This window comes from Halomonas sp. AOP27-A1-41 (assembly GCF_052378605.1).
Taxonomy (GTDB): domain Bacteria; phylum Pseudomonadota; class Gammaproteobacteria; order Pseudomonadales; family Halomonadaceae; genus Vreelandella; species Vreelandella citrativorans.
The window spans coordinates 56,320-113,124 of sequence record NZ_JBQSXT010000010.1; the positions used below are offsets into that span (position 1 = coordinate 56,320).

At 56.0% G+C, this 56,805-nt stretch carries 51 protein-coding genes (1 of these 51 only partly in view); 32 read left to right on the forward strand and 19 right to left on the reverse strand.

All coding sequences use genetic code 11. The features are described 5' to 3' along the window. The 3 genes from dnaE to tilS form a co-directional block, all read left to right on the forward strand. Positions 1-1,473, forward strand: the 3' end of a protein-coding gene (gene dnaE, locus ACT3TC_RS08590) for a DNA polymerase III subunit alpha (protein ID WP_172118487.1). It extends 2,034 nt beyond the left edge of the window; the window shows 1,473 of its 3,507 coding nt (coding positions 2,035-3,507); the start codon falls outside the window, past its left edge; it ends in the stop codon at positions 1,471-1,473. Positions 1,474-1,608: 135 nt separating this feature from the next. Continuing rightward, positions 1,609-2,562, forward strand: coding sequence for an acetyl-CoA carboxylase carboxyl transferase subunit alpha (gene accA / locus ACT3TC_RS08595; protein WP_444639746.1), 954 nt, complete (start codon positions 1,609-1,611; stop codon positions 2,560-2,562). Beyond that, positions 2,543-3,829: a tRNA lysidine(34) synthetase TilS gene (gene tilS, locus ACT3TC_RS08600; RefSeq protein WP_444639748.1), complete on the forward strand. Its 1,287-nt coding sequence runs from the start codon at positions 2,543-2,545 to the stop codon at positions 3,827-3,829. The genes accA and tilS overlap by 20 nt, the downstream gene beginning before the upstream one ends. 22 nt (positions 3,830-3,851) lie before the next feature. Here the strand turns inward: tilS and ppx are convergent, their stop codons facing one another. Then, a complete protein-coding gene (gene ppx / locus ACT3TC_RS08605; RefSeq protein WP_444639749.1) occupies positions 3,852-5,396 on the reverse strand; it encodes an exopolyphosphatase in 1,545 nt (514 codons plus the stop codon). Positions 5,397-6,097: 701 nt separating this feature from the next. On the opposite strand from ppx, the gene rho reads away from it, so the two are divergent. Genes rho through ACT3TC_RS08620 form a run of 3 tightly spaced genes read left to right on the forward strand, consistent with a single transcriptional unit; the run spans position 6,098 to position 9,695 of the window. After that, positions 6,098-7,357, forward strand: coding sequence for a transcription termination factor Rho (rho, locus tag ACT3TC_RS08610; protein WP_172118483.1), 1,260 nt, complete (start codon positions 6,098-6,100; stop codon positions 7,355-7,357). 48 nt (positions 7,358-7,405) lie between these two features. Beyond that, complete coding sequence (gene ubiD / locus ACT3TC_RS08615; protein ID WP_444639751.1) at positions 7,406-8,902, forward strand: 4-hydroxy-3-polyprenylbenzoate decarboxylase; 1,497 nt, start codon at positions 7,406-7,408, stop codon at positions 8,900-8,902. A gap of 55 nt (positions 8,903-8,957) precedes the next feature. Further along, positions 8,958-9,695 (forward strand): NAD(P)H-flavin reductase, encoded by a 738-nt coding sequence (locus ACT3TC_RS08620; RefSeq protein WP_444639753.1) that lies wholly within the window; start codon positions 8,958-8,960, stop codon positions 9,693-9,695. Between the two features lie 13 nt (positions 9,696-9,708). Here the strand turns inward: ACT3TC_RS08620 and ACT3TC_RS08625 are convergent, their stop codons facing one another. Then, complete coding sequence (locus tag ACT3TC_RS08625; protein WP_444639754.1) at positions 9,709-10,071, reverse strand: hypothetical protein; 363 nt, start codon at positions 10,069-10,071, stop codon at positions 9,709-9,711. A gap of 25 nt (positions 10,072-10,096) precedes the next feature. Between ACT3TC_RS08625 and ACT3TC_RS08630 the strand changes: the two genes are divergently transcribed. The 4 genes from ACT3TC_RS08630 to ACT3TC_RS08645 all read left to right on the forward strand — a co-directional run bounded on the left by ACT3TC_RS08630 (position 10,097) and on the right by ACT3TC_RS08645 (position 12,689). Beyond that, a complete protein-coding gene (locus tag ACT3TC_RS08630; protein WP_172118479.1) occupies positions 10,097-10,252 on the forward strand; it encodes a hypothetical protein in 156 nt (51 codons plus the stop codon). Between the two features lie 2 nt (positions 10,253-10,254). Further along, positions 10,255-11,340, forward strand: a complete 1,086-nt coding sequence (locus ACT3TC_RS08635; RefSeq protein WP_226912044.1) for a 3-deoxy-7-phosphoheptulonate synthase — start codon at positions 10,255-10,257, stop codon at positions 11,338-11,340. A gap of 69 nt (positions 11,341-11,409) precedes the next feature. After that, a complete protein-coding gene (locus ACT3TC_RS08640) occupies positions 11,410-11,922 on the forward strand; it encodes a DUF3087 family protein (RefSeq protein WP_193056451.1) in 513 nt (170 codons plus the stop codon). Between the two features lie 41 nt (positions 11,923-11,963). Beyond that, on the forward strand, positions 11,964-12,689 hold the full coding sequence (locus ACT3TC_RS08645; RefSeq protein ID WP_193055221.1) for an MliC family protein: 726 nt from the start codon (positions 11,964-11,966) through the stop codon (positions 12,687-12,689). Between the two features lie 53 nt (positions 12,690-12,742). On the opposite strand, the gene ACT3TC_RS08650 is transcribed toward ACT3TC_RS08645, so the two are convergent. Next, complete coding sequence (locus tag ACT3TC_RS08650; protein ID WP_444639755.1) at positions 12,743-13,813, reverse strand: metal-dependent hydrolase; 1,071 nt, start codon at positions 13,811-13,813, stop codon at positions 12,743-12,745. A gap of 276 nt (positions 13,814-14,089) precedes the next feature. Here ACT3TC_RS08650 and gloA point away from each other — a divergent pair, with 276 nt between their 5' ends. Then, positions 14,090-14,530: a lactoylglutathione lyase gene (gloA, locus tag ACT3TC_RS08655; protein WP_087109952.1), complete on the forward strand. Its 441-nt coding sequence runs from the start codon at positions 14,090-14,092 to the stop codon at positions 14,528-14,530. Positions 14,531-14,549: 19 nt separating this feature from the next. Beyond that, positions 14,550-15,020 (forward strand): META domain-containing protein, encoded by a 471-nt coding sequence (locus ACT3TC_RS08660; RefSeq protein WP_444639757.1) that lies wholly within the window; start codon positions 14,550-14,552, stop codon positions 15,018-15,020. A gap of 256 nt (positions 15,021-15,276) precedes the next feature. Here the strand turns inward: ACT3TC_RS08660 and ACT3TC_RS08665 are convergent, their stop codons facing one another. Further along, complete coding sequence (locus ACT3TC_RS08665) at positions 15,277-15,843, reverse strand: TetR/AcrR family transcriptional regulator (protein WP_444639759.1); 567 nt, start codon at positions 15,841-15,843, stop codon at positions 15,277-15,279. A 267-nt stretch (positions 15,844-16,110) separates the two neighbouring features. Between ACT3TC_RS08665 and ACT3TC_RS08670 the strand changes: the two genes are divergently transcribed. Continuing rightward, positions 16,111-16,206 carry a twin-arginine translocation signal domain-containing protein gene (locus ACT3TC_RS08670; RefSeq protein ID WP_444639761.1) on the forward strand — a complete coding sequence of 32 codons (96 nt, stop codon included), beginning with the start codon at positions 16,111-16,113 and terminating at the stop codon, positions 16,204-16,206. Positions 16,207-16,249: 43 nt separating this feature from the next. Further along, positions 16,250-17,554, forward strand: coding sequence for an NAD(P)/FAD-dependent oxidoreductase (locus ACT3TC_RS08675; RefSeq protein ID WP_444639763.1), 1,305 nt, complete (start codon positions 16,250-16,252; stop codon positions 17,552-17,554). A gap of 76 nt (positions 17,555-17,630) precedes the next feature. Here the strand turns inward: ACT3TC_RS08675 and ACT3TC_RS08680 are convergent, their stop codons facing one another. From ACT3TC_RS08680 to ACT3TC_RS08705, 6 genes are all read right to left on the reverse strand, one after another. After that, complete coding sequence (locus tag ACT3TC_RS08680; RefSeq protein WP_444639765.1) at positions 17,631-20,489, reverse strand: valine--tRNA ligase; 2,859 nt, start codon at positions 20,487-20,489, stop codon at positions 17,631-17,633. 63 nt (positions 20,490-20,552) lie between these two features. Then, a complete protein-coding gene (locus ACT3TC_RS08685; protein ID WP_444621810.1) occupies positions 20,553-21,743 on the reverse strand; it encodes an MFS transporter in 1,191 nt (396 codons plus the stop codon). A 53-nt stretch (positions 21,744-21,796) separates the two neighbouring features. Continuing rightward, positions 21,797-22,834: a PDDEXK nuclease domain-containing protein gene (locus ACT3TC_RS08690; protein WP_172118565.1), complete on the reverse strand. Its 1,038-nt coding sequence runs from the start codon at positions 22,832-22,834 to the stop codon at positions 21,797-21,799. Between the two features lie 79 nt (positions 22,835-22,913). Continuing rightward, complete coding sequence (locus tag ACT3TC_RS08695) at positions 22,914-23,345, reverse strand: DNA polymerase III subunit chi (protein WP_441677904.1); 432 nt, start codon at positions 23,343-23,345, stop codon at positions 22,914-22,916. A gap of 69 nt (positions 23,346-23,414) precedes the next feature. After that, positions 23,415-24,524, reverse strand: coding sequence for a branched-chain amino acid aminotransferase (locus ACT3TC_RS08700; protein WP_193056458.1), 1,110 nt, complete (start codon positions 24,522-24,524; stop codon positions 23,415-23,417). A 153-nt stretch (positions 24,525-24,677) separates the two neighbouring features. After that, positions 24,678-26,195: a leucyl aminopeptidase gene (locus tag ACT3TC_RS08705; RefSeq protein ID WP_444621811.1), complete on the reverse strand. Its 1,518-nt coding sequence runs from the start codon at positions 26,193-26,195 to the stop codon at positions 24,678-24,680. A gap of 122 nt (positions 26,196-26,317) precedes the next feature. Here ACT3TC_RS08705 and lptF point away from each other — a divergent pair, with 122 nt between their 5' ends. The 5 genes from lptF (at position 26,318) to bfr (ending at position 29,986) form a co-directional block, all read left to right on the forward strand. Then, positions 26,318-27,391 carry an LPS export ABC transporter permease LptF gene (gene lptF, locus ACT3TC_RS08710; protein ID WP_444621812.1) on the forward strand — a complete coding sequence of 358 codons (1,074 nt, stop codon included), beginning with the start codon at positions 26,318-26,320 and terminating at the stop codon, positions 27,389-27,391. Further along, entirely contained in the window at positions 27,391-28,455 is a 1,065-nt protein-coding gene (gene lptG / locus ACT3TC_RS08715; RefSeq protein ID WP_444621813.1) for an LPS export ABC transporter permease LptG, read from the forward strand. The genes lptF and lptG overlap by 1 nt, the downstream gene beginning before the upstream one ends. Next, entirely contained in the window at positions 28,448-28,912 is a 465-nt protein-coding gene (locus tag ACT3TC_RS08720; protein ID WP_444621814.1) for an RDD family protein, read from the forward strand. Before lptG ends, ACT3TC_RS08720 begins: the two co-directional genes overlap by 8 nt. Before the next feature lie 201 nt (positions 28,913-29,113). Further along, positions 29,114-29,320, forward strand: a complete 207-nt coding sequence (locus ACT3TC_RS08725) for a bacterioferritin-associated ferredoxin (RefSeq protein ID WP_087109929.1) — start codon at positions 29,114-29,116, stop codon at positions 29,318-29,320. 180 nt (positions 29,321-29,500) lie between these two features. Next, positions 29,501-29,986: a bacterioferritin gene (gene bfr / locus ACT3TC_RS08730; protein WP_172118571.1), complete on the forward strand. Its 486-nt coding sequence runs from the start codon at positions 29,501-29,503 to the stop codon at positions 29,984-29,986. Between the two features lie 89 nt (positions 29,987-30,075). Here the strand turns inward: bfr and ACT3TC_RS08735 are convergent, their stop codons facing one another. The 6 genes from ACT3TC_RS08735 to sodC all read right to left on the reverse strand — a co-directional run bounded on the left by ACT3TC_RS08735 (position 30,076) and on the right by sodC (position 37,684). After that, positions 30,076-31,839 carry an ABC transporter permease subunit gene (locus ACT3TC_RS08735; RefSeq protein WP_193056462.1) on the reverse strand — a complete coding sequence of 588 codons (1,764 nt, stop codon included), beginning with the start codon at positions 31,837-31,839 and terminating at the stop codon, positions 30,076-30,078. A 13-nt stretch (positions 31,840-31,852) separates the two neighbouring features. Then, positions 31,853-33,373: an ABC transporter substrate-binding protein gene (locus ACT3TC_RS08740; RefSeq protein WP_444621815.1), complete on the reverse strand. Its 1,521-nt coding sequence runs from the start codon at positions 33,371-33,373 to the stop codon at positions 31,853-31,855. Between the two features lie 127 nt (positions 33,374-33,500). Beyond that, positions 33,501-34,376 carry an ABC transporter ATP-binding protein gene (locus ACT3TC_RS08745; protein ID WP_444621816.1) on the reverse strand — a complete coding sequence of 292 codons (876 nt, stop codon included), beginning with the start codon at positions 34,374-34,376 and terminating at the stop codon, positions 33,501-33,503. Continuing rightward, positions 34,376-35,215 (reverse strand): ATP-binding cassette domain-containing protein, encoded by an 840-nt coding sequence (locus ACT3TC_RS08750; protein WP_226913700.1) that lies wholly within the window; start codon positions 35,213-35,215, stop codon positions 34,376-34,378. Before ACT3TC_RS08750 ends, ACT3TC_RS08745 begins: the two co-directional genes overlap by 1 nt. Positions 35,216-35,470: 255 nt before the next feature. Beyond that, positions 35,471-36,934 (reverse strand): carbon starvation CstA family protein, encoded by a 1,464-nt coding sequence (locus ACT3TC_RS08755; protein ID WP_444621817.1) that lies wholly within the window; start codon positions 36,932-36,934, stop codon positions 35,471-35,473. A 201-nt stretch (positions 36,935-37,135) separates the two neighbouring features. Then, positions 37,136-37,684: a superoxide dismutase [Cu-Zn] SodC gene (gene sodC, locus ACT3TC_RS08760; protein WP_444621818.1), complete on the reverse strand. Its 549-nt coding sequence runs from the start codon at positions 37,682-37,684 to the stop codon at positions 37,136-37,138. A gap of 171 nt (positions 37,685-37,855) precedes the next feature. Between sodC and ACT3TC_RS08765 the strand changes: the two genes are divergently transcribed. From ACT3TC_RS08765 to ACT3TC_RS08780, 4 genes are all read left to right on the forward strand, one after another. Further along, a complete protein-coding gene (locus tag ACT3TC_RS08765) occupies positions 37,856-38,629 on the forward strand; it encodes a pseudouridine synthase (protein ID WP_444621819.1) in 774 nt (257 codons plus the stop codon). A 12-nt stretch (positions 38,630-38,641) separates the two neighbouring features. Next, on the forward strand, positions 38,642-39,565 hold the full coding sequence (gene tcdA / locus ACT3TC_RS08770) for a tRNA cyclic N6-threonylcarbamoyladenosine(37) synthase TcdA (RefSeq protein ID WP_444621820.1): 924 nt from the start codon (positions 38,642-38,644) through the stop codon (positions 39,563-39,565). Further along, entirely contained in the window at positions 39,562-39,780 is a 219-nt protein-coding gene (locus ACT3TC_RS08775) for a DUF1653 domain-containing protein (protein WP_444639767.1), read from the forward strand. Before tcdA ends, ACT3TC_RS08775 begins: the two co-directional genes overlap by 4 nt. Before the next feature lie 81 nt (positions 39,781-39,861). Further along, positions 39,862-41,856: a RecQ family ATP-dependent DNA helicase gene (locus ACT3TC_RS08780; RefSeq protein WP_444639769.1), complete on the forward strand. Its 1,995-nt coding sequence runs from the start codon at positions 39,862-39,864 to the stop codon at positions 41,854-41,856. Here ACT3TC_RS08780 and ACT3TC_RS08785 read toward each other — a convergent pair. Together ACT3TC_RS08785 and ACT3TC_RS08790 are read right to left on the reverse strand one after the other, a co-directional pair. Then, the gene (locus ACT3TC_RS08785) at positions 41,847-42,962 is read right to left on the reverse strand and encodes a metallophosphoesterase (protein WP_444639771.1); all 1,116 of its coding nucleotides are present in this window, start codon (positions 42,960-42,962) and stop codon (positions 41,847-41,849) included. The genes ACT3TC_RS08780 and ACT3TC_RS08785 overlap by 10 nt on opposite strands. Positions 42,963-43,110: 148 nt before the next feature. Further along, a complete protein-coding gene (locus ACT3TC_RS08790; RefSeq protein ID WP_444639772.1) occupies positions 43,111-44,061 on the reverse strand; it encodes a LysR substrate-binding domain-containing protein in 951 nt (316 codons plus the stop codon). A 173-nt stretch (positions 44,062-44,234) separates the two neighbouring features. On the opposite strand from ACT3TC_RS08790, the gene ACT3TC_RS08795 reads away from it, so the two are divergent. The 4 genes from ACT3TC_RS08795 to ACT3TC_RS08810 all read left to right on the forward strand — a co-directional run bounded on the left by ACT3TC_RS08795 (position 44,235) and on the right by ACT3TC_RS08810 (position 48,174). Beyond that, positions 44,235-45,293: an SDR family oxidoreductase gene (locus ACT3TC_RS08795; RefSeq protein WP_444639773.1), complete on the forward strand. Its 1,059-nt coding sequence runs from the start codon at positions 44,235-44,237 to the stop codon at positions 45,291-45,293. A 603-nt stretch (positions 45,294-45,896) separates the two neighbouring features. Further along, positions 45,897-46,673 carry an amino acid ABC transporter substrate-binding protein gene (locus tag ACT3TC_RS08800; protein ID WP_444639775.1) on the forward strand — a complete coding sequence of 259 codons (777 nt, stop codon included), beginning with the start codon at positions 45,897-45,899 and terminating at the stop codon, positions 46,671-46,673. Between the two features lie 80 nt (positions 46,674-46,753). Beyond that, positions 46,754-47,422 (forward strand): amino acid ABC transporter permease, encoded by a 669-nt coding sequence (locus ACT3TC_RS08805; protein WP_172118967.1) that lies wholly within the window; start codon positions 46,754-46,756, stop codon positions 47,420-47,422. Further along, positions 47,419-48,174: an amino acid ABC transporter ATP-binding protein gene (locus tag ACT3TC_RS08810; RefSeq protein WP_427389997.1), complete on the forward strand. Its 756-nt coding sequence runs from the start codon at positions 47,419-47,421 to the stop codon at positions 48,172-48,174. Before ACT3TC_RS08805 ends, ACT3TC_RS08810 begins: the two co-directional genes overlap by 4 nt. Before the next feature lie 38 nt (positions 48,175-48,212). Here ACT3TC_RS08810 and cls read toward each other — a convergent pair whose 3' ends face one another. Further along, positions 48,213-49,667, reverse strand: a complete 1,455-nt coding sequence (gene cls, locus ACT3TC_RS08815; protein ID WP_444639777.1) for a cardiolipin synthase — start codon at positions 49,665-49,667, stop codon at positions 48,213-48,215. A 517-nt stretch (positions 49,668-50,184) separates the two neighbouring features. On the opposite strand from cls, the gene rpsT reads away from it, so the two are divergent. The 5 genes from rpsT to lspA all read left to right on the forward strand — a co-directional run bounded on the left by rpsT (position 50,185) and on the right by lspA (position 56,755). Beyond that, entirely contained in the window at positions 50,185-50,451 is a 267-nt protein-coding gene (gene rpsT / locus ACT3TC_RS08820; RefSeq protein ID WP_009097974.1) for a 30S ribosomal protein S20, read from the forward strand. Between the two features lie 109 nt (positions 50,452-50,560). Next, complete coding sequence (gene murJ / locus ACT3TC_RS08825) at positions 50,561-52,150, forward strand: murein biosynthesis integral membrane protein MurJ (RefSeq protein WP_444639779.1); 1,590 nt, start codon at positions 50,561-50,563, stop codon at positions 52,148-52,150. A gap of 160 nt (positions 52,151-52,310) precedes the next feature. Then, positions 52,311-53,393: a bifunctional riboflavin kinase/FAD synthetase gene (gene ribF, locus ACT3TC_RS08830; protein WP_444639781.1), complete on the forward strand. Its 1,083-nt coding sequence runs from the start codon at positions 52,311-52,313 to the stop codon at positions 53,391-53,393. A 7-nt stretch (positions 53,394-53,400) separates the two neighbouring features. Continuing rightward, positions 53,401-56,232 carry an isoleucine--tRNA ligase gene (gene ileS / locus ACT3TC_RS08835; RefSeq protein ID WP_172118961.1) on the forward strand — a complete coding sequence of 944 codons (2,832 nt, stop codon included), beginning with the start codon at positions 53,401-53,403 and terminating at the stop codon, positions 56,230-56,232. Further along, positions 56,225-56,755, forward strand: coding sequence for a signal peptidase II (gene lspA, locus ACT3TC_RS08840; protein WP_172118960.1), 531 nt, complete (start codon positions 56,225-56,227; stop codon positions 56,753-56,755). The genes ileS and lspA overlap by 8 nt, the downstream gene beginning before the upstream one ends. Positions 56,756-56,805 lie beyond the last annotated feature (50 nt).

Genomic DNA, 56,805 nt, shown 5'->3' on the forward strand with positions numbered 1-56,805 from the left:
TTAAAACCGGTGTTGTCGCCTACCTACGGTATTATCCTTTACCAAGAGCAGGTCATGCAGATCGCTCAGGTAATGGCCGGTTATTCGCTGGGCCAGGCCGATATGCTGCGCCGGGCGATGGGTAAGAAAAAGCCCGAAGAGATGGCCAAGCAGCGTTCAGGCTTTATGGAAGGCTGCGCGGCCAATGGGATCGATAAGGATCTTGCCGGTAATATCTTCGACCTGGTGGAAAAGTTCGCCGGTTACGGGTTTAACAAGTCGCACTCTGCCGCCTACGCGCTGGTGTCTTACCAGACTGCATGGCTGAAGGCCCATTATCCAGGACCATTTATGGCCGCGGTTATGTCCACCGAGATGGACAACCTGGATAAGGTAGTGCCGTTAATCGAGGAGTGCCGTAACCTCAAGCTGACCGTTACTCCGCCGGACGTTAACGTAGGCGGCTACAAATTTACCGTGGATACCGAAGGGCGCGTGGTTTACGGCCTGGGGGCGATTCGTGGGGTGGGCGAGGGGCCCATCGGGGCAATTGTCGAGGCGCGCCAGACGGGTGGGCCGTTCACCGACCTGTTCGATTTCTGCCGTCGGCTTGACCCTAAGCGTATGAACAAGCGCACCCTGGAAGCGCTGATTCGCTCAGGGGCGCTGGATAACCTTGGCCCTAACCGGGCCGTGCTGGCGGCTTCTATGGAAGATGCCCTGAAGGCCGCCGCCCAGAACCACACCAACCAGAGCCTGGGCATGCTGGACATGTTCGGCGAGGCTTTTGCTGATGCCGAAGACGAAGCGCTCGACGTCTACACTGAGTACCTCGGTGCGCGAGAATGGACCGACCGCGAGCGCCTTTCAGGTGAAAAAGATACCCTCGGGCTTTATCTTACCGGGCATCCGATTGATGAATATGAGCGTGAATTAAAACGCTTTGTATCAACACGTATTAGCGATTTAAAACCCTCCCGCGAACCTCAGCGGGTGGCCGGGCTGGTGGTTGCGATGCGTACCATGAAGTCCAAACGTGGCGATACCATGGCGTTTATCACCCTGGATGATCGCACCGGGCGTATTGAAGCATCGTTGTTTGGTGAGCTATTCGACCAGTTACGTGGTCAGATAGAGGCTGATCAGGTATTGATTGTTGAAGGCGAAGTTTCCAGTGACGATTTCTCGGGTGGGCTGAGACTGCGTGGAAAAGATGTAACGCCTATGGTCACTGCCCGTATTCGCTATGGCGATGCCGTTGAGCTTGCACTGGACGCCGAGCGTATCAATGGCCGCTTGGTCGAGAGTCTGCGCGATAGCTTAGCGCCCTACCGGGATAATGGCGGTTTGCCGGTGCGGTTGCAGTATCGCCATGCCCAAGCCGTCGGCTGGCTGGAGCTTGCCGGTGAATGGAAAGTCGCGCCCAGTGATGACTTGCTGCTTGCGTTGCGCGATGTGGAAGGGCAGGCGGGGGTTCAGCTACGTTACCGCTAAAACCTGACCGTAAGACGGTTGGGTAGTGTCGTTGAGCAGACCCTGCCTTGCGTGGCAGGGTCAGGATGCGATAATACGTCTATTAGATACTCGTTTCGACAAGGCCTTTTTATAGGCAGCTTACAGGCAGAGCCGATGAATCCCAATTATCTCGATTTTGAACAGCCCATTGCCGAGCTTCAGGCAAAAATTGAGGAGCTACGTTTGGTTAGCTCCGACAGCGTTAATCTCTCCGATGAGATATCCCGGCTGGAGGAGAAAAGTCGTAAGCTGACCGAATCGATCTTCAAGGACTTGACGCCCTGGCAGGTCTCTCAGCTATCGCGTCATCCTCAGCGCCCTTATACGCTCGACTATCTTGAGCATATGTTTAGCGACTTTGACGAGCTACATGGCGACCGTAACTTCGCTGATGACGCTGCCCTGGTAGGCGGCGTTGCGCGCTTGAATGATAAGCCGGTAATGGTGATCGGCCACCAGAAAGGGCGCGATGTTAAAGAGAAGGTGCGCCGTAACTTCGGTATGCCTCGCCCGGAAGGTTATCGTAAAGCGTGTCGTCTGATGGAAATGGCCGAACGCTTCAAAATGCCGATTTTAACCTTTATCGATACCCCCGGTGCTTACCCAGGCATTGACGCGGAAGAGCGTGGCCAGAGTGAAGCGATTGCCTACAACCTGGCGGTCATGTCGCGCCTGAAAACACCGATTATATCAACGGTTGTTGGCGAAGGCGGCTCCGGTGGGGCATTGGCGATCGGCGTATGTGATGAGCTGTACATGCTTCAATACTCCACCTACTCGGTTATTTCGCCAGAAGGCTGTGCGTCTATTCTCTGGAAAAGTGCCGAAAGAGCCTCTGATGCGGCCCAGGCAATGGGGATCACCGCAGAGCGCTTAAAAGAGCTTGGCTTTGTAGATGGGCTGATTAAAGAGCCGCTAGGCGGTGCGCATCGTCATCCGATGACGACGGCGGAGCGTGTGAAAGAGACCATCACCGAGGGCCTTGAGCGCCTTCAGGCACTGGATACCGATGCCCTGCTGGAGCGCCGTTATAAGCGCTTAATGAGCTATGGCGCCCCAACTGCCTAATCAGCTTGAACGCCTGTTAAACGACGCCCTGGTGGAAACCCCACCGGGGCGCTCTATTTGGGTCGCGCTCTCCGGAGGGCTTGATTCCGCATTGCTGCTGACGCTGGCAGCTTCTGTTTGCCGCCAGGCCAATCACCCGCTGCGCGCCATCCATATTCATCACGGCTTGCAGGCCGCCGCCGATGACTTTGAACAGCACTGCCAAGCGCTTTGCAAGCAGCTTGGCGTGCCGCTTAGTGTGGTGCGCGTTACGGTCGACGCCGCCGCTGGCGGTATTGAGGCGGCAGCGCGTCAGGCGCGCTATGCTGCGTTTCATGAGCATGTTCCCACGGGAGACACCGTTTGGCTGGCCCAGCATCAGGATGATCAAGCGGAAACCTTTCTGCTGGCGGCACTGCGGGGAAGCGGTATTCGTGGGTTAGCGGGAATGCCACACTGCCGTCATGCACACGGCCTTACCTTCGTTCGGCCCTGGCTCTCGATTGCCCGGCGCTGCCTGGAGGGGCGAGCCTACCAAATCGGCCTTGAATGGCGCGAAGACCCCACTAATAGCGATGTCACGCTTGATCGTAACCGCCTGCGTCATGACGTGTTGCCTCTTCTCAAAGCGCGCTGGCCCGACATGGCTGGCGCGTTTTCCCATAGCGCTAAGCATGCCGGGGAAGCGGATGCGCTGCTTAGTGAGTATGCCCAAGCGGAGTTGGAGGCGCTTCGCACAGATGCTAACAGCGCCGACCTGGAGTGTATTGATGCCCTCGCGTTGGCCACGCGCTCACGGCCTCGCCAGCGATTGCTGATACGCTCCTGGTGCCAGCAGCGATTATTGCCGACCCCGCCTCAGCGTCGTTTGGAGACGCTGCTTGATCAATTAACGGCCGCACCGGACGCGAGTGTGCACGTCACGTGGCCAGGAGCGGAGGCTCGGGTGTGGCAACAGCGGCTTTATCTAATGGCGCCGCTGGAGCCGCTACCGGCCTGGCAGTGTGCCTGGGATGGCAGGGCAGGGCAGGCAACACCGTTAGGTGCGCTGGAACTCTCGTTGGAGTCCGATACGCCGCTAACGTTGCGCTGGCGCCAGGGAGGAGAAGTGATTGCGCTTGCCGAGCGAGGGCGCCGAGACGTTAAAAGGCTGCTTCAGGAGGCCCAAATTCCCCCATGGGAGCGCGAGCGGCTGGTGATGGTCATGGCGGAAGACACTTGCCTTGGCGTGGTTCAGCCGCCAGCCAGAGTGCTCTGGAAAGCGGCTAACGTAAGGTTTGTCTCGTAGGCGGTGCGCCCGTCTGTCTCTTTTAGCTTTCCTGTATGACGTTCAGCGTGAAGCCTGCGGCATCCATATACGCCTGCTCCTGCTCAATATCGGTGCTGAGTAGCGTTGGTTCATCGCTGGCGGGCAGTGCCAGCGTTAAGCTGTCGGAATCAACACTAATGTTCGGCAAGGGCGGGGCGTTTTCGGGGCGTGAGTGGTTAATCAGTACCGCCAGGCGCAACAATAGGGCAAGCCGTATGCTGTGCGCGTGCTGCGCCTTGGGGAGCGCCTGCCACTCCTTGAGCGGGAATTTACGCCGATGGGCACGCACTAGAAAGGCCAACTGATGCTGCTCCGGGCGTGAAAAGCCCGCCAGGTCAGAGTTTTCCAGCAGGTAAGCGCCATGGCGATGAAACTGGCTATGGGAAATAGCCAAGCCAATTTCGTGTACATGGCTGGCCCACTGCAGATAGTAACGGTGCTCATGGGTAAGCGACCAGGCGTCTTGCACCTGCTTAAACAGACATAGTGCGGTCTCGGCCACGTTATCGGCCTGTCGGGTATCCACGTCGTAAATGCGCTGGAGTACTTCAAGGCTTTTGGAGCGCGTGTCTTCTGCGCTATTGCGTCCGGCCATATCATAGAGCACACCCTCGCGCAGGGCGCCGTCGGCAAAACGCATTTGGTGCAGGTCAAATGCCTCGAAGATAGCGCTTAAAATGGCCACCCCAGCAGGGAAAACTCGTGCGCGGTCAGGCTTTAACCCGTCGAGTTCGACTTTGCACAACTGTTTGCACTTGAGCAGGCGCTCACGCAGTTTTTTGAGCCCGCTGCGCGTAATCACACCTTCAGTGGGTGTGTCACCATAGGCGAGAAGAACGCTAGCCACTGCTTTAATAGTGCCACTGGAGCCTACTGGGTCTTCCCAGCCAAGGCGCAGGTAGGGGCGCTGGATATGGGCAAGTTCTGATAACGCGGCCAGTTCGGCGCGGCGCATGCGCTTTTCACTCATCTCGCCGTCAGGAAAGTAGCGGCTGGTAAAGGTCACACAGCCCATGCGCAGGCTTTCCAGCGCCTTGGGTTCAAACTTTTCACCAATGATAAATTCTGTTGAGCCGCCACCAATATCGACAATCAAGCGGCGCCCGTTTTCGGCCAAGGCATGAGCCGCCCCTAGATAGATAAGCCGGGCCTCTTCACGGCCCGCAATAATTTCGATGGGGTGACCAAGCTGTGTTTCAGCCCGTTCAATAAACGCCTGGCTATTATGGGCGTCACGCAGGGCGTTAGTGCCCACGATGCGCAGGTTTGCGCTCTCAATATCACTTAAAAACGGCGCGAAGCGGCCCAGGCAGTCCAGGGCGCGCTGAATGGCTGCTTCGTTAAGCTTGCCCTCTTCATCCAGGCCAGCCGCCAGTTGGACTTTTTCACCCAATCGTGCAACGACTTGAAGACGCTCATTTTGATAGTTGGCTACCAGAAGATGAAAACTGTTGGAGCCGAGGTCAATGGCGGCTAGCCGCTGTGGTGCTGCGTTTTCCAGTTCGCTAACAGGAGCGCTAACGGGGGGTGAAATGTCCTTGGGCATGAGCTATCCTTCGTATTGGCTTTGCCAAGGTTGCGGTGCGCTTGAGCTATTGTCAATTGGCAAAGACTTGCGTTTATCGCGGGCCTTGACTACCATCGAACGACAGGTCTGACTCGACCTTGCCTGCTACAAGGCTGATTGCTAGAAATTACCCAAAAAATTACTAGTAATAGCTCTGCTGACAAGAGATCGTTGATAGCGTGTCGATTCAGTTGTCTTGGTTGCCAAGCTTTTCTGGTGCTAGGCTTTCCTAGTTAAGCTTTCTTGGTGCTAGGCTTTCTTGGTATTATCGGGACTTATCGAACGTCGTATTTATTTAATGCTGTACTTACCTTGGCTAAGCACGCGATGATTGTGCTATGTATATTGACTAACTAACGCTTATCCAGCATGTTAACAAGATACTGCTTATCCAGATAGCATCAGCCATATTTCCAAGTCGTCAGATGACCCGCTGATTGGTTCTTTCCTTACGCCAATCAGAACAAACAACTGCATGTACCCTCGAACTGAGCAATAACTCATTGCCTCATTGCACCACTGCCATGAGTTTTCACATGCCCAGCGGCTTACCATCGAGTACGTGCTTTATCGGGACCTGAACGCATCACACGGCGCCTAGCCATATCAGTACGTGCTACGCCTCCTGTCTTATTCTGGCGCCTTGCGCCTAGCTTCCAGAGCAACTTTCTAACACGCCGATGAATCTCACTGAACTCAAGCAAAAAACCGTTCCCGAGCTGCTCGATATCGCCCGCGAAATGGGTATCGATAACCTGGCCCGTTCGCGCAAGCAGGACATCATTTTCGCCATCCTCAAACGACACGCTAAAAGCGGTGAGGACATTTACGGCGACGGTGTACTGGAAATTCTTCAGGATGGCTTTGGCTTCCTGCGTAGCGCCGACAGCTCCTATCTTGCCGGACCGGACGATATCTACGTATCGCCCTCGCAGATTCGCCGTTTTAACCTGCGTAAAGGCGACTCCATTTCCGGCAAAATTCGCCCGCCCAAAGAAGGCGAGCGCTACTTTGCTCTGCTCAAGGTTAGCCAGATCAACTTTGACCGTCCGGAAAATGCCAAGCACAAGATTCTCTTCGAGAACTTAACGCCGCTATTCCCGAATGACCGTTTGCGGATGGAAATCGGTAATGGTTCCACCGAAGATCTAACGGCCCGTATCATCGACCTGACTGCGCCGATTGGTAAAGGTCAGCGTGGCCTACTGGTGTCTCCGCCTAAAGCGGGTAAGACACTGATGCTGCAGAACATCGCCACCTCAATTACGCGCAACAACCCTGAGTGCCATCTGATCGTACTGCTGATCGATGAGCGCCCGGAGGAAGTGACCGAAATGTCGCGTACCGTACGCGGTGAAGTGGTGGCTTCCACCTTTGATGAACCGCCGGCGCGCCACGTTCAGGTCGCTGAAATGGTCATCGAAAAAGCCAAGCGTTTGGTTGAGCACAAAAAAGACGTGGTTATCCTGCTGGATTCGATTACCCGCTTAGCGCGTGCCTACAACACCGTCGTGCCGAGCTCCGGTAAAGTGCTTACCGGTGGTGTCGATGCGCATGCGCTTGAGAAGCCTAAGCGTTTCTTCGGTGCGGCGCGTAATATCGAAGAGGGCGGCAGCTTGACCATTATCGCCACGGCTCTGGTGGATACCGGTTCGAAGATGGATGAAGTCATCTTCGAAGAGTTCAAGGGTACCGGTAATATGGAAGCGCACCTTGATCGCAAGCTGGCGGAAAGGCGCGTTTTCCCGGCAATCAACATTCGTCGCAGCGGCACGCGGCGTGAAGATCTGCTGGCATCTGAGGAAGAGATGCAGCGCATGTGGATTTTGCGCAAGCTGCTCAACCCGATGGAAGACACGGCTGCCACGGAATTCCTGATTGATCGTCTGAAGGATACCAAGACGAATCTTGAGTTCTTTGAAGCGATGAAACGCCGCTAGGATTGATGAGAATTACTATAGCGGCGCAAGCCTAGCGGGGAGTGTGTCTTGAAGTATAACGACTTGCGCGACTTCATCGCGGCGCTGGAAGCGCGCGGTGAACTCAAGCGTATCCAAGCCGAAGTCGATCCTTACCTGGAAATCACCGAGATTTGCGACCGCACGCTGCGTGCCGGTGGCCCGGCACTCTTGTTTGAGAATGTGAAGGGCCATGATATGCCGCTGCTGGGCAATCTTTTCGGTACACCAAAGCGCGTGGCACTAGGAATGGGGCAGGAGTCGGTCGAAGCGCTGCGCGAAGTGGGTAAGCTGTTGGCCTTTTTAAAAGAGCCTGATCCGCCCAAGGGGTTGAAAGACGCCTGGGATAAGCTGCCTATCTTCAAACAAGTGCTTAGTATGGGGCCTAAAACCGTTAAGCGGGCGCCAGTGCAGGAAGTCGTTTTTGAAGATGACGAGGTTGATCTTGATCGCCTGCCTATCCAGCACTGCTGGCCGGGCGATGCGGCGCCTTTGGTCACTTGGCCGCTGGTCATTACCCGCGGCCCGCATAAAAAACGCCAGAATCTGGGGATTTACCGGCAGCAAAAGATTGGCAAGAACCGCTTGATCATGCGCTGGCTCTCCCACCGTGGCGGGGCGCTGGATTTCCAGGAGTTTCAGCAAGCGCATCCTGGCGAGCCTTTCCCGGTTGCCGTAGCGTTGGGTGCTGACCCGGCCACGATCCTGGCGGCCGTGACCCCCGTCCCTGACTCACTCTCCGAATATGCGTTTGCCGGGCTTCTGCGCGGCTCGCGTACCGAGCTTGTTAAGTGCGGCCATTATGACCTTGAGGTGCCTGCCTCCAGTGAGATTATTCTGGAAGGGGTTATCTATCCTGATGATATGGCGCCTGAAGGCCCATACGGTGATCACACTGGCTATTACAACGAGGTGGATCACTTCCCGGTCTTTACGGTAACGCGCATGACCATGCGCCGTGATGCCATTTATCACTCCACCTATACCGGGCGGCCGCCGGATGAGCCTGCCGTTCTCGGGTTGGCGCTTAACGAAGTGTTTGTGCCGATACTCTGCAAGCAGTTTCCTGAAATTGTCGACTTTTACCTGCCGCCTGAAGGCTGTTCGTATCGCATGGCGGTTGTCACCATGAAAAAGCAGTACCCAGGTCACGCCAAGCGCGTGATGATGGGGGTATGGAGCTTTTTACGTCAGTTCATGTACACCAAATTCGTGATTGTGCTGGATGACGACGTTGATGCGCGCAACTGGGAAGACGTGATCTGGGCGATCACCACGCGTATGGACCCGGCGCGAGATACCGTGATGGTTGAGAATACGCCTATCGATTATCTGGATTTCGCCTCGCCTGTCTCTGGCTTGGGTTCCAAAATGGGGCTCGATGCGACCAACAAATGGCCAGGCGAAACAGACCGCGAGTGGGGCACGCCCATCGTGATGGACGAGACGGTCAAAAATCGCGTTGACGAGCGGTGGGAAGAGCTGGGAATCGGTATTCCTCTGCCAGCACAGCGGCATGGCGGTTAAGAAGGCAGTTAAGTTTAGCGGCGCACGTTGATCGATTTTTCATATAGAGGTTTTCATGAGCGCAAGGACGTTAACCTGCCAGGTAACGGCTGTTGAGGATTTAAATCCTGACGTATTTGGCGTGACGCTAAAAGGGCGTGCAGAATCAATGCAGCATGCGCCTGGGCAGTATCTAGAACTTAAATTGGATGACAGCACCTGGGTGCCCTTTTCAATTGCCAGTGCCGAGCAGGGCGATGGCGTCATTGAACTGCATATTCAGCACTGGCCTGAGCGCGATAATTCAGTACGACTTCGAAATCTGCTCCAGGTGGCCAATCAGCTAACGCTGCGCTTGCCCGGCGGTGAATGTGTGGTTGACGCGCAAAGCGAGCGTCCGCTGCTGCTGATTGCTGCTGGTACAGGGTTTTCACAAATGAAAGCGATTGTTGAGGCCACCCTGCGTGACCAGCCTGAGCGGCCAATCTCACTCTGGTGGGCTGCCCGTGAGCATCGCGACCTTTACGCTGAAAGCCTGGCGACTGAGTGGGCGCAGCGCTATCCCAATGTAACGTTTAAAGCGGTCACCGAATTTCCGCTAACTGAGCCTTTGGCAAGCGGCGAGCGTATTCATCACCATCAGGGCCGGGTTGATCTTGTACTGGAGAAAGCGGCGCTGACGTTCAGCGATTATGACGTGTATCTCTCCGGCTCGCCCGGCATGGTATACGCCTGCCTGGATGTGTTGGAAACCAAAGGCGTGGTGAGTGAGCGGGTTTTTTCCGACGTATTTGCTTATGCGCCGCGTGGGTGATTGATCCACGGCGTTAGTCTGTCACTTTTTGGCTATGGCGCTGATTGTTAATCAACAGTTGCCATTTGCCAAGCTTAAGGGCAGGATAAAGATATACCTTTTTTAAAACGATTTTTTGCGGCCCCTTGGCTTGCCAGTCATCAGGAAAAATATGCACACACAAGCGCCTTTCCATACTGCTAACCGCCTGCCTTTTATGGCGGTTAGTGTGTGCATGAGCGTTGTGGCCTATTTTGGATATTGGTTTAGCCACGGTGTGCCCACGGCCGACGGTTAACGTCGCGCTACTAGGCACACCTTCCAGGTTGCCTGCCGAATCTTCAAGCCCCGGTTGGTGACCCCGCCGGGGCTTTTTGCGTTTAACGGCTTTTGCCATAGGAATTTCATTAAGGAGCTGCACCATGATGTATCGCGCTTATAACGTCACTATCGCTACCGGCTATGTGGGCTATGGCTGGCGATTTAGCGACGCGCGGTCGGTGCAAGCTGCCACCTCCGACCGTGCCCGTTTGGGTGGTAACGCCAATCAACGATGTCATGTGATACCGGAGAGTTAATGATGAATGCCCAGGCAAGCCTAGCCCCGATCAAGAATGCTAACGCCAACCCCCTTGGCGACAGTACGCCCAGCCCTGTTAATCACTTACCGACACCCGCCGAGTTACGCCAAAGCGTTGCCGTTGATGCTCGGTTAGGCCAGCAAATTTCTCAACAGCGAGAAGCGGTTCAGAAAATATTAAGTGGCCAGGATAAAAGATTATTGGTGGTGGTAGGCCCCTGTTCTATCCATGACCCGGACGCAGCGCTTGAGTACGCTGACCGTTTGGCGGTGCTAAGTGAGCAGGTGGATGAGCAGATTTTACCGGTAATGCGGGTTTACGTTGAAAAGCCGCGTACGACGGTTGGCTGGAAAGGGCTGGCCTATGACCCTGATTTAGACGGTCGTGGCGATATGCCCAAGGGCATTACCCTCTCTCGTGAATTGATGCATGCCGTTGCCGCCCGAGGCCTACCGGTGGCCACCGAGCTGCTTCAGCCCATGCTCGCGCCTTACCTGGATGACCTTTTAAGTTGGGTCGCGATTGGCGCGCGCACTACAGAGTCGCAGCTGCACCGTGAGCTGGCCAGTGACCTGGCTGCGGCGGTTGGGTTCAAAAATGCCACCAGCGGTGATGTGCAGGTCGCGATTGACGCCATACAAGCTGCCGCTCATGGGCACCAGCGCTTTGCTCAAGACAGTCATGGGCGCCCCATCATGCAGCAAACAGCCGGTAACCCGCATACGCATGTTGTGCTTCGCGGCGGGCATGGCGAGCCGAATTATCAGGCAGCGCATGTTCAGGCGGCGATCAAGGCGCTGCATGAGGCAGGTCAGAACCCACGTTTAATGGTCGACTGTAGCCACGCCAATGCACGTAAAGATCATCGTCGTCAGAATGAAGTAATGCTGGATGTACTGGCCCAGCGGCAGGCGGGCAACGCCAATCTGGTCGCCTTGATGCTTGAAAGCCACCTGTTTGAGGGCAAACAGCCGTTAAACCCTAGTGCACTGCGTTACGGTGTCTCGGTAACCGATGCCTGTGTTGGCTGGGAGGCAACCGAGCGGTTGTTAAAAATGGCCGCAGAGCGATTAAGCGCACATTAAGCGACTCAGGCTTGTTTGCGTTGGTCAGCCCCGTATCATAGAACACTCATTTGGATTGCGAGGTTGGCCATGGTTTTTACCCTTGAGCCGCATGATGTACAACGCTACCGTCGTAAGGCGCGCATGATTAGCTTTGCGATGGCGGGCCAACTGGTCATTTTTGGAATGCTGTTTTCCATGCTGCTGACCTCTGCCTTGGGCAACAGCCTATGGCTCTACGCGCTAGGTATCTTCCTGGGACTTCTAGCCACCAGCGCACTCTTTGCGGTGCTGCGCGAACGGCCCTGGATGACCGAGATGCGCTATGTATGGCAGTTAAAGCAACACCTGTCGCAAATCAGGGGGTATTTACCTACGCTTAGGCGTGCACTTGAAGATGATAATCAAGCCGCGCTTAATATCGTGACCTTTTACCATCAAGGGATAACGCAGCTAGCTGAGCTAAATGGTCGTGAGCCCTCTCAAGACCCCACGTGGCTGGCCGAGAAGCATCACTTGGCGGAAAAACGGGCAGCATTGGGATTGCCGCCCAAGTTTGATACCTTTGATCCACAGGATCTACACGCCTTTAAGCGAAGCTAGTGCATTACACAATAAATCACGCGCGCAGGGAGCCTTGATAGATGACGTTTTTTACCCCTCTTCGATTAGCCGCTGTGGGTGCTTGTTTGATGGCACTCACCGGCTGTGCCTCTACGTCTTCACCAGTAGACGAGTCTGGGACAATGACCGTTAACAGCAGTGCCCCGTTGCTGCCCTCGGTACTTTTTGCTGGAAACGCCGACCAGTACCAGGGCTGGCACTGTCAGCCCGCTGACCAGAATTTAGTGACAGCGACGAATACTAATGACCTACGGCTTTGGTCGCTGCACGGTGCCTGGCAGCTGCCTCAAGCGGTTGTCGCTAACGGGGCTCGCTACCAGGATGGCAGTATCAGTTTTTGGAACCGAGGTAACCAGGCCATGGTGGAAACACCGCGTGGCCAACTGCAGTGCACCCTTGGCGAAGAGCGCAAAGTCCTTACTCGTGCAGAGCGGCCTGGCGTTATGTTTTTTGGGCATGGCAATGAGCCAGGCTGGGTGGTCGCGCTCGCACACGATTCCCCCACGTTAACTCTGGAGCTTAACTACGGCGAGGAGCGTATTGAGCTGCCCTATATGGTGAGCGTGATGGACAACGAAGCGGGCCGAGTGGTGCTTGAAAACGCCCGCGTTGAGCCTTTCTTTCGGGTGCGTATTGAAGCGGGCGCTTGCTTTGACAATATGAGCGGTTTTCCCTTTCCTGCGCGGGTAACGCTCAGCTACGGCGGTGAGCAGTTCAGTGGTTGTGGGCAGGGAATCGCCCCCTAAGCTTTTATTTCAGCGCCTATCAGCCATCACTGCTAGCGGTGCGGTGGCCACCGCTAGCAGTGATATTGAAGCGGGTCAGCGCGCCAATCAGGCGAGATAAAGTCGCTTGCACAAAGCGCCATGGTATCTCCAGCGGCCCTTGCTGCGAGACGCGACAGCATATTTAGCTGCAGCCCACGTGCGCTCTCGATCTGCTCGCTTACATCCACGGGTATCCATGTATCATCCTGCAGCGCTGCGAGGGTGAAGCTGAACGGGTGAAAGCCGGGATAGCCCAGCCGAAGATCGGTAGCAATTAATGTTTCATGTCCCTCAATATTGATGGTGTCATAGCGCAAAAAAGGGCCAGTAAACCACATTAGCCGCTGGCCAAGCGGGCCCGACAACGCACTCTCTTCAAGCGCTATATTGCGGTGAAGCGGTTCCAAACGTGGCTGACGCTTGCCATCAAATACGCTAATCAGACCTTCATAATAGCGATCTTCATTGACCACGGTAGCTCGCCATAGCACCGTGTTAAAAGGGGTTGGTTGAACCAGTAAAGGCGCCTCCTCTAGCCCCATCTCGGCAAGAACCGTTGCCAGCCGGTGCTCAATGTTCAGCTTCGCTCCGGCTGCTAGCAATAAGTAAACACTTGAGACAGCCAGCGCGGCCGTAGCGTACTTTTGTACCTGTTTTGACGCGATGCCTACGATTAAACCAATTAGAAGAGGCAGGGTGTAGAGCGGGTCAATGATAAATACAATCGGCCAGGCGACCGGTGATGTTTCTAGCGGCCAGAAGAGCTGCGTGCCATAGGTGGTCAGAGCATCAAGCAGTGGGTGCGTGATTAGCGTGAGTGTAAAAAACCACCACCAATGGATAAAGGAAATATCTCGTGCAGGGGCAAAACGGTTGCTAAGCAGGGCTAGTAACGTTGCGAGTCCGGTCAGTACAAATAACGAGTGGCTAAACCCACGGTGCTCGGTCACATTAGCGATCGCATCGCCATAGTCCAGCGCTACGTCGAGGTCGGGCAGCGTGCCCAGTAGTGCCCCTATGAGAATGGCTTTACGGCCCAAGCGCCGACCCAGCACCGCACCACCAATCGCAGCGCCCAACGCCGCCTGTGTGATTGAGTCCACTAACGTCTCCTTTGAGATAGCCCTCAAATAGCACTATACAGATTTTTCTTTGAATTCGACCTTGTATAATAAATCTGTCTAATGGTTAGTTAAAGCAGGCCGTCATTTAAACCGGTAGTGGTGTAGGTCGGGCTGAATAATGAGCTTTGACGAGCATTTGGGCATACGCTATCTGATATGCACAAGATTTGCTGGTTAAGACCTATTCTGTTTCCATCCATATAATGGGTATCCGCGTTAACATTCATTCACCGGCCTTAATGAAAAGGAAATAACATGCAGTTTTTACACACGATGGTACGTATCAGCGATCTGGATGCATCGCTTCACTTTTACTGTGACCTGCTGGGCCTTAAAGAAGTACGCCGTAAAGAGAATGAAAAAGGCCGCTTTACGCTGATTTTCCTTGCCGCCCCCGAAGACGAAGAGCGCTCAGCGCAGCTCTCCGCTCCCGAACTTGAATTGACGTATAACTGGGACCCTGAAACCTACACTGGCGGGCGTAATTTTGGTCACCTGGCCTATCGGGTAGACGATATTTACGCGCTTTGTCAAAAGCTCCAGGACGCCGGTGTTACTATTAACCGTCCTCCACGGGATGGACACATGGCATTTGTTAAATCGCCTGACGGTATCTCCATCGAGCTACTGCAAAAGGGCGACACGCTAGCACCTCAAGAGCCATGGGCTTCCATGGAAAACAGCGGCAACTGGTAAAACCTATAAGGTGACAATTATGTCCATGAAGACGTTAACGCTGCGTCATTGCTTGCTGCCCTTGTGTGTATCGGCGGCTTTTCTTTTGAGCGCGTGCAGTAGTTCGCCCGCGCCTCAAGAGAGTCATGAAGCGCCGAGCAGTGCGGAGCTTTCAGGAGCGATAGTGGATCAGCGCTGGGATCTTCTGTTGATCGGAACAGATGAGAAGTTAGCGTTTAATGAAACGCCGTTTTTTGAAATCTCTAGCGATGGAACGATCTCTGGTTATGACGGCTGCAACCGCTTTTCGGGGCAGGTAAGTCTGGGGGAAGGGCACCGTTTCGATGTTAAGCAGCTTGCCAGCACGCGCATGGCTTGTCCCAATATGGAGGATGCCCAGCAGGTAACGAATATGCTGGAAGGTGCTTATCGCTACCTCATTGACCATGACCGGTTGGTCTTTTTTGGCCCAGATAGCCGAGTACTTGGCGGCTGGCGCGAAGGTAACTAAACACGTAGCCATTTACAGTGCCTGCTGATACGCGATGGTCATACCGGTGTGTCGCAGGCCCTTTTATTTTAGGCACACATAAACACAGGGAGTTGAGTTATCGATTCAATCAAAAAGTGAACCGCTCTTCAGCCAGTGTTGAATAATCTATTCACATTGGGGGCATGAATGAAAAAGTTATGCTTGCGAAGCGTTTAAAAATAGCGGTGGAATCAGCAATGTTATGATATCCGTCCCTCGACGCTCTAAAGGGAGTTTAATCTGTGCTGCTGGTGATTATAGCGTTGGCGACGGTAGCATGTGCGTGTGCAAGCACTGAGCGCCACTCTGACGGAGACGGGTCCGCTAAGCCTAGCCCGCGCAGTAGAAACAGCCCCTCCATGGCTAGAACGGCTTGGCGAACCTCTTTACTTGCCATGCTGTCACCATCGAATAGATCCAAAATTGAGCGATAATACTCCCTTGCCGGGCGCGATTTTTCCGGTGATTGAAGCAGGGCTGTCATAAGGTAGGCAGAGCGACGAATAAGGCGGTCATCCTCGGTCAGGGCTTCATCCAGGTAAGCAAGCAATCGCTTATGTTTATGTTCCCAATCGTTTCCCGCCCGTATTTGAACGGCGTGTTGAACGCGGTCGATTTCGCGCTGCAGGACAGCAGCTACCAGGTCATCTTTTGTCGCAAAGCTATAGACCAGCCCCCCTTTACTGATACCTGCTCGTTCGGCCACGGCGTCGAGAGTGAACTGACGTCCGCCGCTCTCCATGATGATGGCATCGGCTGCATCCAGAATGCGATCAAGTGAAATTTCTTTTTTGCGTGCCATAGGGCTCTCTATTGTGTGGAAAGCCGCTCCCTGTGAATGAGTGGAGAGGCAGGTGAATCTCACTTCATTTTACCTCATGCACGCCAAGTTGCGGCGCAAGCCGTTCATGTAGGCGGTTACGTCTATTTCTTTCGTTTCATTTCATTGATCGATTGCAACAAGAAAGCCCACTTTTTATTTTCCGACTGGTCAGTCATAATTTATTTCTTACTCACTCCGTGGCTCCCCAGACGCCGCTTTCGTGCAGGACATTGAAGGATTCAAGCAATGAAAATATCCAGACGTAATTTTCTACTAGGTGCAGGTACCGGTATTGCCGGTGGCGTAATGGGCGGTTTTTTTGGGAGCCACCTATGGTGCTAGGCCTGGATGGCGTCTTGAATCGCAGATTCCCCGTGCGGAGGGGGTGGCAACGTCGGACACCTTACCCGCCGAGGCCGATGTCGTGGTGATCGGCGGTGGCATCGCTGGGCTTTCTACGGCGCTGTTTCTCAACGAGAAGGGGTTAAGTACGGTGGTACTCGAAAAGGGTGTGGTGGCGGGCGAGCAGTCCAGCCGTGCCTTTGGCTGGGTTTACTCCAACAGCTGGGATCTGGGCAAGCTGGAGCTTGCCAACCGTTCGAAGTCGATCTGGCAGGGTTTTGCAGGTCGCTTTGGTGAGGATATAGGCTTTCGCCAGACTGGCAATTTCTCGCTGTTGGCCACCGACGATGAGGTGAGCGCAAGCCGGGAGTGGCTTGCCGAGGCGCGCCATATTCAGCCGCAGACCGATGCGCGACTGGTCACCGGCGCCGAGCTTGGGCGGCTGCTGCCCAATGGCGCGGAGCAATACAAGGCGGTACTTCATCAACCCAGCGACGGCACCGCCGAGCCACGCTACTCGGTTTCGCGAATCGCGCGGGGGGCGATGAATGAAGGGGTGCAGATCGTCTCGCCCTGTGCGGCCCGTACTATCGACCGCCAAGGCGGCAGGATCGTCGGCGTGCATACGGAGAAGGGCTATATCAAGGCTTCCCGGGTAGTGCTGGCAGGTGGCGCCTGGTCGTCGCTGTTTGCCGGCAACCTGGGCGTTCATCTGCCCCAACTGACCATCGCTTCTTCTATGCAGCGCCTGAGCCCAATCGACAATGCCTTGCCCGGCGCCGGTTACGGGCCGGACTTCGCCTGGCGCCAGATGGACACTGGGGAGACCGCAGTAGGCGTGTCGACCAACGTCGCGCCCATCACTACCGACAGCTTTCGCATGCTGCTGGATTTCATGCCGGCGCTGAAGCACTCCGGCGATCTGCTCAAGGTGCGCCTGTCGAGCGACTTCTTTGCCTCGCTCAATATGGCCTCGCGCTGGTCCGCCAACGAGATCACGCCCTTCGAGCAAGTGCGCATGCTCTCGGGCAGTGTGGATAAAAACGAGGTGAACACAGCGCTTGCCAACCTGCGCCGCGCCTATCCGCAGTATGAAAACGCCCAAGTGCGCGAGCGCTGGGCCGGCATGATCGACGCCACGCCAGACTCCACCCAAGTGATTTCAGAAGTACCGGACAACGATGGGCTCTTCGTGATCACCGGATTCTCCGGCAACGGTTTGACCACGGCCCCGGCGTCGGGGGAAATGCTCGCCGAAATGATTGCAGGTGAAGAAACGACCTGCGACCCCTCCATCTATCGTTTCAGCCGCTTCACCGATGGCTCGGAGTACGTCTTCCGCCACTAATGTGTCTAGCAGCTGTTTGAAACACCAACGCCACCCTAAGGTGGCGTTGGTGGTGGGTCGTCGTATCCCGGCGGACCTACAGCGCTTCAATCTTGGTTTTCTGTTCTTGCAGCAGTTTTTTAGCCGACTGGAACTCGGCAAGCTTGCCGCGCTCTTTTTCGACGACGGCATCGGGGGCTTTAGACATAAATCCGGGGTTGCCCAGTTTTTTCTCAATGCCAACCATTAGCTTGTCATGCTTTTCGATCTCTTTATTCAATCGAGCAAGCTCGGTGTCTTTGTCGATTAGATCGGCCATCGGCACCAGAACTTCCATATCGCCTACTAATTGCGTTGCTGAAAGCGGGGCATCGTTGGGGTTTTCAAGCCAGCTCGCGCTTTCCAGTTTGGCCAGCTTGGCCAGGAAATGGCGGTTACTTTCCAGGCGCTTGGCATCTTCCGGCTTGCCTTTGGTTAACAGCACGTCCAGCGGCTTGCCGGGGGCTATATTCATCTCGGCGCGAATGTTACGCACAGCGATAATGACACCTTTCAGCCACTCGATATCGCGGGTGGCCTGCTCGTCGATCTTGCTCTCGTCAGCTTCCGGCCATGCCTGAAGCATCAGCGAGGCGCCTTCGCCCATCAAGGTGCCCGCCAAGGGTGACACGCGCTGCCAGATCTCTTCGGTAATATACGGCATCATCGGATGCGCCAGGCGTAGAATGGTTTCTAGCACGCGCACCAGCGTACGCCGTGTGCCGCGCTTGGCTTCAGCGGAGGCATTTTCGTCCCACAGCACTGGTTTGGAAAGCTCGAGATACCAGTCGCAATACTCATTCCAGACAAACTCGTAGAGCGCTTGCGAGGCGTGGTCAAAGCGGTATTCGTCCATCGCCTTGGTCACCTGGGCTTCGGTCTTCTGCAGCTCGGAAATGATCCAGCGGTCGGCCAGCGACAGTTCCACCTTGCTGCCCTGACCTTGAGAAGCGATGCCGCAATCTTCGCCTTCAGCATTCATGAGCACGTAGCGCGAGGCGTTCCACAGCTTATTGCAGAAGTTGCGGTACCCTTCTAGGCGGTTCATATCAAATTTAATATCGCGCCCAGTGGTGGCCTGCGAGAGGAACGTAAAGCGCAGCGCATCGGTGCCATGGGCTTCAATGCCGTCTTTAAATTCGTCTTTGGTCGCTTTGGCAATCGCCTTGGCTTTTTGCGGCTGCATCATATTGCCGGTGCGCTTTTCAAGCAGTGCATCCAGCGTAATGCCGTCGATAAGATCAATTGGGTCGAGTACGTTGCCCTTGGATTTGGACATCTTCTGGCCCTGCCCATCACGCACCAGGCCGTGGACATACACGGTTTTGAAGGGCACCTGGCCGGTGAACTTCAGCGTCATCATAATCATCCGGGCGACCCAGAAAAAGATGATGTCAAAGCCTGTCACCAACACGCTGGTGGGGTGGAAGGTTTCAAGTTCCGGGGTTTTTTCTGGCCAGCCAAGTGTGCCAAAGGTCCATAAGCCTGAGCTGAACCAGGTGTCCAGCACGTCTTCGTCCTGAGTCAGCGCTATATCAGCGCTCAGGCCGTGCTTCTCTCGGGCTTCGGCCTCGGTGCGGGCAACGTAGACGTTACCTTCGGCGTCATACCACGCCGGAATGCGGTGGCCCCACCATAGCTGGCGGGAAATACACCAATCCTGCAGGTCGCGCATCCATGCAAAATACATGTTTTCGTAGTTCTTGGGTACGAACTGGATGTCGCCTTTTTCCACTGCCTCGATAGCGGGCTTGGCAAGGTTTTCAACCGCCACAAACCACTGGTCAGTCAGCAGCGGCTCAATCACATCACCCGAGCGGTCGCCATAGGGCAGGGTGTTGTTAACGGCTTCGACTTGCTCCAGCAGGCCAAGTGCGTCCATATCGGCGACAATCTGTTTACGCGCTTCAAAACGATCAAGGCCTGCGTACTTGGCGGGCAGGCTAGCGTCTTCTTCCGGCTGGGGCTGGCCTTTAAGGTTGAAGATTTCCGCCTGCTCAAGAATCGTGGCGTCTTTGGAAAAGACGTTGATCAGTAAGTGGTTTTGGCGCTTGCCGACTTCATAGTCATTGAAGTCGTGGGCCGGGGTGATTTTCACACACCCCGAACCTTTCTCCATATCGGCGTGTTCGTCGGTCACTACAGGGATGCGGCGGCCCACCAGCGGTAGCTCAATAAACTTGCCCACCAGCGAGGCGTATCGCGCATCTTCTGGGTTGACTGCAACGCCGGTATCGCCCAGCAGGGTTTCGGGGCGGGTGGTGGCCACCACGACATAATCCTTGCCATCGGCGGTTTTAACGCCGTCGGCCAGCGGATAACGGAAGTGCCAGAAGCTGCCTTGCTGCTCCTTGTTCTCCACTTCCAGGTCGGAAATCGCCGTGTGCAGCGTCGGGTCCCAGTTGACCAGCCGCTTGCCACGATAAACCAGTTTCTCTTCATGCAGGCGCACGAAGACTTCCTGAACGGCTTTATAGAAACCGTCATCCATGGTGAAGCGCTCGCGACTCCAATCAACGCTGGCGCCCATGCGGCGCAGTTGGCGGGTAATGTGCCCGCCAGACTCTTCCTTCCACTCCCAAACCTTATCAATAAACGGATCGCGGCCCAGGTCGTGGCGCGTTTTGCCCTCTTCTGCCGCTATCTTGCGCTCAACCAGCATTTGCGTGGCGATACCGGCGTGGTCGGTACCTACCTGCCACAGCGTATTGTTACCCTGCATTCGCTTCCAGCGCGTCAGGGTATCCATGATGGTGTCCTGGAACGCGTGGCCCATGTGCAGGCTGCCGGTGACGTTGGGCGGCGGAATCATGATGGAGAAAGGCGCGCCCTTACCCGAAGGGGCAAAGCGGTTATCGGCTTCCCAGCGCTGATACCAGCGGGTTTCAATCTGTTCGGGTTGGTAGGTCTTTTCCATGGGGAGTCGGCTCACAACGTGCAAAAAAATGGTGACAAGTATAGCGCGATAAGAGGCAGAGCGTCAGGCCTTTGCCGAGGGGAGATGTAACCCACGCATCGCGATTAAACCCAACACAGGGCCTGGCAACAACCACCAGATAACCACCACGCTCTGGCTTGCCCAAAGGGCGGTTACCAAGGCAATGGAGGGGATGGTCAAACCAAAGCCGATAGCGTTCATCATGGCCAAGGCCGCGCCCAGCCGTTCGGCTGGCGCGTGGGCCGATGCCAGCGCCGAAAACTGTGCTGAATCGGCAATCACGCTAACGCCCCAAACGCCCAGCATCGCCAGCAGTAACCAGGGTGAAAGGCTGCCCAATAGCGGGTAAACCAGGCAAAGTACGCCCGATGTTAATAGCGCCACAAACGCAACGTGGGCGCTACCCGCTTTCCGGCTCCACCGGCCAGCCCACACGCAGCCAGGCAGGCCAAGGGCAATAACGGCAAAGCTTAGCCACGGCTGCAGGCTTGCTGACGCATTGAGCCGCTCAAGCTCGCGGCTAACCAAAAAGGGCACCAGCGCCCAGAATGCATAAAGCTCCCAACAGTGGCCGAAGTAGCCCAGTGCGGCTTTGCGAAACGGGCGCTGCTTGAACGCACCAAGTCCGGCCCAGGGGCGCCCGCTTCCGGCTTTGGCAGGTAGGTGGGGGCCAACGCCTAACCGGAAAACCATCAACGCTGCGACCAGTGCCAACAGCGATGCCAATAGCAGTGGCCATTGCCAGGGCAGGTGCAACGTTAATCCGCGCAGTAAATGGGGCGAGGCGATGCCTAGCGTTAACATGCCGACAAGCCAGCCCAGGGCCGCGCCCGCATGCGAAGGTGTCCAACTCACCACCAGCTTCATGCCCAGCGGGTAGATGCCTGCCAGGCATAGGCCGGTGGCAAAGCGTGCCACTGCCGCCAGCGTTATGCTGTCGGCAACGCCAATAAATGCCGCGTTGATAAGCGCACCGAGCACTGCTGACAGCGCAAACAGATGGCTTGCCCGCATGCGGTCGGCAAGGCCGGTAATGGCGATTAGTAGCGTACCGGTGATAAACCCGGCCTGCACCGCGATGGTCAGTAAACCGAGATCACCTTCACTAAGACCCTCCGCCTCCTGCAATGCCAAGCCAACGCCATTAACGCTAAACCACAGCGAGGTGCCAAACAGCTGAGCGAGGACGATAACTGCCAGTGGGTAGCGGGTTAGCCTGGAGGAGGTCTGCATTAGTACTCTCGTGCGTTGAGTTATTGTTGTTAAAACTGAGTATCCAAAAAGAACTACTCCTGTTCGCTCGATAAGCGAGCCCGAGCGCTTTCAATAGATTGATGCAGTTTGGCCTGCAAGGCCTCGCGGGATGGTAGGACGGTCAGGTATTCCGCCACGTGAATACCGCTGTTATCTAGCTCCAGCAGTTCAATCTGTTCCTGTTGCTTACCGGCACAGAGAATGATTCCTAGCGGCGGATTTTCATCAGCTTCTTGCTCATGTTTAGCCAGCCAGCGCAGATAAAGCTCCATCTGGCCTTTAAATTCAGCCTTGAAGCGCCCCAGTTTAAGGTCGATCGCTACCAACCGCTTAAGCTTGCGGTTGTAAAACAGCAAATCAATGTAGAAATCCTCGTCATCAATCTGAATGCGCTTTTGGCGCGCCACAAACGTAAATCCTGCGCCCAGCTCCAGAAGAAACTGCTCAATCTCGCGAAGGATAGCGTCTTCCAGATCTCGCTCCAGGTAACGATCATTTAAGCCGAGAAAATCCAGCACATAAGGATCTTTCAACAGTAGCTGTGGTGAGGGTTGGCCAGCGTTGCGCAGGTTTTGTAACTCATGATGAATGGTTTCATCCGGCTTGCGGGAAATAGCGGTTCGCTCAAATAACATTGACTGGATGCGCTGCTGTAACTGACGGGACGACCAGCCTTCAAGCTGAGATAGCTCGATATAAAAATCGCGCTTGAGCGAATCGTCGAGATAAATCAGGCTTTTTATATGGGTCCAGCTTAACTGTCTCCGCAGTGCGGAGACTTTCTTCTCTTCAGGAAATGTCTCGGCGAAGCGGATCATATGGCGTAGATTCTTTGCCGAAAATCCACGGCCGTACTCACTCGTTAATTGTCTCCCCAGTGAAGAGACAATTTGCTCACCATAACCGGCCCGCTCTTGCCTCAGAATTTCCCGATGAATGCGGTTGCCTAATTGCCAATAGAGAAGCGTTAATTCAGCATTGACGGATATTGCTGCCCGCTCTCTTGCTATGTCGATTAATTGGCGAAGCTCAGGCAGGAGTATTGAATCCTGAGTTGAGGGCTGGCTCATATCGTTTGATCCTTTCGATCAACAAGACCTGAATTATGTTCTTCGGGGGTTGATTGGGCGCTTTCGCGGAGCTCTGGCATTACCCAAGCTTATGCGGCACCACTTCGTGGCCCAGTTCTTTATAGCGCTGCCAGCAGGCGCGTTTGGCGACCAGAACGTGTTGATGCTGGTTGATAATTTCGGCAACGCGCGCATAGCGCTCAACGCCATCAGGAATATCGGGGTGCAGATTGAGAAGCGCGGTTTCTGCTTTGGGCGTAGGCAGGGTTTGCCAGCCCAGCGTTATCGGTACGCTGGCCGCCATTTCACTGTCTTCAAGCGCGTGGGGCAGGTAGGCGTCTTCGCGAAAATTCCACAGGGCTGCGTCAGCCTGCTCGGCCAAGGCCTTGTCTTCGCAGTGAAGGTGTAGCCGGTAACCCTTACGCCAAATGGTTTCGGCCAGCTTACAGGCGAATGCCAAACGCGCTTCCAGGGTGGTATCCGGGAGGATATAAAAATCGATGCGCGCCATAGCGGCTCCAGCTCTTTCAAAACGCGTTTAAAACAGTGCCGCCGCCAGGGCTGGCGGCGGAGGGAGGCATTACACCAACCGGGTGAGCCAGCCGTGTTTGTCTTCACTGCGCCCGTACTGCACGTCGAGCAGCTTTTTACGAATGCGCATGGCCACTTCGTTGCCACCGTCGCCGTTCAGGCGAATACGCTCATTTTCCGTCACCAGCTCGCCCACCGGAGTGATGACTGCCGCGGTTCCGCAGGCGAACACTTCGGTAATCTCGCCGGACGCCGCGCTTTCGCGCCACTCGTCAATGCTGATTGGGCGCTCTTCGGGGGTTAAACCTTCGTCTTTCGCAAGTGTGAGCACCGAGTTGCGGGTAACGCCTTCCAGAATGGTGTCGGTTAAGCGTGGCGTCACCAAGCGTCCATCCTTGAAAACAAAGAACAGGTTCATGCCGCCCAGCTCTTCAACCCATTTGCTTTCCTCAGCGTCAAGGAAGGCCACTTGGCCACAGCCGTGAGCTTCGGCCTCTTTTTGCGCGGCCAATGAGGCTGCGTAGTTACCGCCGCACTTGGCAAAGCCGGTGCCGCCTGGGGCTGCCCGTTTGTAGTGCGAGGAGAGCCAAATGGAAACCGGGCTGATGCCGCCTTTAAAGTAAGACGCTGCCGGAGAAGCGATCACGTAGTAGTCGACTTCGTGAGCCGGGCGTACGCCTAAAAAGGCTTCTGAAGCGATCATGAACGGGCGAAGGTAAAGGCTGCATTCGTCGGCATCGCTTGACGGCGTGGGCACCCAGGTCGTGTCCTGAGCCAGCAGCGCCTTGATGGAGCCAATGAAGTCTTCATCGGAGAGTTCTGGCAGTGCCAGGCGGCGGGCGCTGCGGCGGAAGCGCTCGGCGTTTTTCTCCGGGCGGAAGGTCCAGACCGAGCCATCGGCATGGCGGTAGGCTTTGATGCCTTCAAAAATTTCCTGGCCGTAATGCAGGACCGATGCGGCCGGGTCGAGCGTCAGCGGGCCGTAGGGGCGTACCTGATGGCCGTGCCAGTCGGCATCGACCGTCCAGCGGATATTGACCATGTGGTCGGTGAAGTGCTTGCCAAAACCTGGGTTGGTCAGGATGTTGTCACGAATGCTGTCGGCCGTTGGCTGATTGGACGGCAGGATTTCAAAACGAGTCGTAGAGCTAGTGGGCACGGCGTGTTTTCTCCGCTAGAGCCAGGCCCCGAAGGGCGATATAAGCGTGTCGTTAGCGTAGCGCGTGCCATAAACGATAGAGCACACGCTAATACTTCCAGATTTAACGGTTGTGGCACTCAAAGGCAACCATTGAGCGCACGATCCGTGCGATTAGTTGGCGCTGATTTCTACCTGGCCGTCGGCTTCACGGTCTAGCAGGTACTGGGAAAGCAGGCCAACCGGGCGGCCGGTGGCGCCTTTCTGTTTGCCCGAGTGCCAGGCGGTACCGGCGATATCCAGGTGCGCCCATGGGAAATGATCGGCAAAGCGCGATAAAAAGCACGCGGCGGTAATCGTACCTGCCGGGCGCCCGCCAATATTGGCCAGGTCGGCAAAGTTGGATTCCAACTGCTCCTGGTACTCATCCCACAAGGGTAAATGCCAGGCGCGGTCCCAGGAGGCTTCACCGGCTTCCAGCAAATCGAGCGCCAGGTCGTCATCGTTGGAGAGCAGGCCCGTCGCGTGGTGGCCCAGGCCAACAATTACCGCGCCTGTTAGCGTGGCGATATCGACAACGCTTGCTGGTTTAAAGCGCTCGGCGTAGGTCAGTGCGTCGCACAGTACCAAGCGGCCTTCGGCATCAGTATTAAGCACTTCAACCGTTAGACCTTTCAGCGTTTTAATAATATCGCCAGGCTTGGTGGCAAGGCCATCGGGCATGTTTTCTGCGGCGGCGACAATAAATACCAGGTTGAGCTTGGGCTTGAGCGCAAGCATGGTCTTCACGGTGCCGAATACGCTGGCGGCGCCGCACATGTCGAATTTCATTTCGTCCATGCCTTCGCCGGGTTTCAGCGAAATGCCGCCGGTATCAAACGTGATCCCTTTGCCTACCAGGACGTGGGGGGCTTCTTCACTCTCCGTCGCACCGTTGTACTTCATGACAATCAAGCGCGTAGGTTCGTGGCTGCCACGGCCAACCGACAGTAGTGAGCCAGCGCCGAGGGCATCCAGCGCCTCTTCGTCGAGAATGTCCACCTCTAACGCGCCGTTGGACGTCTTGCCCAACTGCTCGGCCTGTTGGGCCAGGTAGCTTGGCGTGCACACATTGCCCGGTAAATTGCCCAACGTGCGGGCGTAGTTGATGCCTTGGCCAATCGCTGTGCCAATCTGGGCGCCTTGTTGGGTAAGCGTCGCGTTTTCAGGCTCGCTAAACAGCGTGAGTGCGTTAAAGCGTGCTAAAGGCGCTGGCTGCGACTTAAACTGGTCAAAGCGGTAAACCGCGCGTTCTGCGGCCTCCAGCACCTTACGCGCTTTCCAGCTGCTGTCGCGGCTTTCAAGAGGAACATCATTAAACGCGATGCTTGCTTCGTCGACGGGCAGCTTGGTCAGCGCCACCATGGCCGCATCCAGCGCTTTTAAAAAGGCGCCTTCCTGGCACTTTTCGCGCTCTCCGAGGCCTACTAACAAAAGCCGTTCTGCGCAAAGCCCCGGCGCGAAAGGAATCATCTGTACGTTGCCAAGAGCAGGATCGAAATCGCCGCGCTCAAGCAACTGACCGATTAAACGTTCACTGGCGTCGTCCAGGCTGGCGGCCGTGGGCAACAAGTCGCTACCTTTAAACATGGGGATGACGAGACAAGCCGTTTCGGTTTTGGCCGGATTGGCGGTCTGAACGGAAAATTCCATAACGTCTCCAACAAGACAAGCATCGAGGGATTCGGGATAATGCCCCGTACTGGGTGTTGGGTTAGTGTACCCAAGCCATGGGCGCATTGCATGGCATCCTGCACGATTAGCCGGAGAGGGCATTGATTTTATTTCGGTACTTAACTCGCGAAGTGTTACTCACCATGTCGGCTGTGGCAGGGATCTTACTGCTGGTCATTATGGGCAGTCGTTTTATTCGTTACTTCTCTGACGCGGCGGAGGGAGATATCCCCGTTACCATTCTGGGTAGCTTGATGGTGTTTCATCTACCTGGCTTTATGGAACTGGTGCTGCCGCTTGCGTTTTTTCTGGGCATCCTGCTGGCCTATGGCCAAATGTACATGAACAGCGAAATCACCGTAATGGTGGCCTGCGGCATGAGCCCTCTGCAGCTGTTGCGGGTAACGTTGCTGCCCGCCTCGGTAGTGGCGGTGCTGGTGGGCTTTTGTAGCTTGTGGCTAACCCCCGCCGGGGCGTTGCAAACGGCAGCAACGCTTGAAGAGCAGCGCAGCCGGTTGGATGTATCGGTACTGGCGCCCGGGCGATTCCAGGATTTCGGTGGTGGGCGTACCGCTTATATCAGCGATTTCAGCAGCGACGGCACCGAGATGCAGGAGGTGTTGGTTCATGAACGGCCTAATACAGAAAACCCACATAGCTTTGTTACTCGGGCCGGTTCGGGGTATCAGGAAACGCGCGCTGAAACGGGCAGCCGCTTTTTAGTATTGGAAAATGGCGAGCGTTACGGTGTGGTGCCGGGACAGCAGGATGCCCAGCGGCTAACGTTTGAACGCTATACGATGCGCCTGGGGTTAAGTCGCGGCCTTCAGGAGTTTGATTCTATTGAGTACGCTACCACCGCGGCGCTTTGGGATGACCCTAACCCACGCGCCCAGGCGCAGTTTCAGTGGCGTACCGGTTTGCCGTTCATGGTCTTTGTATTAGCGCTCATCGCCCAGCCGCTTTCTCGGGTGAACCCACGCCAGGGCCGGTTTGCCAAGCTACTACCGGCGGTGTTTTTGTATGTGGCTTATTTGAGCTTACTGCTTGCAGCGGTCGATGCGATTGGCAGTGGAAAGCTCTCGCCATTGGTTGGCGTTTGGCCCGTGCATCTCTTGTTTTTAGGCCTCGGTTTGCTGCTTTTGTGGCGCTCACAACGTAAGGGGATGCGCTAATGCTGGCTGATCGTCTGGATCGTTACATCGCTCGCAACGTGCTGGGGGCAATTATCGTTGTGCAGTTCGTCCTGCTGGGGCTGGATATCACCATTGCCTACATTGGCGACCTGAGCGATGTACAAGGGAATTTTACCGCGCTTGATGTGTTTCTCTATCTGCTGATGCGCGTGCCTTGGCGGTTTTATCAATACGCGCCCGTAGCGGTACTGATAGGCGCGCTCATTGGCTTGGGAAGTATGGCTTCCAGCAACGAGCTGACCGTGATGCGTGCTTCAGGTCGTTCGCTGGCGCGCATCGTTTGGGGCGTGATGAAACCGGTGTTGCTGGTGGTTGTGGCCGTGCTACTGGTTGCTGAGTTTGTAAGCCCGCGCACCGAGCAGTTTGCCGAAGCGTGGCGGCTTGAGCAGCGCCAGGGGGAAAGCGCTCAACCCGCCAGCCGTAGCGGCTGGCAGTTTGAAGACGACAGCGTTTACCGATTTGGTGCCATACGGGCCGATGAGGTCGTGCTTGATTTAACCCGCTACCGGTTTGATGGGCGCCGCCTGGTGGAAGCCACCCACGCTGACCGGGCGCACTGGGAAGAGGGCGCCTGGCGGCTTGCAAACATCACCACGACACGTATCTATGATGACCGCACTGAATCCGACTATCAGGCCAGTGCTGTTTGGGAAACACAGATTACGCCGGTGCAGTTAGAGCGGCTGCTGCGCTCGGTCGATAGTCAGGCACCCAGCGAGCTATGGGCGTATTCACGCTACCTTCAAGAGCAAGGCTTAACGGCGGATCAACCGCTGTTGTACTTTTGGCAAAAAGTCTTAATGCCCCTCACCATGGGATCGCTGGTATTGATAGCGGCGTCCTTCGTGTTTGGCCCGCTGCGTACTGTAGCGGCAGGGACTCGCGTCTTTTATGGCGTCGTGACCGGGCTGTCATTTAAATATATGCAGGATCTGCTTGCGCCTGCGTCGACGATCTTTGGGTTTTCGCCCGTATGGGCAGTGCTGGTGCCAACACTCGCCTGCGCTGCTGTTGGGGTTTACTTCCTGCGCCGTAATGGCTGACGTCATGGGCGCTGGTTTAGGTCGCCGCCTGGGGGCTCTGCTCTACGACAGTGTGTTGGTAGTGGCGCTCTGGCTGACCGTAACAATCGTCCATCTGGCTTTTTTTCGACTGGTGTTGGGGCAGCCCGTTGAAGCCGTGGGGGCTTCTGCGCTATCGGTTTGGAGCCTGCGCGCGCTGTTACTGGTCTCCGTCACTTTTTTCTTCTGCTTTTTCTGGTCTCGTAGCGGCATGACGCTGGGTATGCAGGCATGGCACCTGCGCGTGCAAGCACCGAGCGGGCAAAAAATCACCCTTAAGCAAGGCCTTGTTCGCTGTGTCACGGCTTGGCTTTCGCTGGCGGCGCTGGGCATGGGCTATGGGTGGGTGCTTGTCGATAAGCAGCGGCGCAGCTGGCCAGATATCGCCTCTCATACTTGCACGGTAATAGTACCGAAACGCCAGAAAACCTCTGACTAACGAGTGTGCTCATTACGTTAATCAGAGGTTTCCGTGGGCAAAATTCGTATTAGGTGTTTCGCAACTAAATAACTAACAATCTGAATTGAATAATAAAAGCTAAATGCTAAGGGCAATCACTGCTAAAGAGCATCTTTTTTTACTTGCAAAGATATATGCGAATCATTTACATTCACCTCATGTGATTAATGAGGTGTCGCCATGTACGTTTGCGTGTGCAAGGGAGTAACCGATCATCAGATACGTCAGCAGGTGAGCGACGGAGCGCGCAGCTGGCGAGAAGTACGTGAAGCCACCGGCTGTGCGACCCAGTGCGGCAAGTGCGCTTGTATGGCTAAATCGCTAACGCGTGAAGCGGTACAAAATGCCCGTTTGGAAGCCGATATGAGTCTCGCTTACGCCGTATGACGCGAATCACTCTTGTTAGAGTTATCGTTAGCAAATAACTGATTTGTTTGAATTTTTTGATCTCTTCTTTATACTCTCAGAAAGCTGGGAGTATGCCTTTGCGTGGCCTATACTCCTTTGTTAACGTAACTGTTTGATTGCTTAGATGAACTCTCAGCATTACAACGAAAAGGTGACGTCATGAAAGGTGATCCCCAGGTAATTCAGCATCTCAACAAAGCGTTAGGTAACGAGCTTATCGCTATCAATCAGTACTTCTTGCACGCCAAGATGTACAAGGATTGGGGCCTAAAAGCACTCGCCAAATGGGAATATGACGAGTCCATTGAAGAGATGCAGCACGCCGATAAGCTCATTGAGCGCATCCTGTTCCTGGAAGGTATTCCTAATCTTCAGGACTTGGGCAAGCTGCACATTGGCGAAAATGTTAAAGAGATGCTCGAAAGCGATCTGCGTATTGAGCACGACGGCCGTAACGACTACATCGAAGCCATCACGTATTGTGAAAGCGTTAAAGACTACGTTTCACGTGATTTGCTGCGTGACCTGCTCGCCGATGAAGAAGAGCACATTGACCATATCGAAACCGAGTTGAAGTTGATTGAGCAGGTCGGTATTCAGAACTACATGCTGCGCCAAATGCAGCTGGCGGGCGACCACGAGTAAGCGCTAGCCCAGCACTTATTGACGACCGCTCACAAAAATGCCCCCGACAGTGTCGGGGGCATTTTTTTGCCTGTCATGAGTGCTATTGCCTAACGGGCGGGCTTGCTTGACCCCACAAAACTTGAAAGCGATACCGCCAGTACCGAGAGCAGCACCAGCGCCAGCGCAGGAATCAGCACCGCCCAGGGCGCACGCTCAATGTACGGCATACCTTCTGCCAGCACTAACCCCCACTCTGGCGAAGGTGGCCGTGGCCCCAGACCCAAAAAGCCCAGTGCCGCAAGCGCCAGCGCAACCCCAGGTAAGCGCAGCATGGCGTGGCGAAATACCGGGCCAATCACCGCAGGAAGAATATAGCGGCCCATCAAGCGCAGCTGCCCCACTCCTAGAAGGGGCGTTATGCGCACGTGGGGCTGGGCTTTTGCCTCGGCGACCAGCGCTGCTGTATGCGCCGCCAGGGGGGCCCAGGCCACCGCGGTAACCGCAATAACGGCGCCGCTGGTGCTGGGGCCCATCAAACCGGCGACGATAAGACCCGCAATGGTGGGCGGCGTTGCCTTGGTAATCTCTATGGGGCCGGTGGCAAGCTTGGGTGCCAGGCCAATCAAGAGCCCCAATATCAGCGTGAAAAATACTACCGCAACCGCCATGCCAATCGTGGAGAGCGCACCATGGGCCACGCGGGCCAGAATATCGCGCCCAGTGCCGTCCGCCCCTAGCGGCAAGCCAAGGCTGGGTGTTTCCAGGCGCATAAAGGCCGAACTAAACGGGTCGCGGGTAATGCCTGCAATCACTAGCACACATAGCAGAAGAACCGCGACGCTCGGGACGATCCACGCTCGCCGCGATACGCTTTGCTCGGTGTGGGTCACGGGCAGTGCGCCCAGCCTAAATGCCCGGCCGAGCAGCAGCGCGCGGCCAATATTGGCAAGGCTGCCCAGCACAATCGCAATCACCAGCAGAATAAGAATGCCGGTTTGCAGTGCAGGCATGTCCTGGGCTGATGCCGCTCCCAGCGTTGCCCGGCCAAGGCCCGGAATCGAAAACACCTGCTCAACGGCTATCGCACCGCCGGTTAGGCCGACCATGACCATACCCACCTGGGGCATAAGGCTTGGCAGCGTACGGCGCAGAACGGAGAGCGTAATACGGCGATGAGAGAAGCCCGCCACACTCCAGGTGGCCACCCAACGCTCGGTAAAGGTGGCCGAGAGGCCATCGCTGAACAAGCGGCCCAGCAAGCCGCCTGCGGGAAGCCCCAGCGCCAATGCGGGAAGCACCGCGTAGCTCAAGCCGCGCCAGCCATAGGGCGGCAGCCAGTTAAGCCAGGCGGCAAACACTACCAGAAGCAACGAGGCGAGTAGAAACTCCGGCAGGGCCGTTAATGCCGCGCCCACGGTGCCAGGCGAGCGGCTAATCTGGCCACGCAAACCTTGCCGCACCACTGGCAGGCAAATAAGCGTTGCGGTAACCACCGCCACCAGCATAGCAAAGCTCATTAGCAGCAAGGATACCTGTGCGCTTTTTAGCAGGCCGGGCAGCACCGGCGCGCCTGAAATCCATGAGTTACCTGCATCACCCTGCAAAAGCCCCAGCAGCCAGTGCTTCAGCATCTCCAGCGGCCCGGATTCCAGGCCCAACTGAGCACGAATGGCCGCCAGTGCTTCTGGTGTTGCCTCCTGTTCGGCAGAACGCGCCCGCAAGATGCTGAGCGCCGGGTCGCGGCCTGAAAGCCAAGGCAGTAGCCCCACCAGAACCACAACGCCTGCCAGTGTCACTAGGCGTGACAACAGGGGAATAAACGGCTCGATGCGTAAGCGGCGCCACAGGGGCTGTGATGTTGCGTTAATCATGCGTGGCGCGCCTTCAGGACTCGCTATCAGTATCGATAGCGGTTTTTTCGGTGATCAGCATGCGTTCACGCGGGTCGCGTTCGGCGTTGCTAACCCGTGCTGATTCCCCCTGAATGACCCGCTCGTGGAGCATCGGGATCGCCGCATCGGTGCGCAGAATAGCGGCTTCAGCGTCGATAATCGCTTGGCGGCGTGCTTCACCGGTGGGCTGCTGTGAAGCGTTGGCAAGCGCCTCATCAACGGCCGGGTCGCAAAGCTGGGCGATATTGAAAGAGCCTTCGCAGGCGAAGTCGCTGTACATGTAGGCCACCGGGTCGCCAGAATCCAGCACAGTGGCACGCGACAGGATAAAGGCATCAAACTCACCGGCTAACGCGTCGGATTCAATATGCGCGTACTCGCGTACTTCCTGCGTCACCTTGAAGCCAGCCTGGGTCAACTGCTGCTCAAGCAGGACGGCGACTTCCGGCAGCTCAGCGCGATCAGTAAAGGTCGCCAGAGTGATTTCGATGCCCTCTGGTGCGGCAGGCGCGGTACGGTCGTCTATTGAGGTGCGGTAGTCGCTTGCCCAGGCCAGTGCCGGACCCAGTAGACCTTCGGCAATATCGGCACGACCTTCGTAAACGGTCTTCACAATGGCCGAGCGATCAATCGCTTCACGCGCGGCCGCTCGCAGGCCGGGGTCCGCCATGGGGCCTGATTGGGTGTTCAAATACAGCGTGTTGGTGCGCGGCATGGGCACTTCGTGCACCAGCGCCTGGTCCAGCAGCGCCACTTGCGATACCGGAATGGCTTCTACCGCATCGGCGGTGCCGGTTCTCAGGGCAGCGGCGCGCGCCGTACCGTCGGAGACATAATCCGCATCGATACCAGCAATGGCGGCGGGCTCGCCCCAGTAATCATCAAACCGGTCAAGCGTGGCGCTGGTGGTGCCATTGATCTCTTTCAAAACAAAAGGGCCGGTGCCTGCTTCGATGGGATTTACTCGGCCATCGTCGCCATAGGCGCTAGCGGCTAGAATCGCCAGCTGCGGGCTGGAAAGCCGGTTGGCAATTAGTGGGTCGGCTTTCTCGGTACGCACCAGCACGGCATTGTCGCCATCGGCTTCAATGGTCATGTTGACGCCGTCCAGAATACGCGGCTTGGGGGCTGCTTGAGTGGCGGCTGTCAGGGAGTTCACGACGTCGTTGGCGGTCAGCTCGGTGCCGTCGTGGAAAACCACACCGTCACGAATCACAAAGCGCCACGTTTGATCGTCCACTTGCTCCCACTCGGTCGCCAGGAACGGCTGCGGGTCACTGTTGGTATCCAGACGAACCAGAGTTTCAGCGTTACTCCAGCGCGATAGTTTAAACGCGTCGTCGGATAACGGACTCAACCCTGAACGCGGCGGCTGAAGCATCGCGACGCTAATTCGCTCGTCGGCGTCTGGTGAGGCAGAGGTTTCATCACGCTGATTATCAAAGCAGCCAGCGAGTAGAAAAGGCGCGGCCAGGACAGCGGGTAACGATAGGCGAAACTTGTGGCGTAGCATTGGGGAGTCTCCATGTCAGGAACAGAAGTAGACGTTAACAACAGCCGCCAAACGTTCGTAAGCAAACGCTTGGACGCCATGTTGGCGAAACGGATTATTCGTCGCGGATAGGTTGTTTATAAGCCCGCTATACAAGCGCCCCCACGTCCGTCGGACGACAGTGCGGGTAAGCGCAGGTAGGCAGTTGAGAGACGGCCTTGATCAAATCAAGCGTGATGGGATGGCGAGGTGTGCGCCAAAGCTCTGTGGTAGGGCGGTCTTCAACAATCCTGCCGTCGTCCATTACCAGGGTGCGCTTGCAAAGGTTGGCGACCACGGATAAATCGTGGGACACCATCAGCAGGCCTGTGCCGTTCTCATCGCAAAGCCGCTTCAGCACGTTAATCACCTGGGCGCGCACCGGCAGGTCAAGCCCGCTAAGCGGCTCGTCGGCCAGTAAAAAGCGCGGGCGGGTAGCGATGGCTCGGGCAATGGCTACCCGCTGCGCCTGGCCGCCAGAAAGCTCATGGGGTTTGCGGTCCAGGAATGAAGTGCCCAACCCCACGTGCTCAAGCGCTTCCTGGGCGCGCTCAATCGGGTCGCACTTCACCTGAAGGCGAATCAGCGGCTCAGCAACCAGTGCGCGCACGCTCATTCGCGGGTCAAGCGAAGAAGCCGGATCCTGGGGAATATACTGAACCGCTTGGCGGTACCAGCGCAGGCGGGCCGTGGACGCGGGGCGCACTACTTTATGTTGGCAGGTAATTGACCCACTATCAGGCGCTTCAATGGCTAGAAGCGAGCGTAGTAGGGTGGTTTTACCCGAGCCGGACAAGCCCACCAGCCCCACACGTTCGCCGGGGTAAAGTGTAAGGTCAACATTGTTGATGATGTGCTTACGCTCACCTGCTCGCCAAAACACCTCACGTGGCAGCGTGACGCTTTTATTAAGCCCGCGTGCCGATATAAATGCTTCTCTACCCACGAGTGCTTCCTGACGACTAAACGGTAGGGGGCTTTGCATCAGGCGCTCTTTAAGTAATCAACGGATAGAGGTTCGGCCACGCTCGTGAACTCGGCTGGCTGTACGCTGTGTGCCGCGGCCACTAACTCTTGAGTAAAGCGGTGTTGTGGGGCAGTAATCAGCGTATCCAGCTCACCGCTTTCAATCATGACGCCGCGCTCGATAACCACCGCGCGTTGGCACAGCTGAGCGGCGGCGTGAAGGTCGTGAGTGATAAACAGCAGAGACGTGGCCGTTTTGCCGGTATGTTCGCGCAGGGCGCGGAGTACCTGCGCCTGGGTGACGACATCCAGTGCGGTCGTAGGCTCATCAGCAACGAGCAACGAGGTTTTACAGGCCATGGCAAGCGCGATACACACGCGCTGGCGTTGACCACCGGAAAGCTCGGCAGGCGTGCGTTTAATCAACCGCTGAGGGTCAGGAAGCCCCATCGCTTCCAGTAACGCAATAACGGCCTGCATGGCCGCTTTACGCGATAAGCCGTGGTGGCGCGTGAAGGGCTCGCGCAGCTGGGAGCCGATAGTCACCAGCGGGTTGAGCGCCGAAAGCGAATCCTGAAACACCATGGATACGCGGGTTTCATTGCGCCGCTGTGCAGCAGGGGTGTGAATAACGTCCTGGCCAAGAAGGCGAATGCTTCCCTGTACCTGAGCATTAGGCGGTAAAAGCCCTAACACCGCTTTCGCGGTAAATGATTTTCCCGACCCCGATGCGCCCAATAGGCATACGCGCTCATCGGCCATCACGTCAAAGGAGAGGCCATCAACCACCGGCTGTTGGTCAATTTGAATGCGCAGATTACGCACGGATAAAACGGGGTCGCTGCACATTGCCAACATCTCAAATCAGGCCATTAAATCGCTATTAATGGTTATGATATAACGTTTTCTATGAGGTCGACAATATGCCGTAATAAAATCCGGGGGCAGAGGAAGAGAGTAATAGAAAGAGAGTAATAGAAAGAGAGTAATAGAAAGAGCAGGTGCGGGAGTGATGAAAAATGTAGCAGAGATGACAAAAGGATAGACACAAAAAAAGCGCTGACGGTGCAGCGCTTAATGCATACCGGGCAGCAGGCTGCCCGGGGGATGGATTTATTTGGAGGAGGCCGCGAGAACGTCTTCGCTAAAGTTCGTGGCAGGCTCATCGACCGTAAAGGTCGCGCGGCTTAAACGACGTACACGCTTCATAAACAGGGCGATGCACACCAGCGTACCCAGTGCCGCCACCACATAGCTCACCTGCAGTGGCAGGCCAAAACCAATCGGCGCATAGGCGATATAGGTAAAGGTAGCCATGGTCATGAAGACCGCCGGAATTGACGTAATCAGGTACGGTTTGCGCGATAGCACCAGATACATCGTGGCGACCCATAGCGCGATCACGGCGGTGGTCTGGTTTGCCCAAGAGAAGTAACGCCACAGTAGCGTGAAGTCCATGTGGGTGAGTGCGTACGACACAACAAACAGAGGTACGGCGATTAGCAGACGCTTAACGATCGGGCGCTGATCAATTTTCAGGTAGTCGGCAATGATCATGCGTGCGCTACGAAACGCGGTGTCGCCAGAAGTGATCGGAAGAACGATAACGCCCAGTACCGCCAGCGTGCCGCCGACGGCGCCAAGCATGGTGGTGGATACTTCGCTTACCACGGCCGCAGGACCGCCCGCTGCCAACACGTTAGAAAGGCTTTGGTCACCGTGGAACAGGCTCATGGCTGCTGCTGCCCAGATCATGGCGATAATGCCTTCGGTGATCATCATGCCGTAAAAGATTTTGCGCCCGTTAGTTTCGTTCTGAGTGGTGCGAGAAATAATGGGCGTTTGCGTGGCATGAAAACCCGAAAGCGCGCCGCAAGAAATCGTTAAGAACAGTAGCGGGAAGATAGGTGCGCCTTCGGGATGCATATTTTGGAACGAAAGCTCAGGAATCGGCGCGCCCGTCACGATCATGCCAATGCCGATACCCGCTGCGCTGAACAATAACAGCGCACCAAAGTAGGGGTAGATGCGGCCGATCACCTTATCAATCGGTAGTAGTGTCGCAATCAGGTAGTAGACAAAAATCGCCATAATAATCAGGGTAAGTGATATCGGCGTCATATTGTCCAGCAGCGCGGCGGGGGAGGTGACAAATACGGTACCCACCAGCAGCAGTAGTAAAATCGCAAAGCCATTAACCACGTGCTTCATGACTTTACCCAGGAACTTGCCCGCCAGTTGAGGCAGGTGAGCGCCGTGGTTGCGAATCGAGATCATGCCCGTTAGATAATCATGCACCGCACCGGCAAAAATACACCCAACTACGATCCAGACGAAGGCGACCGGACCGTAAAGTGCGCCAAGAATAGGGCCAAAAATGGGCCCGACACCGGCAATATTAAGTAGTTGGATAAGCGAGTTACGCGTTGTGTTCATCGGTACGTAGTCGATGTTGTCACGCATACTATAGGCAGGCGTTTGACGCTTGCGATCAGTGACAAAGACCCGTTCAACGAATTTACCGTAGGTAAAATAACCCACGATTAACAGCAGTATCGAGACGATAAAGGTAATCATGTTGGGCACTCAGTGGTCAGGGGATAATGAAAGACGACAGATGAAAAATCAGCTAGGGCGCTGATTAGTTGGCAGAATGTACAGTGTCGTTAAGCAAACCGCTTTAAGACTTTAGTGGCCCACTGAGCGTAATGACACACATCAATATGAAAACGGGCAGCCTTAGGCTGCCCGGTCATCTTCTTGCAAAACGTAAGCGCGTTATGAAGGTGTCACACCGCAGAGCATGCGCGCACCACCGCCACCCAAGTGTGGCTCGTCTTCATACGTGTCGCCGCCCTCATGAATAATCAGGGCGCGGTCTGTTATGTCGTCCATGCTCAGCCGAGGTGCCAGCACGGGCAGGTTCGCTTCCCCATCGTCGTTGACGGTCAGTACCGGCAGGTCACCCAAATGGCCTTCGCCATAAGGACCCTGATGAGTATCGGTATTGTCCGGGTCGTAGTGGCCGCCGGCGGCCTGGGCAGCGGTCATTTCGCCGTCATCGTTTTCGGCCGGTTCGCAGCTGGGGTTCTGGTGCAGGTGGAAACCATAAATACCTGGCTCTAGACTGGTGATGGAGGGCGTCAGTAACACACCTCCGAGTTCGGAGCTTTCAATCGTCACGGTACCGAGCGCATCGTTTACACCTTCGGACGTTACCTCGTGCATATTCACTTCAAGCGATTCGCTCTCATTGGTTTGAGCACTAGCGGTAGTGGCCAGTAGCAGGGCTGCGGCGATACCGGTGAGCGGAGCTGAATAACGCATGGTTCGTTCTCCTTTCCTGTTCCGTGGAAGCCCCCGAAGGGGTGCCTTTACAAGGTAGTTGCCGAGTCCCCATGTTGCCAACGCTGGTTGGCTAGCTTTAACCTAACGTTACGGATGACATCAGCCTGCCCAGCCGCGACAATAGCGCCTCGTTTTTACCCAGGAAGTGCTATGTTGCCGCTTAGAATCCTCTATCAGGATGAGCACCTTGTCGCCGTGCATAAGCCCGCCGGGCTTTTAGTACACCGCTCGGCGCTGGCACGGGGTGAAACGCAGTTTTTGTTGCAGCAGCTGCGTGATCAGATAGGCAAACGCGTTTATCCTGTGCACCGGCTGGACCGGCCGACGTCGGGCGTTATTGTGTTTGCCCTCTCCTCGACTGTCGCCGGGCTTTTAAGCGAAGCGTTTAGTGAACGCCAGGTCGAAAAGCGCTACCTGGCGGTGGTGCGTGGCAAAGCACCTGATGAGGCGCGTCTGGACTATCCGCTACGTGAAGAGGATGGCTCGCGGCCTAAAGCAGAAATGCCTGCGATGCCCGCCATGACCGATATACGCCGCCTGGACAGTGTTGAGCTTCCCGTTCAGGTCGACCGCTACCCAGTAGCCCGTTATTCGCTTATGGAGGCGCGCCCGCTTACCGGGCGCCGCCATCAAATTCGCCGCCATTTATCCCGGCGCGGTTACCCCATCATTGGTGATGCTAAGCACGGTAAAAGCGTCCACAATCGCTTTTTTGCCGACCAACTGAATGCGCCACGCTTGTTGCTGGCGGCTACCCATTTAGCCTTTGATCATCCCGTGCGGGCTAAACGGGTTGCGCTAACCTGTGCCCTGGATGACACCATGACCGCCTTATTCCATCATTTAGGCTGGGCAGGCCACCTGCCGTTGGACAGCGTGCGGACACCGCCGCTGACAGCGCCTTCTGCCCTTCAAACGCTTTAAAAAGAGCTTGCCATGTCTACTACGCCTTCACATCCACCGGTTGCCCCGGCAAGTGCTGTGCCAGCCTCTGCTGGCACGGCTTCTAACGACCATGTTTCTAACGACTATGTTTCTAACGACTCTGCTCCTAACGACTATGAGTTACGGTTTGGCGGTATTCGGCGCCTTTACGGGCAGCGCGCGGCTACCGCGTTTCGCCATGCGCATGTGGTGGTGGTGGGCGTAGGTGGCGTAGGTAGCTGGACAGTGGAGGCGCTAGCGCGCTCAGGTATTGGTAAGCTTACCTTGATCGACCTGGACGATGTGTGTGTCTCCAACGTCAACCGTCAGTTGCACGCGTTGGATGGCACTATCGGTAAACCTAAAGTGGATGTGCTGGCGGAACGCTGTCGCCTGATTGCGCCTGACATCGACATCGTCGCTGACACGGCATTTGTCACCCCCACGAACCTGGCCGAGCGCATTCCCGAGGACGCCGACCATGTAGTGGATGCCATCGACAGCGTTATCGCCAAGGCCGCGCTGATTGCCTGGTGCAAGCGGCGTAAAATCCCGATTACCGTGACCGGTGCCGCCGGTGGGCAAACCGACCCCACACGTATTCAAGTGGCCGACTTAACCCGTACCGAGCACGACCCGCTGTTATCCAAAGTGCGCTCGCGCCTGCGTCGGGATTACAACTTCTCGCGCAACCCCAAGCGGCGCTTCTCGGTCGAGTGTGTTTACTCCGACGAGCAGCTGGTGTATCCCGGTAGCGACGGTGAAGTGTGCCTACAAAAGCCCGGCAGTGGCGATGCCACTCGATTGGACTGCGCCTCGGGCTTCGGCGCGGCCACGTTCGTCACCGGCACGTTCGGCTTTGTCGCAGCCTCCAAAGTGCTCGAACGCCTGGCTAAAAAAGCCAACCAGCCAGCCACTCAGAAGGAAATCCAATGACCGCCCCCGTTCCCGGTATTTACCGCCACTATAAAGGCGCACTTTATGAAGTGGTTGGCACTGCCCACCACAGCGAAACCGAAGAGCCACTGGTGATCTACCGCGCCCTTTATGGTGAGTACGGGCTGTGGGTGCGCCCGCTTGAAATGTTTGCCGAGACCGTTACTAAAGAGGGCCAGACCCAACCACGCTTTGCGCTTGAAAAGGCGTTTTAGAGCACTCTTTGAGCAGAGCAGATGGCTAATTCAGGCTGAAAAGCCGCCGCTTATTCCAGTACGTCACCATCAGGAAGCTATATGTCCTCACCGACGCCGCAACAAACGCTGAAAGACGTATTCGGTTTTGATGACTTTCGCGGCGGCCAGCAGGCCGTGGTCTCCCGGGTGTTAAAGGGCCACTCCACGGCGGCTATCTTCGCCACCGGTGCGGGGAAGTCACTGTGTTACCAGCTGCCCGCGCTGCATCTACCCCATTTAACGCTGGTGGTGTCGCCGCTTTTAGCGCTGATGCAGGACCAGCTGGCCTTTTTAACCCGGCATGGCGTGGCGGCGGCCACTATTGATTCTACCCAGAGCCGCGACACCGTGCGTGATGTGATGGAGCGCGCCAGAAGCGGCGAGTTGAAGATTCTCATGGTGTCGGTGGAGCGGCTCAAGAACGAGCGTTTCCGGAATTTTCTGCGCCAGGTAAATATTTCGCTGTTAGTGGTCGATGAAGCCCACTGCCTGTCTGAATGGGGGCATAACTTTCGCCCGGACTATCTCAAGTTACCCGAGTACCAGCGCGAGTTCGCAATCCCTCAAGTGTTGCTGCTGACCGCCACGGCCACGCCTGCGGTGATCGCCGACATGGGCGAGAAATTCGCCATTGATCCAAACAATGTGATTACCTCCGGCTTCTACCGGCCCAATCTTGAATTACTGGTGCACCCAGTGGCGGGTAGCCGCCAGCAGCATCTGGTTGATTGGCTAAAACCCCAAATGCAGCCGGGCAATGAAGCGCCCAGCATCATTTATGTCACCTTGCAGCAAACTGCTGAACAGGTAGCCAGCGCCTTGGTTGCCCAGGGAATCAACGCTCAGGCGTATCACGCGGGGCTGGATTCATCGCGCCGGGATGAGATTCAGCGCCAGTTTATGAGCGGGGAGTCGCCGTGCATCGTGGCTACCATTGCGTTTGGCATGGGCATCGACAAAGGCAATATTCGCAACGTCGTGCACTTTGACCTGCCCAAATCCATCGAGAACTATAGCCAGGAGATCGGCCGGGCAGGGCGCGATGGCTTACCTTCCACTTGCCTGACCATGGCAGGGCGCGATGGCCTGCGCGTGCTGGAAAACTTTGTGTATGGCGATACGCCGGAATACGTGGGCATTGTGCGCTTGCTTGAGGAGATCGCCGCCGCCGGTGCGACGCCCGAGCGCCAATGGGAAGTGCTGCTCAATGTGTTGTCACGCGATACCAATATTCGCCTGCTGCCGCTGAAAACCCTGCTCGTACGGCTGGAAATGCACGGCATTATTGCACCGCGCTTTGCCTTTCTGGCGGAATACCGGCTGCGTTATCACACTGAGCCCGAGGCGCTGGTCGCGCGCTTTCAAGGCGAACGGGCGATCTTTGTCCGCCTGCTGGTCGACAACATCCCCATCGCTCGCACTTGGGGGAGCGTGGATTTTGAACGGCTACATGCGGCTGGGCAGGCGCAGCAGATTGATGCCTCCCGCGCCCGCGTGATCACCGCTCTTGAGTACTTTCAGGACAAAGGCTGGCTGACGCTGGAAGGCAAACGAATGACCGATGTGTATGACGTTCGCCAGCCGGCATTCAGCCTTGAGAGGCTGGCGAGCCAGCTATATGACGAGTGTTTAGTGCGCGAGCAAAGCGAGATTGAGCGGCTACAAGCGATGCTGGCGCTCTTTGAGTCCGATACATGCCTGACTCGGCGTTTAACCGAGCACTTTGGCGATACCACGTTAAGCGCAAACGACGACAGCCGGTGCGGGCACTGCTCGGTCTGCTATGGGCATCGCGTTCAACTGCCCGCCGCGCCGTCTTTACCGGCACTGGCAGACGCCGATTTCAGCCGTTACACCGCGCCCTTTATTGAGCGCCATACGGCGCAAACGGGCCAGCCTCCCAACAGCCAGCGGCTAGCCCATTTTTTGTGCGGCCTGAGTATGCCGGTGTTTACACCGCTCAAGGCGCGAAGCCTTGATGGCTTTGGCGTATTCGAACAGCGCGCCTACCCTGAAATACGGCAGTGGGCCCTTACCCTTGGCGCTTACCCCTGACGCAGCGTAATGCGGGTGAGTTCTGAAGGCTTGCCTAAGCGCAGTGCAAAGCCAGGCCAGAGGCCGGTACCGTTATTGACGTAAAGCGTCATTCCGTCAACATCGTAAAAGCCCGAGACAAAGCCGTTATTGGCCAAGGCCACAATACGATCAAACCCCCAAATCATGCCGCCGTGGGTGTGGCCGGAAAGCTGCACATCAACCCCAGCGGCAGCTGCCCTGGCGGCATCAAAAGGCTGGTGGTCGAGCAGGATAATCGGCGCGCTAGCGGGGGCGCCTGCGATTGCTTCGTCTACATCCGGTGCAGGCCAGCCGGTGCGCGGCGCCCTTAAATCGGTGATGCCAGCAAGTACCAGGTGGGCGTCGTCTCGTGTGATCACAGCATGTTGATTGGCCAGCGTCTGCATACCAAGTGATTGGTAATGTGCCATCCACTGCTCGTACCCAAAGTAATATTCATGGTTGCCGGGGCTTGCATAAACGCCATCCGGCGCCGAAAGCGCTTGAAGCGGTGCTACATCCATCCGTCGGGTTTCAAGGTCGCCGTCGATCAGGTCGCCGGTAATCACGATTAAATCAGGTGCCAAGGCGTTGGTTTTGGTGACCACTGCTTTAACCCATGGCGCCTCAAATAACCGGCTGATATGCAGGTCGGTTAAATGAATAATTTGATACCCGTCAAACTGCGTGGGCAGCCCTGTAATGGTTACTTCAACCTCCTTCATGGGCGGTACGCGTACTGCCTGGTTGACCCCAAAGGCTGCGATTGCCAGCGCGATGATCCCGATCGCATAACGTAACGAGGCTGGGATTTTAAGTCGCCGCCTTTTTGCTGCCATTAAAAGAAGTGTTACCGCATCAACGATGAGTTGTAACAGCGCCAGGAAAAGAACGGTGCCGAACAGCCAGTTGATCATCAGCACCATACTTCTGGGTACCTCGGGGGAAAACATGCTGCCAAAGGCCAAAAACGTCAGCAGGTGATGCTGTGACACGAGCAGCAGTAACGCGCTAAGGGCAATCTTGACCCATAACGGCCAACGCAGCGGTGCCAGAAAACGGACAATAACCATCAGGCAGGGTATGGCAACGATGAAGTGAAACATCAAAAGGAACTCGTATAAGAGAGTGGGCGTAGTTATATAGATAAACGACTAAATTAGCTATTCATCAAGAAGGTGTGAAAATCGCGTGGTTCAACGCTACGTGCATTCGCTAAGCGCTTTCGATACGTACGTTCGCTAAGTGTTGCCACTAAGTACGTTCATCGGGCAGGCGTCTTTCGCGCCAGTTATCCCACGCGGGAGCTGGACCCACCATGTCAAACAGATGATCCAAAAAGGCGCTTACCTTTCGCGTATGCAGGCGACGCTGTGCGTACAGTACATGAATATCGCGCCTGCCGGGGGCCACCTCGCAGCGCCACGCTTCAAGCACGGGTAGCAGTTTTCCCGAGGCCAATTCATCGGCGATTAGCCAAGTCGGAAACATGACAAGCCCGTGCCCCATGAGCGCTGCTTGTACCAGGCTTTCGGCATCATTGCTACAAAGCGGGCCATCCACCTTGCAGGTCAGCGGTTGGCGCTGTTCGGGGTGGTGGAAGTACCAGCGCTGGCGACCCATTTCACCCTGGTAAAGTAGGCAGCTGTGCTGAGCCAGGTCATCAGGCGTATTCGGCGTGCCTGCATTGTGCAAATAGCTCGGCGCGGCGGCCACCACGTAATTCATCGGGGCCAAGCGGCGTGCCACCAGCGTAGTGTCAGCAAGCTCACCTACGCGAAAGGTGATATCAATGCCCTCGCGTACTGGGTCAGTGAGTTGATCGGTCAGCATTAACTCGACGTTGACCGCCGGGTAGCGCCGCTGAAAGCGATGCAGAATAGGCATGATTTGACGCTGACCAAAGGCGACCGGCGCGTTTAAGCGCAGCACACCGGAAGGCTCAGCATTTGGCGCTGTCAGCGCTTCGGTCGCCAGGTCGAGCTGTTCAAGGATGCCTCGCACGTCTTGATAGTAGCGCTCACCGGCTTCGGTCAGCGTCACTGCCCGCGTGTGCCGATAGAGCAGTTGCTGACCCAACGCTTCTTCCAGGGACGCAATTTGGCGCGAGATAGACGACACCGCGCGATGAAAATGACGAGCCGTGGCGGTAAAGCTGCCGGTCGCGGCAACGCGCTCGAAAACGCGTAATGCATTGAGATCCATTGAGTTGCGCCTACAGCAATAAAGATTTGCGGTTTTTCCAATTGTAGCAACTTTGGCTGCTGTCCAGAATAAGCCTCAACCGATACGAGCCCAGCGTTCGTCGATTTTAGAACTCACTTTGTCAACACTTGCTGGATTGATGCGAGTTATCTCATTTGGATAAGGAGTCAATAATGCGTAAAGGCAACGCGCTTGTCGTAGGCGCGACAGGAATCACTGGCGGTAACCTGGCAAGCTATCTTAATGCCAGCGGCTGGACTGTTTATGGTTTATCACGCCGCGCCACTACCCAGACCGGTGTTATCCCTGTTGCCGTTGATCTGTTGGATCGCGAAGCGACCGAGAAAGCTCTGGCCGATTTACCCATCACGCACGTGTTCTACTGCACCTGGATCAAGCGCGATAGCGAAAAGGCCAATGTCGAGGCCAACAGCGCGATGATGCAGAACCTGCTGGATGCCTTGCAGGGCGCGAAAATTAAGCATGTCTCGCTGGTAACTGGCACCAAGCAGTACCTGGGGTCTTTTGAGAGCTACGGCAGCGGCAAGACCGAAACGCCATTTCGCGAATCCGCGCCGCGCGTACCGGGTGAGAACTTCTACTACGCCCTTGAAGACACCCTGTTCGCCACCGCCGAACGTGACGGCTTCAACTGGAACGTGCACCGCCCACATACCGTGATCGGCTATGCCTTGGGTAACGCCATGAACATGGGCGTGACGCTGGCGGTTTACGCGTCTATCTGCAAAGCAACCGGCAAGCCGTTTACCTTTCCAGGCTCGCAGACTCAGTGGAATTCACTGACCGACCTGACCGATGCGCTGGTGCTAGCGCGTCAACTGGAGTGGGCGGCCACTACCCCGGGGGCGCACAACGAAGCGTTCAACACCGTTAACGGTGACGTTTTCCGCTGGCGCCGGATGTGGCGTGAAATAGGCGAGTTCTTCGAACTGGAGGTGACCGATTGCTCGGAAACGCCGCTGCCGCTGGAAACACAAATGGCCGATAGCGCGCCAATCTGGGCCGACATTGCTGAAAAGCATGACCTTGTTGAAGCCGATGTGACCAAGCTAGCTTCCTGGTGGCACTCTGATGCCGACCTTGGTCGTGAGCTTGAGTGCGTTAACGATGTGACCAAGTCACGCGATTTCGGCTTTGACCACTTCCGCGAAACCCGTGGCGCGTTTTTTGATCTGTTCACCCGCCTGCGCGCAGAACGTATTATTCCTTGAGTCATACCGCTTTCAGAAAAATCGCCACCGGGGTGCCTAATGGCACCCCGTTTTGCATTGCTACCCCTAAGCACATTCTTGGGTGTACTAGATCAAGTGCGGTGATGATAAAGTTTCTTCGTCTTCATGTGGATTTGGCCTGATCTAACAGGCGGCCCACCGGGCTGCTAATCAGCTAGATCATGGGGATGAAGTTAGCCACGTGCGTGGGCCCGAGTTGCTTTGACCGGCCTGATCCCGTGCGCTTATCCGCCGGGCAGCATGCCCGCCGAAGAGGCGTTTTTCGACGCTGATCATATCGTGAGTGGCGCCAGCCAGCTTCGCGTAAAACCTTCAGGGATATTACTGGCGGTTAATGCCCGTTATGACTGCACTATTAAGCGTGGTGGTAATTTGTAGCTACCTTTCTATTAGTGCCTGCTATCAAACACGTAGCGCAGAGTGGTTTCGCTTGCTGGACTCTAATAACCTTAATGAATAAAAACTATTTTTAATATTCTTTTTTGTGTTTATGATGTGCATGTAACGGCTACGCTGTCTTTACGCCTGCCACGCCTACACTCTGCAACAGGCAAATGATCTTTGCCGATGAGGATGCTTCTGATGACTCGATCACGTCGTTTAAACACGTTAGTCGCCGCGCTTACCTTCAGTGTGGCAGGTGGTTTTGCTGCGGTTCAGGCCCAGGCAGATACGCTGCGAGTGGGCATGTCGGGCGGCTATTTCCCGTTTACCTTTGTGGAGCGCGACGAACTCAAGGGCTTTGAGGTCGATGTCATGAACGCGGTGGGGGAGGTCACCGGTGATGATGTCGAGTTTGTAACGGCGAGTTTTTCGGGACTAGCAGGCATGTTGGATTCTGGGCGCATCGACACTATTGCCAACCAGATAACGATAACGCCGGAGCGTGAAGCTAAATATGTGTTTACGGCGCCCTATGTGTATGACGGTGCGCAGGTCGTTGTCCGGAAGGGTAATGATGCTATTAACGGCGTTGAGGATCTTTCCGGTAAATCGGTTGCGGTTAACCTGGGTTCCAACTACGAGCAGTTGTTACGCGAGCTGCCGAACGCCGACGACATTGATATCCGCACCTACGAATCCAACGTAGAGCAGGACGTAGCATTGGGGCGCACCAATGCCTTTATCATGGACCGCGTTAGTGCGACTCAGGTGATTAAGGAGCGCGGTTTGCCGTTGGAACTGGCGGGCCAACCCTTCACCGTTATCGAGAATGCGCTGCCGTTTCGTGACAACGAGGCAGGCAATGCCCAGCGCGACCGTGTGGATGAAGCGTTAACTGAGCTTCGCGATAACGGCACGCTGCGTGAAATTTCCGAAAAATGGTTTGATACCGATATCACGCAGCAGCCGGAATAACCGCTACGCTGTAAACGGAAGCCTGTATTGAACGCGGCCGTGGGTAATCCACGGCCGTTTTGCTTATAAGCGATGCTGACATGCTAAACCTGGATTATATGTGGGGGCTGTTACCGGTCCTTTTAAGCTATGTGCCGCTCACGCTTGAAATGGCGACCCTCGCCATGCTGCTGGCGCTGGTGCTTGCCTGTCTTCTGGCCGTGATTCGCGTGACCCGTGTGCCGGTGTTGAACGGCTTTTCGCTGCTGTTTATCTCGTTTTTCCGCGGCACACCGCTGTTGGTTCAGCTTTTTCTGTTCTATTACGGACTGCCCCAACTGGTGGAGGCGTTGGTGTCGATTAACGGCATAACCGCTGCTGTAATGGGCCTGACGCTGCACTTTTCCGCTTATATGGCTGAGTCTATTCGGGCGGCCATTGTGGGGATTGACCGCAGCCAGACAGAAGCAGCGCTCTCTATCGGCATGACGCAGTCGCAGCTAATGCGGCGTATTATTCTCCCTCAGGCGACCCGTGTGGCGACGCCCACGTTGATGAACTACTTCATTGATATCATCAAGGCGACGTCGCTGGCCTTTACGCTAGGTGTTACGGAGCTGATGGGGGCCACACAAAAAGAGGCCGCCAGTAGCTTTCTCTATCTGGAGGCTTTTTTACTCGCGGCGATGATTTACTGGGTCATAGTGGAAATTCTCTCCTGGGGGCAGCGTCGCCTGGAAATTTACCTGAATAAGGCGTACCAACGATGATCTCGCTTGAGGCCGTTACCAAGCGCTTTGGTAAACAAGATGTATTCACCGACATTGATTTGTCGCTTGAGCGGGGCGAGATTATTGTCATCATTGGCCCTTCAGGCACGGGTAAGTCAACGCTATTACGCTGCATTAACTTTTTAGAGCGACCTGAGTCTGGGCGTATTACCGTCGGCGATGTGCGCGTGGATGCGCAGCAGGCGAGCCGTGCCGATATTTTAAAGCTGCGTCGGCGTACCGCATTTGTCTTTCAAAACTATGGTTTGTTTGCCAACAAAACGGCGCTTGAGAACATCAGCGAGGGCATGATCGTCGTTGATAAAATTCCCAGGGAAAAGGCCCATGCCCGCGCCCGAGAAATTCTTGAGCGGATCGGGCTTTCAGATAAAGCCGATGCTTACCCGGCAGCGCTTTCTGGCGGGCAGCAGCAGCGTATCGGCATTGGCCGCGCCATGGCCGCGAACGCCGATGTCATTCTGTTTGATGAGCCCACGTCATCGCTGGACCCGCAATGGGTGGAGGAAGTGCTGAGCCTGATGAAGCAACTTGCCGCCGAGCAGCAAACCATGATTATCGTTACCCACGAGATGCAGTTTGCGCGTGACGTAGCGGATCGCGTGATATTTATGGATGAAGGGCAAATTATTGAACAAGCACCGCCCGAGGAGCTGTTCACCGCCCCCAAGGACCCGCGCACGCAGCATTTTCTGCGCAAAATCCTTGCCCCAACAGGCCAGCCGCTGCCTTAAAGCGTGCTGCTATTAGTGGTAGCCGCTATCTTTCATGATTACATCACTGGGCTGAAAATGGTGGCAACGTTATCGCCGATGCGGCGTAACAACGAGCGATGAATGACCTGGTCGGGGACCACTTCATTGGCATCGGAAAGCCACGCGTTTTGGCGTTCTCTAATGCTTTTCGCTACGTCGGGGGAGTGCAGTAGAATATTATTCTCGAAATTAAGTTCAAGGCTGCGCCGGTCCATGTTCGCCGAGCCGACTAGCGCCACTGCTTCATCCACCACCAGTGTTTTTGCATGTAAAAGGCCACCACGAAATTCGAATATCTTCACGCCAGCGGCAACAAGCTGCGCGTAATAGGCTTTGCTGATGGCGCCTACCACAAAGGAGTCGTTGCGCTGGGGCAGGATGAGCGTGGTTTGAACGCCGCGCCTGGCGCAGCCAATCAGCGCCGAAAGCAACGAGGCGTCCGGAACAAAGTAGGGGTTCGAAATCACGACTTCATGCTGGGCGCAGTGTAGAAGGCTGGCGAACACATCCGACATGGCGCCTTTAGGTGACAGCGGCCCGGTGCCAAAGGCAATAGCCGCGCTGGCGCTGTTCATGGCTTCCGTGCTGGTTTCTGTGCAGGATGGCGGTACTTCCCAGGCAACATCAAGGTGCTCGTTGGATTCGATCAACCAGTTGGCCGCAAACAGCAACTGGTTTTGCATCACTACTGGCCCCTCGAAACGCAGCATGATATCTACCCACGGCGCATACTTCGCCTTGACACGAAACTCGGGGTCGGCGCAGTTCTGGCTTCCGCAGTAGGTTAGGCGGTTATCCACCACGACGATCTTGCGATGGTTTCTAAGGTCTGCGCGGTTTCCAAGCAGTGCGTCAAGCCCAAAAGAGACCTTCAGCGATACGCACAGTTGAACACCGGCGGCTTTCATTGCGGCCCAGTGCTCTGAACGGGTAAGTGCTCGCGAACCAATACCGTCCACAATGATGCGGCATGTCACGCCACGTTCAGCCGCGCGCTTAACGGCCTCTACAATCTTGAGCCCGTTGTTGTCAGTAAGCCAAATATAAAAGGAGATATGAATGCTCTCCTTGGCGGCATCGAAATCTTCCACCATCGCGTCGATCGCTGCATTGGAGTCGGCGGTTAACATGGCGGTGTTGTGGTTAGTGACGCCGCTATGCGCCAGATGCTCACAGGCGCGAAAGGCGGGCCGAAAACGGTCTGGTACATGCTCCAGAGCCGATGTTTTCCCTATGTTATAGGCTTTTACCAACCGTGTGACGGTGCCAATTGCTTTGCGTCGTGACCGGCGCGATATCCAGGGTTCGCCAAGTAGCAGGTAAGCTATGATGCCTAAACCAGGTAGAAACGAGAGAATCAATATCCATGCGGCTCGGGAGGCGGGCTCTTTGCCCTCTACCGTCAGCACGCGGATCACCAGGGCGACGTAGGCCAGCATATGAGCGGCAAACCAAAGAGAAAAATCCGACATAGTGAGTCCGTCTTTAATAGTGAAGTTGTTCGAGAGTCTGACTATCCCTGAACGCCATAGGGCCTCCATTAGTAGCCACGGGGGCCGTGCGGCTAACGCAGGCCTCAGAGATAAACAAGCTAGCGGATCGGCCGCCAAAGAACGCCGCTGCAAACACCGGTTTTTTATATTTAATAGCAATAATGTAGAAGATGCTGGGCAAAGTCCATGTCGCTTCTTTTGAGAGCGCCTTGTAAACCATTCGGTTGGCCGGCTGATGCAATAAAACATTGACAACGTGTGGCAAGCAAGAATAGTGCGTGATAGACTACGCCATCCTCTCAGACAAGACCCGTGGGCGGGCAGGCAATTTGACTGCCGGTCACACTATTTGACAGAGCTTAAAGGCTTGTCGAATCAATTGGTTGTTAAGGAAAGTCGCGTTATGGGCAGCTTTTAGAGTGAACATGAGCGTGGCGAACACATAGTTAATCCGTTGCCGAATTTGCGGCAACCTTTATTCTCCAAGGAGATACCTGTGGCGAACAGCAAGCAAGCACGCAAGCGCGCCCGCCAGGCCGAGACTCGTCGCGTCCTGAAAGCCAGCCAGCGCAGCATGGTCCGCACCTATATCAAGCGTGTGATCAAAGCGATCAACACCGGCGACCACGGCAAGGCGATGGAAGAGTTCAAGGTAATGCAGCCGGTCGTTGACCGTATTGCTGATAAAGACGTGCTGTCCAAGAAGAAAGCAGCGCGCCTGAAAAGCCGTTTGAACAAGCGTATTAAGGCACTGGCGGCGTAAGCCGGCAGGCGCCATAAAAAAACCGGCTACGGCCGGTTTTTTTGTGTCTGATGGTTTTATCTAATGACTCTATGATGGGTATTGGCCATCCGCGCCTATGGATCCAAAAATGACCTCAAACACGCCGCCGAATGAAACTTCCGCCGCGCCTGGCGCGCCGCCACGCCGTGGGCTAATGCGCTCGGGGCTGGTGGTTAGCTCCATGACCATGCTTTCTCGCGTGATGGGCCTGATCCGTGATGTGGTGGTGGCGACGCTTTTGGGCGCCGGGAATGGTGCGGATGCCTTTTTTGTCGCTTTTAAAATCCCTAATTTTTTGCGGCGCCTGTTTGCTGAAGGTGCCTTTAACCAGGCCTTTGTGCCGGTGCTTTCCGAGTACTCGACCCAGCGCAGTAAGCAGGAAATTCGCGAGCTACTCAACGCCGTAGCCGGTAGTTTAACCGCGTTGCTGGCTTTGATTACCGCGCTTGCGATGCTGTGCGCGCCCTGGCTTATCTGGGTGTTTGCGCCCGGTTTTGGCAGTGACCCCGCCAAGCATGCCTTGACCGCCGATATGCTGCGCCTCACGTTTCCGTATTTGCTGCTGATCTCTCTCACGGCTTTTTCTGGCAGCGTGCTAAATACCTGGAACCGTTTTGCAGTGCCCGCCTTTACGCCGGTTTTGCTCAACCTGTCACTCATTGGCGCCGCGCTCTTTTTAATGCCGTTAATGGATGAGCCCGCCATGGCGCTGGCCTGGGGCGTGCTGATTGCAGGTGCTGCCCAGCTGATTTTTCAGGTGCCGTTTTTAATGCGTTTGGGCCTGATGCCCACGCCTTGGCCGAACTTCGCTCATGAAGGCGTTAAGCGCATTTTAAAGCTGATGGGCCCGGCGCTGTTTGGGGTCTCGGTCTCGCAAATTAACCTGCTGCTGGATACGGTGTTGGCGTCACTGCTGGTGGCGGGCAGTGTCTCCTGGCTTTACTACTCTGACCGCTTGGTAGAGCTGCCGCTCGGCGTCTTTGGTGTGGCGATAGCAACGGTGATATTACCCGCACTTTCCAAGCGCCACGCTGAACAGTCAAAGGCGCATTTTGCCGCCATGCTCGACTGGGCGATCCGGTTAGTGCTTTTGGTGGGCCTGCCTGCCGCACTGGCGTTGGCGGTATTGGCCGAGCCGCTATTGATCACGCTATTTCACTATGGCGCAATGACCGACCACGATATTCAGATGGCCGCGATGAGCCTGCGTGCCTATGCCTTTGGCCTGGTCGCCTTTATGCTGATTAAGGTATTGGCGCCTGGTTTTTTTGCCCGCCAGGACACCAAAACGCCAGTGAAGGTGGGTATTATCGCCATGGTCGCTAATATGGTGTTCAACCTGATGTTGGTTTGGCCGCTTGCCCATGCCGGGTTGGCGCTCGCCACGGCGCTGTCGGCATTTATGAACGCGGGTATGCTGGGAGTATTGCTGTACAGGCAGGGCGTGCTGGTTTTCCAGCCGGGCTGGGGTCGGTACGCGGTGCAACTATTGGGCGGTAGCGGTTTGATGTGTACTGCGCTTTATATGGTGTCGCCAGAGTGGCACGCGTGGCTTGCGTTTAGCCTGTGGCAGCGTGTTGCCTGGGTGGCCGGGCTGGTAGGTTTAGGGGGCGGGATTTATGTTGTCTGGCTTACCGCGCTGGGCCTGCGGCCACGGCATTTTAAAATGCAGAGCTAAACCCTACAGCGGCAATGCGTGGCCGAACGCTTAAAAGTCACGTTGAATCGGCAGAGAGTTAGACATATATCACGGCAGGTTCGCTATAATCAGAGCTTTTTAAGCTTCACCCAAACCCAACAAGGTTTGGGAGCGGCAAATTATTAACGGCTGAGGTGCCATGCGCGTCATTCGAGGACTGCACAATCTGGTAGCGGCACAGCGTGGCTGCGTCGCTACCATTGGAAATTTTGACGGTGTGCATCGTGGCCATCAGGCAATTTTGCAGCAGTGCCGCGAGCACGCTGCGCGCCTAAACGTGCCGCTAACCGTGGTCGTGTTTGAGCCCCAGCCGCGTGAGTATTTTGCCGGTGACCAGGCACCCCCACGGCTAACGCGCTTGCGTGAAAAGGTGCGTCTGTTGGGTCAGTACGGCGCTGAACAGGTGCTGTGCCTGCCGTTTAATAATGCCCTTAGAAGCCTGACCGGGCGCGAATTTATTGATCAGGTGCTGATCGAAGGGCTGGGTGTTAAACATCTGGTCGTTGGTGATGACTTCCGTTTTGGCTGTGACCGCCAGGGTGACTTTACGCTGCTGGCAGCGGTGGGCGAAGAGCAGGGCTTTGGGGTTGAACATACCCGCACCTTTACGGTTGAGAACGAGCGGGTTTCAAGCTCACGTGTGCGTACCTTGCTTGCCAGCGGTAACTTTGCCGCAGCGGCCAATCTGTTAGGGCGGGCGTATTCGCTGGATGGGCGTGTGGTACGTGACCAGCAGCTTGGCCGCACCATTGGTGTGCCCACGGCGAACCTGCCCCTGCTGCCTCAGCCCTTAACGTTGCGCGGTGTCTATGCCGTTGGGGTGACGCTTGAAAACGGCCAACGCTACCACGGAATTGCTAACGTTGGCTTTCGGCCGACGGTTGGCTCCAGGCGGCCCACACTGGAAGTCAACCTGTTTGACTTTGACGGTGACCTCTACGACAAACGCATGACGGTATTTCCCTGTGCGCGGCTTCGTGGGGAAGTGAAATTCGACAACTTTGATGCGCTAAAAGCGCAAATTGAGCGCGATCAGAGCCAGGCACATCGCTACTTTGCGACGGCCGTCACTGACTGTCATAACGCGCTGCCGCTAGCCTCGGCCCCGCTTGGGCGTGAGGCTATGGCCTCCAAGGCTCAGGCTTCCAAGCCCCAGGTTTCCAAGACAATTTCTTCTGATCCTTCTTCGGCGGATGACGCTGCCGATGCTAACAACGGCTGACCGAACCATGGACTATAAGCACACGCTAAACTTGCCTGAAACCGACTTTCCTATGCGTGGTATGTTGCCCAAGCAGGAGCCGGGACGCGTTTCACGCTGGCAAGATATGAACCTGTACCAGCGCCTGCGCGAAGCGCGTGCTGGCGCACCGCTGTTTGTACTGCATGATGGCCCTCCCTACGCCAACGGCAGTATCCATATTGGTCACGCCGTTAATAAAATTTTAAAAGATATTATCGTTAAATCGAAAAACCTGGCGGGCTTTGATGCGCCTTACGTGCCGGGCTGGGACTGCCATGGCCTGCCCATTGAGCACAAGGTAGAAACCACGCACGGTAAGCACCTGGCGCCTGCAAAAGCGCGTGAGCTATGCCGTGAGTACGCGGGCGCTCAGGTTGAAACACAGCTGGCTGATTTTGTGCGCTTGGGAATTATCGGCGATTGGAATCATCCCTACCGCACCATGGACTACGCCAATGAAGCAGGCGAGATTCGCGCACTGGCCGATATGGTCGAAGCGGGCTACGTCTTTAAGGGCCTGAAGCCGGTTAACTGGTGCTTTGACTGCGGTTCAGCTTTGGCTGAAGCGGAAGTCGAGTATCAAGACAAAAAGTCCGACGCGATTGATGTCGCCTTCCCGGTGGAAGATGCCGATAAGCTGGCCGCTGCGTTTGGCCTGAGCGAGCTGCCCAAACCGGCGGCGGTGGTGATCTGGACCACCACGCCCTGGACGATCCCTGCCAACCAGGCGCTGAACGTTCACCCCGAATTTACCTACGCGTTGGTCGATACCGGCGAGCGCCTGCTGCTGCTAGCCGAAGAACTGGTCGAAAGCTGCCTTGAACGCTTTGGTTTACAAGGCGAGGTCATCGCTACCACTCGCGGTGAAAAGCTAGACCTGATCAACTTCCGCCACCCGTTCTATGATCGCCTGTCGCCAGTTTACCTGGCCGATTACGTCGAGTCAGAAGTGGGCAGCACCGGTATCGTTCACTCCGCGCCTTCTTACGGCCTGGATGACTTTAATACCTGCCGCGCCCACGACATGAGCTTTGACGACATGCTGAACCCGGTACAGGGCAACGGCGTGTACGTTGATGACCTGCCGTTCTTTGGCGGCCAGATGATCTGGAAAGCCAACCCCAACATCGTCGCCAAGCTTGACGAAGTGGGTGCGCTGATGGCGCATAAGCCCATCGTGCACAGCTACATGCACTGCTGGCGCCATAAAACGCCGGTCATCTACCGCGCGACAGCCCAGTGGTTTGTGGGCATGGATATTCAGGGGAAAGACGGTAAAACCCTGCGTGAACGTGCGCTGGAAGGCATCGAGGCGACCCAGTTCACGCCCGCCTGGGGGCAGGCGCGTCTGCACAGCATGATCGCTAACCGCCCGGATTGGTGCATCTCGCGTCAGCGTAACTGGGGTGTGCCGATTCCGTTCTTCCTGCATAAGCAAACCGGCGAGCTGCATCCGCGCACCATTGAGCTGATGGAAGAAGTCGCTAAACGCGTGCAGGAGCAAGGCATTGATGCCTGGTTTAGCCTCGACGCTGCTGAGCTGCTGGGCGCGGAAGCCGCCGAATACGACAAGACGACTGATACGCTGGATGTCTGGTTTGACTCCGGCACCACGCACCGCCATGTGCTGCGTGGTTCGCATCCACATGGCCATGAAAGCGGCCCGCGAGCTGATTTGTATCTGGAAGGCTCTGACCAGCACCGCGGCTGGTTCCACTCGTCGCTACTGACCGGTTCAGCAATTGACGGTCACGCGCCGTATCGTCAGCTATTGACCCACGGCTTTACCGTCGATTCGCAAGGCCGTAAGCAGTCCAAGTCGTTGGGTAATGTCATCGCGCCGCAGTCGGTGATGGACAAGCTAGGTGCCGACATTCTACGTCTCTGGGTGGCCTCGACGGATTACTCCAATGAAATGGCCGTGTCGGATGAGATCCTCAAGCGTACAGCGGACGTGTATCGGCGTATTCGCAACACGTCGCGCTTTCTTTTGGCCAACCTGACCGGCTTTGACCCGGCGCGCGATATGGTGGCTTTTGAGGATATGATCGCTCTGGATCGTTGGGTCGTTGACCGCGCACTGCAGCTCCAGGAGCGCATTCAGAAAGCGTATGAAGAGTACCGCTTCCTGGATGTGTATCAGCAGGTGCATACGTTCTGCGCGCGCGACCTGGGTGGTTTCTATCTGGATATCATCAAGGATCGCCAGTACACCACGCAGGCTGATTCGCTGGCACGCCGCAGCTGTCAGAGCGCGCTCTATCATGTTATCGAGGCGCTTTCGCGTTGGGTCGCTCCGATTCTCTCCTTCACCGCTGAGGAGATTTACGAGCATATCCCGGGCAAACGTGGCGACAGCGTGCTGCTGGAAACCTACTATACCGACCTGAAGCCCCTTGATGCTGACGCCGAGATGGGGCGTGAATACTGGGAAGCAGTGCTAGAGGTCAAGCAGGCGGTGAATAAGCGCTTGGAAGAAGCGCGTAGCGAAGGAGCCATCAAAGGCTCGCTGGACAGCGAAGTCACCCTTTACGTCAGCGACGAACTCAATGTGTTGCTGTCACAACTGGGCGACGAGTTACGCTTTGTGCTGATTACCTCGGAAGCGACCCTCAAGCCGCTAGCGGATGCCGAGGCATCTGCCTATAGCGAGCTAGAAGGGCTCAAAGTAGCGGTGGTCGTCAGTGCGTTTGAGAAGTGCGAACGTAGCTGGGAGCGCCGCCCTGACGTAGGCACGCATCCTGAGCATCCCACGCTGTGCAAGCGTTCGATTCTTAACCTGCCGGATGGCCCGGGTGAGGTGCGTCACTATGCCTGAGTCGGTCTCGTCCAACGCGCGGCCGCCCATGCGCCAGCCGCTGCGCTGGCTGTGGTTGGCCGTTGCCGTGATTGTGCTGGATTTGGCCACCAAGGCGATTGCCAGCAGCCAGCTGGGGTATCTGCAGCCGGTAGAAGTGCTGCCGTTTTTTAACTTCACCTTAATGCATAACACGGGGGCGGCCTTTAGCTTTTTGGCTTCTCACCCTGGTTGGCAGCGCTGGTTTTTTGCGGTCATCGCGATTGGCGCAAGCGTGGGCTTAACCATCTGGCTTTCCCGTGTTAGAGCCGATGAAAAGCTGCTGGCCATTTCGCTTCCGCTGATTATCGGTGGGGCGCTTGGGAACCTCTATGACCGCCTGGTGCATGGCTACGTGGTCGATTTTTTATCGTTTCATGTGGCCGGTTGGTACTATCCCGCCTTTAACGTGGCAGACATCGGGATTACTCTGGGGGCCATTGGGTTGATTTGGGAGTCAGTGATGGGTGACCGGCGGCGCAAAAAAGCCCACTCAACGAAGTAACCCGCGACCTCTAACTCGGTTAGCATTAATCAGGCCCTGGTGGCAGTATG

What these genes read in the sequence shown, in the direction of transcription:
- ACT3TC_RS08805 (WP_172118967.1), top strand. Translation starts at nt 46,754, where the DNA reads ATGCTAAACCTGGATTATATGTGGGGGCTGTTACCGGTCCTTTTAAGC.
- ACT3TC_RS08765 (WP_444621819.1), top strand. Translation starts at nt 37,856, where the DNA reads ATGTTGCCGCTTAGAATCCTCTATCAGGATGAGCACCTTGTCGCCGTG.
- ACT3TC_RS08740 (WP_444621815.1), bottom strand. Translation starts at nt 33,373, where the DNA reads ATGCTACGCCACAAGTTTCGCCTATCGTTACCCGCTGTCCTGGCCGCG.
- ACT3TC_RS08630 (WP_172118479.1), top strand. Translation starts at nt 10,097, where the DNA reads ATGATGTATCGCGCTTATAACGTCACTATCGCTACCGGCTATGTGGGC.
- ACT3TC_RS08785 (WP_444639771.1), bottom strand. Translation starts at nt 42,962, where the DNA reads ATGTTTCACTTCATCGTTGCCATACCCTGCCTGATGGTTATTGTCCGT.
- lptG (WP_444621813.1), top strand. Translation starts at nt 27,391, where the DNA reads ATGCTGGCTGATCGTCTGGATCGTTACATCGCTCGCAACGTGCTGGGG.
- accA (WP_444639746.1), top strand. Translation starts at nt 1,609, where the DNA reads ATGAATCCCAATTATCTCGATTTTGAACAGCCCATTGCCGAGCTTCAG.
- gloA (WP_087109952.1), top strand. Translation starts at nt 14,090, where the DNA reads ATGCAGTTTTTACACACGATGGTACGTATCAGCGATCTGGATGCATCG.
- ileS (WP_172118961.1), top strand. Translation starts at nt 53,401, where the DNA reads ATGGACTATAAGCACACGCTAAACTTGCCTGAAACCGACTTTCCTATG.
- ACT3TC_RS08660 (WP_444639757.1), top strand. Translation starts at nt 14,550, where the DNA reads ATGTCCATGAAGACGTTAACGCTGCGTCATTGCTTGCTGCCCTTGTGT.
- ACT3TC_RS08725 (WP_087109929.1), top strand. Translation starts at nt 29,114, where the DNA reads ATGTACGTTTGCGTGTGCAAGGGAGTAACCGATCATCAGATACGTCAG.
- ACT3TC_RS08665 (WP_444639759.1), bottom strand. Translation starts at nt 15,843, where the DNA reads ATGGCACGCAAAAAAGAAATTTCACTTGATCGCATTCTGGATGCAGCC.
- ACT3TC_RS08750 (WP_226913700.1), bottom strand. Translation starts at nt 35,215, where the DNA reads ATGTTGGCAATGTGCAGCGACCCCGTTTTATCCGTGCGTAATCTGCGC.
- ACT3TC_RS08775 (WP_444639767.1), top strand. Translation starts at nt 39,562, where the DNA reads ATGACCGCCCCCGTTCCCGGTATTTACCGCCACTATAAAGGCGCACTT.
- ppx (WP_444639749.1), bottom strand. Translation starts at nt 5,396, where the DNA reads ATGCCCAAGGACATTTCACCCCCCGTTAGCGCTCCTGTTAGCGAACTG.
- ACT3TC_RS08705 (WP_444621811.1), bottom strand. Translation starts at nt 26,195, where the DNA reads ATGGAATTTTCCGTTCAGACCGCCAATCCGGCCAAAACCGAAACGGCT.
- ACT3TC_RS08810 (WP_427389997.1), top strand. Translation starts at nt 47,419, where the DNA reads ATGATCTCGCTTGAGGCCGTTACCAAGCGCTTTGGTAAACAAGATGTA.
- ACT3TC_RS08790 (WP_444639772.1), bottom strand. Translation starts at nt 44,061, where the DNA reads ATGGATCTCAATGCATTACGCGTTTTCGAGCGCGTTGCCGCGACCGGC.
- sodC (WP_444621818.1), bottom strand. Translation starts at nt 37,684, where the DNA reads ATGCGTTATTCAGCTCCGCTCACCGGTATCGCCGCAGCCCTGCTACTG.
- ACT3TC_RS08625 (WP_444639754.1), bottom strand. Translation starts at nt 10,071, where the DNA reads ATGGCAAAAGCCGTTAAACGCAAAAAGCCCCGGCGGGGTCACCAACCG.
- ACT3TC_RS08690 (WP_172118565.1), bottom strand. Translation starts at nt 22,834, where the DNA reads ATGAGCCAGCCCTCAACTCAGGATTCAATACTCCTGCCTGAGCTTCGC.
- ACT3TC_RS08735 (WP_193056462.1), bottom strand. Translation starts at nt 31,839, where the DNA reads ATGATTAACGCAACATCACAGCCCCTGTGGCGCCGCTTACGCATCGAG.
- ribF (WP_444639781.1), top strand. Translation starts at nt 52,311, where the DNA reads ATGCGCGTCATTCGAGGACTGCACAATCTGGTAGCGGCACAGCGTGGC.
- tilS (WP_444639748.1), top strand. Translation starts at nt 2,543, where the DNA reads ATGGCGCCCCAACTGCCTAATCAGCTTGAACGCCTGTTAAACGACGCC.
- ACT3TC_RS08685 (WP_444621810.1), bottom strand. Translation starts at nt 21,743, where the DNA reads ATGCAGACCTCCTCCAGGCTAACCCGCTACCCACTGGCAGTTATCGTC.
- ACT3TC_RS08755 (WP_444621817.1), bottom strand. Translation starts at nt 36,934, where the DNA reads ATGATTACCTTTATCGTCTCGATACTGCTGTTAATCGTGGGTTATTTT.
- lspA (WP_172118960.1), top strand. Translation starts at nt 56,225, where the DNA reads ATGCCTGAGTCGGTCTCGTCCAACGCGCGGCCGCCCATGCGCCAGCCG.
- ACT3TC_RS08745 (WP_444621816.1), bottom strand. Translation starts at nt 34,376, where the DNA reads ATGCAAAGCCCCCTACCGTTTAGTCGTCAGGAAGCACTCGTGGGTAGA.
- ACT3TC_RS08720 (WP_444621814.1), top strand. Translation starts at nt 28,448, where the DNA reads ATGGCTGACGTCATGGGCGCTGGTTTAGGTCGCCGCCTGGGGGCTCTG.
- ACT3TC_RS08795 (WP_444639773.1), top strand. Translation starts at nt 44,235, where the DNA reads ATGCGTAAAGGCAACGCGCTTGTCGTAGGCGCGACAGGAATCACTGGC.
- tcdA (WP_444621820.1), top strand. Translation starts at nt 38,642, where the DNA reads ATGTCTACTACGCCTTCACATCCACCGGTTGCCCCGGCAAGTGCTGTG.
- ACT3TC_RS08695 (WP_441677904.1), bottom strand. Translation starts at nt 23,345, where the DNA reads ATGGCGCGCATCGATTTTTATATCCTCCCGGATACCACCCTGGAAGCG.
- ACT3TC_RS08680 (WP_444639765.1), bottom strand. Translation starts at nt 20,489, where the DNA reads ATGGAAAAGACCTACCAACCCGAACAGATTGAAACCCGCTGGTATCAG.
- ACT3TC_RS08635 (WP_226912044.1), top strand. Translation starts at nt 10,255, where the DNA reads ATGAATGCCCAGGCAAGCCTAGCCCCGATCAAGAATGCTAACGCCAAC.
- ACT3TC_RS08800 (WP_444639775.1), top strand. Translation starts at nt 45,897, where the DNA reads ATGACTCGATCACGTCGTTTAAACACGTTAGTCGCCGCGCTTACCTTC.
- ACT3TC_RS08670 (WP_444639761.1), top strand. Translation starts at nt 16,111, where the DNA reads ATGAAAATATCCAGACGTAATTTTCTACTAGGTGCAGGTACCGGTATT.
- ACT3TC_RS08640 (WP_193056451.1), top strand. Translation starts at nt 11,410, where the DNA reads ATGGTTTTTACCCTTGAGCCGCATGATGTACAACGCTACCGTCGTAAG.
- ACT3TC_RS08780 (WP_444639769.1), top strand. Translation starts at nt 39,862, where the DNA reads ATGTCCTCACCGACGCCGCAACAAACGCTGAAAGACGTATTCGGTTTT.
- ACT3TC_RS08645 (WP_193055221.1), top strand. Translation starts at nt 11,964, where the DNA reads ATGACGTTTTTTACCCCTCTTCGATTAGCCGCTGTGGGTGCTTGTTTG.
- ACT3TC_RS08620 (WP_444639753.1), top strand. Translation starts at nt 8,958, where the DNA reads ATGAGCGCAAGGACGTTAACCTGCCAGGTAACGGCTGTTGAGGATTTA.
- bfr (WP_172118571.1), top strand. Translation starts at nt 29,501, where the DNA reads ATGAAAGGTGATCCCCAGGTAATTCAGCATCTCAACAAAGCGTTAGGT.
- cls (WP_444639777.1), bottom strand. Translation starts at nt 49,667, where the DNA reads ATGTCGGATTTTTCTCTTTGGTTTGCCGCTCATATGCTGGCCTACGTC.
- murJ (WP_444639779.1), top strand. Translation starts at nt 50,561, where the DNA reads ATGACCTCAAACACGCCGCCGAATGAAACTTCCGCCGCGCCTGGCGCG.
- rho (WP_172118483.1), top strand. Translation starts at nt 6,098, where the DNA reads ATGAATCTCACTGAACTCAAGCAAAAAACCGTTCCCGAGCTGCTCGAT.